Below are 56,797 nucleotides of genomic sequence, written 5' to 3' on the forward strand. Positions count from 1 at the left end.
AAGGGAATCGCGACAGGTCCAGCTTGCCGTCGGCAGGGATGGTCCATCCGGTGTTCCAGAACTCCGCGATCCGGCCGAGGGCATTCGGATCGCCGGTCTGCAACGCCGACACGACGTTGGGCACGTTCGCCACACGGGCCGCGACATGCGCGGGCATCAGCTCACCCGCCGTGAACAGGTTGCGCCACGGCAGGTAATGCCGACCGGGGCGGAACACCACCGTGGCGTCCCGGGAGCCGGGCTGGCAGTCGACCCGCTCGATGTCGGCGTAGCCGCTGGTGCTCGCGGCGTCGAAGAGCGGAACCGGTCCCCGGTCACCCGGTTTGGTGTACCGCCCGCTGCGGGCGGCCCAGGTCAGCACCAAGTCGTCACACGAGGTCGGCACACCGTCGGAGTACACGCCGTCGGGGTTGAGCCGGTACTGAATGGTCTGCGACTCGCCCGGCACCTCCTTGGCGGTGCCGAAGTCGGTGTCGGCGACCTGCTGGCCGTCCGGACCGGTGTAGAAGAACCCGGTGAGCACCCGGGAGAACACCGCGGGCGAGCCGGAGCTCGCCCCGAGCGTGCTGCCGCCGTTATAGGTGGCGATGGTCGCATCGGTCGCGTAGCCGATGGAGGGCACCTGGTTCTTGCTGGAGCAGCCGGCCATCAGCCCGGCGGCCACCGTGCCCGCAACGAGCGCTCCGATCAGTCGTACCGCCCTGCGTGGCTGTCGCATGAAACCCCCTGCCTGGTGTCAGTTCCGCCTCTTGTGCCGTTTCCCGCTCGGGCGCGCGCCCGGCCGCGGCGCCTGCCCGGCCGCGCGCTGCCGGCGCGGAGTCTCGTCCAGGTCCCGTCCCGCCGCCGTGCTCGCCCGGCGCTCGGCCGCGATCCCCGCGCGAGCGCTGGCCGCGCCCGCCCGCTTGGCCAGAACCTTCCTGGTGTGCCCCGCCACCGGTCCCCAGCGTTCCTTGATCGAGACCAGCAGCGGAGTCGCGAAGAAAATCGAGGAGTACGTGCCGATCAGCAGACCGACCAGCTGCACCAGCGCCAAGTCCTTGAGGGTCCCGACGCCCAGCATCCAGACCGCGATCACCATCAAGCCGACGATCGGCAGTATGCCGATCAGAGCGGTGTTGATCGACCGCATGAGCGTCTGGTTCACCGCGAGGTTGGCCTGCTCACCGTAGGTGCGTCTGGTCAGATGGAGAATACCGTGGGTGTTCTCCTCGACCTTGTCGAACACGACGACCGAGTCGTAGAGCGAGAAGCCGAGGATGGTCAGGATGCCGATCACCGTCGCCGGGGTGACCTCGAAGCCGACCAGCGAGTACACGCCCGCGGTGACGGTGACGTCGAAGACCAGCGCCGCCAGCGCCGCGATGGCCATGTGCGTCTCGAAGCGGACCGCGATGTAGACCGCGACGAGCACGAGGAACACCGCGAGCGCGATGAGCGCCTTGCGGGTGATCTGGCTGCCCCAGGTCTCGCTGACGTCGGAGGTGCTGATCGCGGCCAGGCTCGGGTTGCCGGTCTTGTCCTTCGGCTGGAACTCGGCGAACAGCGCGCTGTTCACCGCCTCCACCTGCTGCTGGTTCAGCGCCTCGGACCGGATCAGCATGGTGGCCGACCCGCCGGTGCCGACGGTCTGCACCGAGACCGGGTCGGTGCCGATGGCGCCCCGGTAGACGTCCTCCACCTCACTGGTGGTCGCGTTCCCGGCCGGGAACTGGATGCGCGAACCGCCCTCGAAGTCGATGCCGAAGTTGAAGCCGCGGAAGAGGATGCTGCCCAGCGAGATGAGCACGATCACGGCGGTGATCAGGTACCACATCCGGCGCTTGCCGATGACGTCGATCGCGCCCGTGCCGGTGTAGAGGCGGTTGAAGAAGCCGTGCTTGGGCGTCTGCGGCTCGGTGACCGCCTCGAATACGTCGGTGACCTCGGTGGCGCTCGGCTTGTCGAGCGAGTGGGTGGTGTGGCTGTTGGTCATCGCGTCCTCACGCCTTCCCGATGGCGGCCGCGGCCGCCTTCCGCTCGCGGGCGATCTGCTGGATCGCGCCGAGGCCGTTCACCGACGGCTTGGACCAGAACGCCGTCCGGGAGGCGAGCAGCACCAGCGGCGAGGTGACCAGGAACACCACCACGACATCCAGGATCGTGGTGAGACCGAGGGTGAACGCGAAACCCTTCACCTGGCCCACGGCCAGGATGTACAGCACGGCCGCGGCGATGAAGCTGACGGCGTTGCCGGACAGGATGGTCCGGCGGGCGCGCTGCCAGCCGCGCGGCGCGGCGGAACGGAAGCTGCGGCCCTCGCGCATTTCGTCCTTGATCCGTTCGAAGAACACCACGAACGAGTCGGCGGTCATACCGATACCGATGATCAGACCGGCGATACCGGCGAGATCGAGGGTGAAGCCGATCCAGCGTCCGAGCAGCACCATGATGCCGTAGACGGCCAACCCGGAGGCCACCAGCGACAAGCCGGTGACGAAACCGAGCATCCGGTAGTAGGCGAGGCAGTAGAGCAACACCACCGCCAAGCCGATCGCACCGGCGAGCAGGCCGGCCTTGAGAGACGAGAGGCCGAGGGTGGCGGAGACCGTCTCGGCCTCGGAGGTCTGGAACGACAGCGGCAGCGAGCCGTACTTCAGCGTGTTCGCCAGTTCCTTCGCCGACGAGGCGGTGAAGTTGCCCGAGATCTGGGTGCGGCCACCCTGCTGCGGCCCCTGCTGCACGACCGGTGCGCTGACCACCTTCGAGTCGAGCACGAAGGCGACCCGCTTGTAGACGTACTCGCCGGTCAGCGCCGCCCATGCGTCACTGCCGCCGGACTTGAAGTCCAAGTAGACCTCGTGCCTGGCCTGCTGCTGGTTCAGGCCGGAGGTGGCGTCTTTGATCTCCTGGCCGTCGATGCGGCTCTTGTCCAGCAGGAGAACCTCGGTGCCGTCGGTCGAGCAGGTGACCAGCGGAAGATCCGGGTCGTCGTTGCCCGCGAGCGGATCGGACTTCCCGCAGTCCAGAGTGGCCAGCGCGGTCTGCTGCACGGACTGATCGGTGCTCTGCCGCAGCGCCTTCGCCGCCTGGATCTCCCTGCTGGCCTCTTCGGTGGGCGTCAGCGCGGGATCGACCGGCGGCTGCGTCGGCTGCTGGGCGGGGAACACCCGCTGCTGCGGCGCGGGTGTCGGTTCCGCGGTCTCCGGCGCGCTGGGCTGGGCCTCCGGCGCCTGCTGCGTGCCAGGCGTGGTCTGCGGGGTGGCGCCGCGACCCGCGGTGGGCACGGCCTGCAGCACTGGGCGGATGTAGAGCTTGGCGGTCGTCGCCAGCGCGCGTGCCTGCTGCCCATCGTCACCGGGCACGGTGATCACGATGTTGTCGCCATCGATGACGACCTCGGAGCCGCCGACGCCGAGCCCGTTGACCCGGTTCTCGATGATGTCCTGCGCCTTCTTCAGGCTGTCCTGGCTCGGCTTGCTGCCGTCCGGCGTGCGCGCGGACAGCGTGACCCGGGTGCCACCCTGCAGGTCGATGCCGAGCTTCGGCGTCGGGGACTTGTCACCGGTGAAGAACACCAGCGCATAGACCACGGCCAGCAGCGCGGCATAGACGCCGAGCAGCCGGAGCGGGTGCGCCGATCCTTGGGAAGGTGGCACAGTACGTCATCTCCTAGGCGGGAAGTCGAGGATGGAACGAGCAGGCAGGCACCAGCGCCGCCGGGTGCGCGGACGGAAAGCCGCGGCGACATCCGGCGATGCGGGCACAACCGGAACGATCAGTCCTTGGTCAGGCGGGTCTCGGTCTGCTCGGTGGATTCCTCGACGGTCGCGGTCGCGGTCGCGTCCGCGTCGTCCGAGCTCGTGGCGTCCGCGCCGGTCGACTCGGTGGTCACCGCGTCCTCGGCGCGCACCTCACGGATGGCCTGACGCAGCCACGTGGTGACCACGTCCTCGGCGATCTCGAGGTCGACCGTGGTGTCGTCGAGTTCGACCACGGTGCCGTACAGACCCGACGTGGTGATGACCTGATCGCCGATCTTCAGGTTGTCCTGCATGCTCGCGACCTTCTCGGCCTCCCGCTTCTGACGGCGGACACCGAGGAACATCGGCACGAGCAGGGCTACCAGTAGCAGCGGAAACAGCAGTTCCATCGTCGAAGTCAGTCCCTAGTGTTGTGGGTGGGATGGACAAGTACCCACACAGTCTGCCAGTTCGCCGCGCGGATGCCACACCCGCACACCCGCTGGACAGCCATAACGCCCCTTCACACGCCGACTCGCCCGCCGGAACACGCTCCGGCGGGCGAACTCGCGTGCGACGCGGCCCCGGGAAGTCATCCCGCGGCCGCGGGAAGTCAGGCGGCCTTGCCGTAGAGGTAGTCCTCCAGCGGGAAGCTGACGGCTTCGCGGTGCGCGTTGAGCGTGCTGGTCGGCCGCAGCAGGGCGGCCTCGCCGTGCTGGTTGAAGTAATAGCTGCGCGCGGTGGCGCAGTCGCCGCCGTAGAAGACCGACGAACCGAGCTTGGCGGTGACCCGGTCCAGGAACGCAGCGTTGGCCTGCTCGGTGACCTCGAAGGTGTGCTCGCCCCGCCTGCGCAGCTCGCCGAACAAGCGGCCCATGTGCTTCATCTGCGCCTCGATGGTCGTGAAGTAGGACAGACCGCTGTAGGAGTAGGGGCTGTTGAGGCTGAGGAAGTTGGGGAACTTCGGCACCGTGATGCCCTCGTAGGCTTGAAAACGGTTGTCCCGCCAGAACTTGCCGAGGTTCATCCCGTCGCGGCCGATGATCTCGATGGCCGGGAAGTTCACGTCCCACAGGTTGAAGCCGGTGGCCAGGATGAGCGTGTCGATCTCGGTCTTGTGCCCGTCGGCGGTGACGATGCCGTCCGGCTCGACGCGCTCGATCGCGTGGGTCTCCAAGCGCACGTGCGGCTGGTTGAACGTCGTGAAGTAATGGTTGGAGAAGGTCGGCCGCTTGCACCCGAAATCGTAGTGCGGCGTCAGCTGCCTGCGCGTCTCCTTGTCGCGCACGGATGCGCGCAGATGCGCCTTGGCCAGCGCGCCCGCGCCCTTGTTCATCAGCTTGGCCTGCTTGAAGTGCAGCACCCCGACCACCATCAGGGCCTCCAGCAAGCTGGTGTTGACCAGCCGCGCCGCCTTCTGCGTGGCGGGAACACGTTCGAAGAGCTTCCGCACCGGCGCGGGGATCGCGGTGTCGATCTTCGGGACCACCCAGATGGGCGTGCGCTGGAATACGGTGAGCGCCTGCGCCTTTCTGGCCACTTCTGGCACCAACTGCACGGCGGTGGCGCCGGTGCCGATGATCGCGGCCCTGCGGCCGGTGAGATCGAAGCCGTCCTCCCACGCGGTGGTGTGGATGATCTTGCCCTGGAACGAATCGATACCGGGGAACGGCGGAGTGTAGGGCTGGGAAAGGAACCCCGTCGCGGTCAGCAGGTACCGGCCGGTGATGGTCTCCCCGCCCGCGATCGAGACCACCCAGTGCTGCTGCTCGTCGTCCCAGCGCGCGCCGTCGACGAGGGTGCCGAAGCGCATCCGGCGCCGCAGGCCGTACTTGTCGGCGACGCGTTCGGCGTACTTCTTCAGTTCCGCGCCCGGCGCGAACAGGCGCGACCAGTGCGGATTCGGCTCGAACGAGTAGGAGTAGGTGACCGAGGCGATGTCGACCGCCAGACCCGGATAGTGATTGACGTGCCAGGTGCCCCCGAGATCGTCCTCCCGCTCCAGGATGACGTAATTGCTCAGGCCGAGCCGATCGAGCTGAATGCCCGCCCCCATGCCCCCGAACCCCGCACCGACCACGACCGCGTCGTATTGAGGCGCCACACCGAACCTCCTGCTAGCTGAACCACATATCACGGAATGACACATCATTCCGCTTGTGACGACTGTATCATCGGCTAGGTGACGAAGCCATCCACGCGTGCCGAGCGACGGAAAGCCGAACTGCGCCAGGAGATCATCGACACCGCCTTCGTCTGTTTCGCGGAGAAGGGCTATCACGCGACCGGCATCGCCGACATCGCGGGCCACCTAGGCATCGGACACGGCACCTTCTACCGGTACTTCAGCAACAAGCGCGACATCATCGACCACGTCATCGATGATCTGGCCGCGCGCATCATCGCCGCCCTCGGCACCGAGAACGCCCCGGACGCCGCCGCCACCCTCGACGAATACCGCGCCCAGATCGACCGCATCGGCGTGGCACTCACCGAGATCCTGCTGGCCGACCGCAGGGTGGCCCAGCTACTGCTGTTCCATGCCACCGGCATCGACGACGAACTCACCCAGCGGCTGTACGGACTGCTCGACACCGCCGACGCGCTCACCGCGGGCTATCTCGACCACGGTGTCGAGTTGGGCTACCTGCGCGCCGACCTGGATACCCGCAACACCGCGCGGGCGGTGACCGGCATGCTCATCGCAGGCATCGTGCACTCGCTGCGCGAACCGGACGAGGCCGCGATCGCCGGACTCAACCAGGCGATCCGCCGCCTGCTCGTGGACGGCGTTCGCAAGGATTGAGCAACGCGGCAATCCCCCTGACACCACGACCGGGCGCTAGGGTGAGGCGCACTGATCCGACGCTTCGCCAGGGGGACGGCCCTTGTTCGCAAAAGGCCAGGGAATTCCGAAACTTTCCTTCCGAGCGGTCCGGCGCACCGAGCCTGACAGAATGGCGCCTGTGACCCCGGAGGACGTGCGCCGCACCCGTTTCGCGACTTCGACGCTCGGGCATCGCGGCTACCACGCGGACGAGGTGGATGCCTTCCTCGAACTCGTCGCCGCGACCCTGGCCGGACAGGGCGTGCTCGCCGCCGACGATCTGCGGCATGTCAGCTTCGACCCGCCTCGCCTCGGCCAGCGCGGCTATCGCGCCGACCAGGTCGACGAGTACCTGGATCAGTTGCGCACCGAGCTGGAGTTCCGTCAGCGCGGCGTCCGGCCGGTGCCGGCCGCGAACGGCAACGGCCACCCCATGCTCACACCCGACGACGTGCGCCGCATGCGATTCACCCCGGCCCCGATGGGCCGACGCGGATACAACGAGGAAGAGGTCGGCGCGTTCCTCGATCTGGTCGCCGCGAGCCTCGCACACGGCGGAGCGGGCAGCCTCACCATCGACGACGTCCGGACGGTCCGCTTCACCGAGGCCCGCCTCGGCACGCGCGGCTATCAACGCGACGAGGTCGACGCCTTTCTCGACTTGGTCGCCGCCGCATTGCGCCATCGCCACTGACCGGCCACCGCGCCCTCGTTCACCCGCGGCGGCGGGTCATTCGAACAGGTCGAGGGTGGGGTGCGGCTCGCGACCGCGCACTTCGATGGAGCCGAACACCAGGTCGGGCGGCGGGACGAGGCCGAGGTGCTCCCAGGCGGCGGCAGTGGCCACCCGGCCGCGGGGTGTGCGCGCGACCATGCCCGCGCGAACCAAGAACGGTTCGCATACTTCTTCGACGGTCGCGGCTTCCTCCCCGACCGCCACCGCCAGGGTGGACACCCCGACCGGGCCACCGCCGAAACTGCGGACGAGCGCGCCGAGCACCGCGCGGTCGAGGCGGTCGAGGCCGAGCACGTCCACGTCGTAGACCTCGAGCGCGGCCTGCGCGACAGGGCGGGTGATCCGGCCGTCGGCCCGGACCTCCGCGTAGTCGCGAACGCGCCGCAGCAGGCGGTTGGCGATGCGGGGCGTGCCGCGCGAGCGGCCCGCGATCTCCGACGCCGCCTCCTCATCGATGACGACGCCGAGGATGTGCGCCGAACGTTGCAGGATGCGCAGCAGCTCCCCCGGCTCGTAGAAGTCCATGTGCCCGGTGAAACCGAAGCGGTCGCGCAGCGGCCCGGTCAGCGCTCCGGACCGGGTGGTGGCGCCGACCAGGGTGAACGGCGCGATGTCCAGGGGAATGGAGGTGGCGCCGGGGCCCTTGCCGACGACCACGTCCACCCGGAAATCCTCCATCGCCAGGTAGAGCATCTCCTCGGCGGGGCGGGCCATCCGGTGGATCTCGTCGATGAACAGCACATCGCCCTCGACCAGGTTGCTGAGCATGGCGGCCAGGTCGCCCGCCCGCTCCAGCGCGGGGCCCGACGTGATCCGCAGCGCGGTGCCCAGTTCCGTGGCGATGATCATCGCCATGCTCGTCTTGCCGAGTCCAGGCGGGCCGGAGAGCAGGACGTGGTCCGGCGTGCCGCCGCGCTGTTTGGCTCCGCGCAACACCAGTCCGAGCTGTTCGCGCACTCTGGGCTGACCGATGAAGTCGTCAAGCGACTTCGGGCGCAGACTCGCCTCGATCTCGCCGTCGGACTTCAAATAGCTTGCGCTGACCTGGGATTCGGTGGGTTCCTCTTGGTGGTCCATAACGTCTTACCGGTTCTTGCCGAGCAGGCCGAGCGCGGCGCGCAGGGCGGCGGAGGTGTCGGCGGTGGGCTGGTCCGCAAGCACCGCGTCGATCGCCTGATCGGCCTGCTTGGCGGCGAAACCGAGGCCGACTAGCGCCTCGGCGACCTGATCGCGCACCGGCGTGCCCACCGCGGCGGACGCCGATCCTGGCGGACCGGCAGGCACCGGAACAAGATTCACCTTGTCCCGCAGTTCCACCACCATGCGCTCGGCGCCGCGCTTGCCGATGCCGGGCACCCGGGTCAGCGCCGCCACGTTGCTCTCGGCCAGCGCTTTGCGCAGCGCCTCGGGCTCGAGAACGGCCAGCACGGCCATGGCGAGGCGGGGGCCGACGCCGGAGACGGTTTGCAGCAGGCCGAACAGGTCGCGGGCCTCGGTGTCGGCGAAACCGTAGAGCGTCATCGAGTCCTCGCGGACGATCATCGCGGTGTAGAGCCGGATCTCCTCGCCACGGGTCAGCCCGGCCAGCGTGGACGGGGTGGCGTTGAGCCGGTAGCCGACGCCGGCCGCCTCGATCACCGCGTGGTCGAGGGCGATTTCCAGCACTTCACCGCGTACCGACGCGATCACCCGCGCACCGCCTTCCGTTGTTCGGCCAGCCGTTCGATGTACCGGCGCTGCGCCGCGGCCGCCTTGGCCTCCGCCGCGGCCATCCGCTCCAGCAGCGGCGCCCGCCAACAATGGCAGATCGCCAGCGCCAGCGCATCCGCCGCGTCCGCCGGTTTCGGCGCGGTCGCCAGGCCGAGGATACGGGTGACCATCGCGGTGACCTGCTTCTTGTCCGCGGCGCCGTTGCCGGTGACCGCGGCCTTGACCTCGCTGGGCGTGTGGAAGGCGACCGGGATCCCCCGGCGCGCCGCGGCCAGCGCGATCACTCCGCCCGCCTGCGCGGTGCCCATGGCGGTACGGACATTGTGCTGGGCGAAGACGCGTTCGATCGCGACGGCCCCCGGCTTGTGGGTGTCCATCCAGCGCTCGGCGGCGTCGGCCACCGCCAGCAGGCGCCGGGCCAGATCCATGTCACCGGGAGTGCGGACCACGTCGACGTCCACGGCGGTGACCTTCCGGCCCGACCCGCCGTCGACGATGCTGAGGCCACATCGGGTGAGTCCGGGGTCGACGCCCATCACCCGCACGACAACCCCTCTCCCGGACACGAACAATTGTTCGAGAGTCTAGCGGAGGCTTGCTCTTTCGCCGTCCCCGACACGACGGGCTATCCGCCGAGGGCCGTCGCTTCCCCTGAGGGGCCCGGCAATCCCAGCAACTGCGGATTACTCGCGCGCGCCGCCCACTGCCGCGCGGGATCGGCGACCAGGCGGCGGGCGCCCAGATCGAGCAAGCCGCTGACGTTGGTCACCGTAGCGGCGACCACCCCGTCGGCCCGGGTCAGGACGTGCTCGACCCGATAGGTCTTGCCCTGCCCCCACTGCCAGGCACACGACACGTCCACGGTGTCGCCACCGCGAAGTTCACGCTGGAAGCGAAGTACGGTCTCCAAATTGACCGGCCCGAGGCCCGACGCGATCAGCTCGTCGACCGAGACGCCCGCCGCCTGGACGCACGCGAAACGCGCATGGTCGGCGAATTGGTGGTAGGCCGCGCCGGTGACGTGCAATTGCGGGTCCAGGTCGGACACCCGGACTTCGATGCGGGTACTGAACGACACGGGCCGACTATGCCAGCGGGCACCGACAAGTTCGCCGCACCGACGGGACGCATGCGCTCGCACGGGCACCCGCCCGTCCGGATACCGGAAGGCCCAGAGAGGATGAGCGATCATTCCGCAGCGCGCACTCGCCACGCGGGCCTCGAATCGGCCGGTGAGGCGGTCGGCTTCGCTCCTGCGCCGCCTACGCTCCGGCCTGCCGGACGAACGCGGCATGAGCGTGCTCGTCGAAGAGCACGAACCGGACTTGCGCGACCGCCGTCTCGGTCGTCCGGACCGTGTCGACGGCGACGCGAGCGCCCTCGTCCATCGGCCAGCCGAAGATGCCGGTGGAGATCGCCGGGAACGCGACCGTCCGCGCTCCCAATTCGTCCGCCACGCGCAAGGATTCCCGATAGCACGAGGCCAGCAGGGCGGAGCGGTCCTCGGTGGCCGACCACACGGGCCCGACGGTGTGGATGACCCACCGCGCGGGCAGGCGACCCGCCGTGGTGGCAACAGCCGCACCGGTCGGCAGGCCCGCGCCGTATCGGGACGCGCGCAACCGGCGGCACTCCGCCAGGATCTCCGGCCCACCGCGCCGGTGGATCGCGCCGTCGACTCCCCCGCCACCGAGCAGCGACGAGTTCGCCGCGTTCACCACGGCGTCGACTTCCTGTTCGGTGATGTCACCGCGCACCAGGACCAGTTCGACCATGCTTCGCATTCTGCCCTCGCCACGGGCAGGCGACACACCACCGCGGGTGGCACGCTCATCCAGGCGGATGCCGACCGTGCCCGCAGGCGCGCGGATCACGCCACGATCGTCTCGCTCCCCGGCGCCGCGGCACGCGCGCGAAACGTTCGCCGGTAGGCCTGTGGCGACACGCCGATCGCCTCGGTCAGGTGCTGGCGCAGCGAGGTCCCGGTGGCGAAGCCGACCTCGCCCGCGATGCGATCGACGGTCAGATCGGTGGTCTCCAGCAGATGCCTGGCACGGAAGACGCGCTGCTGGATCAGCCAGCGCCCCGGGCTCATACCGACCTCGTCGCGGAAGCGCCGGGCGAAGGTTCGCTTGCTCATCCGTGCCCGGATCGCCAATTCGTCGACCGTCAGCGGACAGCGCAGGTTCTCCAGCGCCCATTGCCGGGCCGCGGCGGTCCCGGCCGACGTCGCGGGCGGCACCGGCTGCTCGATGTACTGCGCTTGGCCGCCGTCGCGCCAGGGCGGTACGACACAGCGCCTGGCCACCGCGTTCGCGACGGCACTGCCGTGATCGCGCCGGACCAGGTGCAGGCACACGTCCAGCCCCGCAGCCGCACCCGCCGAGGTGAGGACGTCCCCGTCGTCCACGTAGAGCACGTCGGGATCGAGGCGCACGCGGGGGAAGGTGCGCCGGAACAGGTCCGCTCGATGCCAGTGCGTGGTGGCCGGGCGCCCGTCGAGCAGTCCCGCGGCCGCGGCGACGAAAGCGCCGGTGCAGATCGCGACGATTCTGGCCCCGGGCCGGATCTGCGCCAACGCGTCGAGCACCGGCTGCGGCAACGTGCCTGTGAGTGACGTCGCGATATCGCAGGCGGGCAGCACGACGGTGTCGGCATTGCGCAGCGCCCGGCTGTCGTGCGCGACCGTGATGGCGAAATCGGCGGCGCTGCGCACCGGACGCCCGTCCACCGAGCAGGTGCGCACCTCGTATCTGCCTGCGGCGCTACCGAACACCCGCGTGGGGATGCCCAGCTCGAACGGATACACCCCGTCCAACGCCAGCACGACCACCCGATGGGGTGCGGCCACCTCAGTCATGGCACGATCATATCGAAGAATGGCAATCGTGCCATTTCGTGCACCGTCCGCCCCCGGCAGGCTGACAGTCGTGACCGATATCGACAGCACCGCGACAATGCGCGCGATCAGCCAGCACACCATCGGCGGGCCCGAGGTGCTCACCGAAGCCCAACTCCCGCAACCGGTTCCGGGCCCCGGCCAGATCCTGGTCCGCGTACGCGCGGCCGGACTGAACCCGACCGATTGGCGCCATCGCGCCACCGCGGGACTGTTCCTGCCCGCGCCACCGTTCGTCCTGGGCTGGGACGTCTCGGGTGAGGTCGCGGCCACCGGCATCGGCGTCACCTTGTTCCACCCCGGCGACGAGGTCTTCGGCATGCTCCCCTATCCGCACGGCCACGGCTCCTGCGCCGAATACGTGGTCGGTCCCGCCCGCGCGTTCGCGCGCAAACCGGCCGCCCTCGACCACACACAGGCGGCGGCGATCCCGCTCGCCGCGCTCACCGCCTGGCAGGCGCTGGTCGAGACGGCGGGCCTGACAGCCGGGCAACGCGTGCTGATCCACGCGGCCGCGGGTGGCGTCGGCCATTTCGCGGTGCAGATCGCGAAGGCGCACGGGGCCTTCGTCATCGGCACGGCAAGCGCGCCCAACCACGCGTTCCTGCGCGGAATCGGCGCCGACGAGGTGATCGACTATCGCGACACCGATGTCGCCGAGGTGGTCCGCGACGTCGACGTGGTCCTGGACTCGATCGACGACGACAACAGCATTCGCGCACTGCGCACCCTGCGCCCCGGCGGCCTGCTGGTGTCGCTGCGAGCCTTCGGCACGGTCGACCTCGCGGCCGAGGCGCAGGCGCGCGGCGTCCGCGCGGTCCGGATGCTGGTGGAACACGATCACGCCGGCATGCACGCCTTGGCCGCGCTCGCCGAATCAGGCGCCCTGCGCCCGACACTGGCGGGAACGTTCCCGCTGTCGGAGGCGGCGAAGGCGCATGCTTTGGGCGACACCGGGCGAACCGTCGGCAAATTAGTCCTCACCGTGCCTTGAAATCTCCCACGATCAGGGCATCGGCGCTTCTACCATCCGAGGATGAGTATTGGTGCGAAAGCTGTCCTCGAAGGCGGGCCGCAAGACTTGCCCACGCGTATCGTCCCGATCACCCCGCCAGGGGTGGAGTTGAAGGTGCCGTTCCGCGGCGGATACGAGCATTTCAAGGTCACCCAGCGCGAACAGGACACCTCCGAAGGACGACTGCGCGTGTACGAGTGGTGCGATCGCACGAAGATCGCGGAATAAGCCCGACCGACCTTCCCCGGCGGCGGTGACGAGCCGACCGGCCGCGAAGTTCCGACCCAATTCGGCGCGGGATGCCATGGACAAAAGCGTAACCAATTGGTTACGCTTTTGTCGTGGATGAGGTAGCAGGCGCGATCGCCGATCCGGTGCGCCGGGAGATCATGGAACTGCTCGTCGGCGCGCGGCGCACCGCCGGGGAGATCGCCGGGCATTTCGCGATCAGCCGCCCCGCCGTCAGCAGACATCTGCGTGTGCTGCGCGAAAGCGGCCTGGTACACGATGAACTCGTCGGCAGAGAACGCTTCTACGTACTCGACACCGGCCCGCTGTCGGCGCTCACCGAGTGGCTCGCGCGGTTCCAGCAGCCGGCCGCATGGGCGCACCACCTCGACGCACTCGAGACCGAGGTCTACCGGACCAGACGCGAGCGTCGTTCCGACGGCCAGGAAACGCCACGGGAGGACACGGCATGAGCGGTCAGGCCCGGAGGCGGGAGCGCAGCGTCACCACGCAGGGCCCCGCACATGCCAAAAGGAAACCGCATGAGCGGTCAGGCCCGGAGGCGGGAGCGCAGCATCACCACGCAGGGCCCCGCACATGCCAAAAGGAAACCGCATGAGCGGTCAGGCCCGGAGGCGGCAGCGCAGCATCACCACGCAGGGCCCCGCACACGCCAGAAAGGAAGTCGCATGACCAAGCCACCCACGGGACGACTGTTTCCCGCCGACGTGGGCAAGGATCTGGTGCTGACCCGCACCTACCGCGCCCCCATCGAGGACGTCTGGGCGAGCGTCACCGAACCCGACCGCACCGCCCGCTGGTTCGGACCGTGGGAGGGCGAAGCGGGACCGGGACGAACGATCAAGGTGCGAATGGTCTTCGAGGACGAGCAGCCGTGGATGCAGATGCGCATCGACGCCTGCGAGCCGCCGCGCCGTCTCGCCGTCTCGGCTGTCGACGACCACGGTTCCTGGCAGCTGGACCTGGCGCTGCGCGAGACGGCGGGGGCCACCGAGCTGCGCTTCACCCACCACCTGCGCACCGACACCGAGATCGCCCAGCTGCCCCACGTCGGACCCGGCTGGGAGTACTACCTGGACATGCTCGGGGCGGCCCGTGCGCAGACCGGCCGCCCCGATTTCGCGCACTACTATCCCGCCATGCAGGACTACTACGCGCGGTTGATCGACTAGTCGTCGAGCTCAGCGAGCACCTCGTCCGAGATATCGACATTGGTGTAGACGTTCTGCACGTCGTCGCTGTCCTCGAGCGCGTCGACGAGTTTGATCACCTTGCGGGCGCCGTCGGCGTCCACCGCGACCGACACCGAGGGCTGGAAGCCGGACTCGGCGGAGTCGTAGTCGATACCGGCGGTCTGCAGCGCGGTACGCACCGCGATCAGATCGCTGGGCTCGCTGATGATCTCGAACGACTCACCGAGGTCGTTGACCTCCTCGGCGCCGGCGTCGAGGACCGCGAGCAGCACGTCGTCCTCGGACAGGCCGTTCTTCTCCAGGGTGACGACACCCTTGCGATGGAACAGGTAGGCCACCGAGCCCGGGTCGGCCATATTGCCGCCGTTGCGCGTCATCGCGACCCGGACCTCACCCGCGGCCCGGTTGCGGTTGTCGGTGAGGCACTCGATCAGCACGGCCACGCCGTTGGGCCCGTAGCCCTCGTACATGATCGTCTGCCAGTCGGCGCCGCCCGCCTCTTCACCGCCGCCGCGCTTGCGCGCGCGTTCGATGTTGTCGTTGGGGACCGACGACTTCTTCGCCTTCTGGATGGCGTCGTACAACGTCGGGTTGCCATCCGGGTCACCGCCACCGGTCCGGGCCGCCACCTCGATGTTCTTGATCAACTTCGCGAACAGCTTGCCGCGCTTCGCGTCGATCGCAGCCTTCTTGTGCTTGGTGGTGGCCCATTTGGAGTGGCCGCTCATTCCCTACTTCCTTCAGGTCGATGGCACGTCTGGTCGTGTGTACGGTACCGGCACGGCCGGGCGGACAACTTCCCCAGCCTACTCGGGCGGCCACGACGTCCGCGCAAAGCGCCCCGGCTACGCGGTCGCCTCGTCTTCGAGCAGCGGGGAGCGCGAGCCGCGGAACGGCCTTCGCCGCACCTCTCAAGCCGCCCGGACCATCTCCACGAACATCCGGTGCACCCGCAGATCGCCGGTCACTTCGGGATGGAACGACGTGGCCAGGACATTGCCCTGCCGCACCGCGACGATCCGGCCCGCGGCGGGACCGTGCGGCACGGTGGCCAGCACCTCGACGCCCTCGCCTGCCCGCTCGACCCACGGCGCCCGGATGAACACCGCGCGCACCGGTCCGTCGGTGAGCCCGGCGAACGGCAGATCGGTCTCGAACGAGTCGACCTGACGGCCGAACGCGTTGCGCCGCACCGTCATATCGATCCCGGACAGGTGCTCGGCGTCCGGGCGGGTGTCGAGCACCTCCGAGGCGAGCAGGATCATGCCCGCGCACGAGCCGAAGGCGGGCATGCCGTCGCGCAGCCGGGCACGCAGCGGCTCCAGCAGCTCGAACACCGTCAGCAGCTTGCTGATCGCGGTCGACTCGCCGCCGGGCAGCACCAGCGCGTCCACCGCGGCGAGCTCCGCCTCGCGCCGGACCAGCACCGGTTCGGCGCCGCAGCGCGCGAGCGCGGCGACGTGCTCCCGGACGTCGCCCTGCAACGCGAGCACGCCGATGGTGGGACGGGACCGGTCCGGTCCTGCGTCGGCGGCGGGTGCGGCGACCGAGGTAGCGTTCACGCCGGAAAGCTTACGAGCCGTACCGATGTGGGCCTGCTCACGGTCGCCCTCCGGCGCACGTCGAGGTCAGTCCTCGCGCAGCGTGCGGATGAGGCCTTCCTGGACCACCGCCGCCACCAGCGTGCCCTCCCGGGTGAAGATCTTTCCGCCGGTCAGCCCGCGGCCGAAGCCGGCCGACGGCGACGACTGGTCGTAGAGCAGCCATTCGTCGGCGCGGAACGGGCGCAGGAACCACATCGCGTGATCGAGCGAGGCGTTCTGGGTCGGCTCGTCGGGATGGACGACCTTCGAGGAACCCAGCAGCGTCATATCGCTCATGTAGGCGAGGGTGCACACGTGCACCAGCGGGTCGTCGGGCAGCAGGTGCCGGTAGCGGAACCACACCTGCTGCTGGGAGACCACGCCGTCGCGGCGGGACACGTTCTCCAGCGGAACCATGCGGATGTCCCAGTGTTCCCATTCGCGCATCGCCCACAGTCGTTCAGGGCTCATCGAGGTGCTGGCGTCGGGCAGATCATCCGGCATCGGAACGTGCGGCATGACGTCCTGGTGCTCCGGCCCCTGGTCACCGACGTGGAACGAGGCCGACATGGTGAAGATCGCGGCGCCGTCCTGGATGCCGGTCACCCGCCGGGTGCAGAACGAGCGGCCGTCCCGGATGCGCTCGACCTGGTAGACCGTCGGTTCCTGCGGATTGCCCGGACGCAGGAAGTACCCGTGCAAGGAGTGCACCTGAAACCGCGGTTCCACCGTCCGCACCGCGGACACGAGCGCCTGGCCGGCAACCTGGCCGCCGAACGTGCGCGGGAGCTGGGTCTTGGTGGACGCGCCACGAAAGATGTCCCGCTCGAGCCGCTCTATCTCCAGCGCCTCTTCGATTGTCGCCATGCGCTGAGATTATCCCGGACCCTCCCTGGGGCGCCGCTCGGCTGCCGGTGAACCCTGGGCAACACCTGCCGCTCCCCCGGCCGACCCGCGAGCGTGATTTGCTGAGATGGACGGGTGCCACGCTTTTCGCCGATCACCCCCGACGGCCTCGTCGAGCTGGTGATCCGCCCCGTCCTGACCGCGGGCTCGCACACGGTGATCGCCGTCGACGGCGCGGACGCCGCCCGACCCGTGGCGCTCGCCGACCGGATCGCCGAGGCGCTGCGCGCGGCGGGGCGGTCCGCCGAGGTGGTCTCCCTGCACGACTACGTGCGCCCCGCCTCGCTGCGCATGGAGTTCGGCCGCACCGACGAGATGTCCTATCGCACAGCGTGGTTCGACTACGCCGCGCTGCGCCGCGAAGTGGTGGACGCGCTGCGGCGGCACGGCCGGTGGCTACCCGCGCTGTGGGACGAAGCCGCCGACCGCTCCGCGCGCGCCGCGATCCGCACGGCGCCGCCCGCGACAACGATCGTTCTCGCGGGCCCGATGCTCGCCGGGCGCGGGCTCGACGCCGATCTGAGCGTCCGCCTGGACCTGTCCGAAGCCGCGCTGCGCCGCAACACCCCACCCGACGCGCACTGGACCATCCCCGCTCTGCTGCGGCACGACGCCGAGAATCCCTGCACCCCAGCCTTCTTCGTGCGTTGGGACCATCCCGATCGCCCGGCACTCAGAGTCGATGAGGTTCGAGAGATTTAAGCTCCCTGTCCTTGCCGGGTCATAGTTGACGTGCCCTGACGGTTCATCACTATTTTTATAGTTAGATGCGCATAGGTATGTATCCATATGTGAATGGGACCGGTCCGCCTCTCCCCCAGGGTTGCCCGGCAGTCAGACCAGCCGATGCCCGCCGTCCACGTGCAGGACGGTTCCGGTGATGAAGGGATTGCGCATCACGCCGAGCATCGCGTGCGCGATATCGGAGGGTTGTCCGATGCGGCCGACGGGCAGGCGTGCGGCCAGCTGCTGGTGACGTTCGGTCTTCGCGGCGCCCGCGATGGTGTCCCAGATCGGGGTGTCCACCCATCCCGGTGAGACCACGTTGACGCGAACCGGACCGAGTTCCAGCGCCAACGCGTAGGCCAGCGAGGCCAGGGCGCCGTTGACGGCCGCCACCACGGCGCCACCCGGCGCGGGCCGGTAAGCCGCGACGCCGGAGGTGAAGGTGAGCGAACCACCGGGCACGATCCGGGCGTGCTTGGCGAGCAGAGTTGGGCCGATCAGCTTGGCGGAGATCAGGTTTCGGGCCGCGTCGGCGTCGAACTCGGCCACCGGCCGATAGGCGCCGGTGACGTCGGCCGCGGTGGTGACGACATGGCCGACCGGCTCGAGGGCCGCGAACAAGCGTTCGAGGTCGGCTTCGCGGGTGATGTCCGCGACCACCGAACGCACCGCCCCCGGCTGCGCGGACAGGGTGCGCTCGGCCGCGGCGAGCCGGTCGGCGGACCGGCCCGCGATCGTGACCTCGGCGCCGTCGGCGATCAGCGCGGCCGCCAGGGCCAGTCCCATGCCGGAGCTGCCGCCCACGATGACGACGCGTTCCGGTGCCGTGCTGTTTGCTGTCATGACTCCAGCCGACCATCGCGGTGGTCGAGTGTCCATGTCGCGCTGCCGAACACGCGTTAGCCGGGAACTGACGCCGCAGGCAGCGGACCGATCCGGCCCGGCGACCGGGCGATGGCGGGCTCGGCGCAGCCACGCCTCATCGCCCGGCGCGCCGGGCAGGCTCCGGCACTCAGGCGGCGCAGGCCGGGGATTGCTGGTTCAGGTTGGCCAGCGCCTGGCAGGCCCAAGTCTTCTGGACCTTCCACTTGCCGTCCTCCAGGACGAACGGAACGTCGACCTGGCTCTCCTGCCCGTTGACAGTGAACTTGGCCTGCGCGGTGACACTGTCACCGAAGGCGGTCACTCCCGTGACCACTGCCGTGGCGTTGGCCTGCCGGAAGGCTTCGGCCAAGCGGTTGGGCAAGCCGGGGTCGGCTTGGATGCCCTGCACGGAGTCGAGCTTCTGCTCGTTCGGCACCGTGGGATCGAGGGCCTTCTGCAACAGGGCGTTGAGCTCGTCGACGGTGGGCGGGGCAGGCATGGTCGCGGTGGCCGCGGCGCCGGTCGTGGTGCGGGTCGATTTGGGCGAGTCGCTCGTGTCGTCGCCGCCGCATGCGGCGAGGCTCAGGGCGGCCACCATGGCCAGGCCGGCGACTGCGAGGCGTCCGGTTCTGCGAAGCTTCAACTGTTCGTCCTTTGCGCTCGGATCGTTCCGACGGTGGGAGGGCGCGCAATGGCCGGGGCGGCCATCGAATGGCGAAGCTACTGAGCGTGATTGTGAAAACCATGAGACGGCCTTCTGGCCGCTGTAAGAGTTGAACCTAGCACCGAAAACGGTCCGGGCGGTCTATTCCGCCGACAGGTCGCCCGTGACGGCGGCGATCAGCGCGGCGACGGCCGGATCGCGTACGGCCGCCCGCCACGCGATCGCGTAGGTGACCACCAGCGGTGCGCCGCGCAGCGGCCGCCAGACCAGGCCGGGCAGTCCGTCCACGCGTGCGGAGCTGAGCCCGATCACGTCGGGCCGCGACGGCAGTACCGCGAGCATCTGCGCATGCCCCATCGCGCTCTCGCTGAGCCGTACCCGGCCGCCGTGACCGGTCAGCGTGCGCAACAACCAGTCGTGCAGGCCCGCAGCGGATTCACGGGCGAACAAGATCAGCTCCAGATCGCTGAGATCGGCCGGGTCGAGCAGCGTCCCACGCGCGAGCGGATGCCGCGCGGACATCACCACCCCCAGCTCCTCGCGGGCGACCGGACGTTGCGCGAAACGGCCGGGCAGGTGCACCGGTGTGCGGACCAGCGCGAGATCGACTTCGTCGTCATCGAGCATGCGCACCTGATCGGCCGTGGTCCCGCCGGTGAGCACCATCCTGGCGCCGGGCAGCTCGCCGGTGACCAGGTCGCCGATGCGCGCGGGCAGCCGAGGCGGAACGCCGTTCAGCAGCCCGAGGCGCAGCACCGGGGCGTCGGCGGCCGCAGCGCGCTTGGTCTCTCTGATCGCCTCGTCCATCGCGCGCAGCACGTTCTTGCCGGAGCGCAGCAGCGCCGCACCCGCCGCCGTCAGCTCCACCCGCGGCTCCCGGACCAGCAGCGGGCCGCCCAGTTCCCGCTCCAGCGCCTTGATCTGCTGACTGAGGGTGGGCGTCGAGATGAACAATCGCTGCGCGGCCCGGCGGAAGTGCAGCTCCTCCGCCAGGACCACGAAGTACCGCAGCTGCCGCAACTCCACGCGGCAGACGCTACCGGCCCGCGCTCACCAGCCGCGCTCGGCCAGGCGGTGCGGCTGGGCGATCTCCTCGACGTTGATGCCGACCATGGCCTCGCCCAGACCGCGCGACACCTTGGCCAGCACGTCCGGGTCGTCGTAGAAGGTGGTGGCCTTGACGATGGCGGCGGCGCGCTGAGCCGGGTTGCCGGACTTGAAGATGCCCGACCCCACGAACACGCCCTCGGCGCCGAGCTGCATCATCATCGCCGCGTCGGCGGGGGTGGCGATGCCGCCCGCGGTGAACAGCACGACCGGCAGCTTGCCGGTCTCGGCGATCTCGCGAACCAGCTCGTAGGGCGCCTGCAGCTCCTTCGCGGCGACGAACAGCTCGTCCTCGGGCAGCGACGACAGCCTGCGGATCTCCTGGCGAATCTTGCGCATGTGCGTCGTCGCGTTGGACACGTCGCCGGTGCCCGCCTCGCCCTTGGAGCGAATCATGGCCGCGCCCTCGGTGATCCGGCGCAGCGCCTCGCCCAGGTTGGTGGCGCCGCAGACGAACGGCACGGTGAAGTTCCACTTGTCGATGTGGTTGGCGTAGTCGGCCGGGGTGAGCACCTCGGACTCGTCGATGTAGTCGACGCCGAGGCTCTGCAGGATCTGCGCCTCCACGAAGTGGCCGATGCGAGCCTTGGCCATGACCGGGATCGAGACCGCGGAAATGATGCCGTCGATCATGTCCGGGTCGCTCATCCGGGACACGCCGCCCTGGGCACGGATGTCCGCGGGAACGCGCTCGAGCGCCATCACCGCGACCGCGCCCGCGTCCTCGGCGATCTTGGCCTGCTCGGGCGTGACGACGTCCATGATCACCCCACCCTTGAGCATCTCGGCCATGCCGCGCTTCACGCGGGCGGTGCCGACGGTCTGGGTGGTCTCGGGGGTGGTCACGGCAAACTCCTCCAGCATGTGCGCCATTCGGTCGCTCGGATGCGAACGCCACGATTCTAGGCGGCCGCAAAAGGCCACTTGATAGCCAGTTGAAGTGCACTGGCCTGGTGTGATCTCGGTTATGGCGCACTAGGCCGGGAAGGCGCGGCGATCGTGCCGTCCCGGCGCGGTACTGGACTGCCCGGCCGTTGCCGGGCGCCGGGTCACAGCGGGCCGACCACCAGCAACGTCGCCCAGTACTCCGCGGCCGCGGGACCGATCAGCGGCAACAGGAAATCGAACAGCAGGTACGACATGAACCAACTACCTCCACAACCGAGCGGGAACGGCCCCGCTGTCAGCAGGACCACGACGCCGAATCGCATGCGTCCCTGTCAGCACTACCCTCCGGCGCCCTGAATCATCGCGACGCTATCACGATCGTGAAACACATCACACCCGTTCGGCGGCCGGTCAGCGGATGGAGCGGACCTCCGGGTCAGCGGTGCCAGACGCCGCCTCGGCCGCTTCGGCGAGCAGTTCGTCCAGGTGATACGGGTAGACGGTTTCGCCCGAGCGGTCCAGCGCGACGATGTCGGCCGCGGTGCACCACTTGTTTCCGGTGATGGAGCGACGCTCGATCACGGTCTGGTTCGCCGCGTGCGGTTCGAAACCACGCACCCGCAGGGCGAAGAACAGCTCTTCGGACCGGATCAGGTCGCCGTTGAAGGGAAACACCGCGACCCGTCGCCAGATCGGACCACGCAGATCGGCCGGATCCGCACGGTACCCGGTCTCCTCGTACAGTTCGCGCACCGCCGCCACGCGCAGGCTCTCCCCCGGCTCGACGCCGCCGCCGACGGTGAACCAGAACGACACGTCCGGCGTCTTCGGGTCGTTGCCGCGCATCAGCAGAGTCCGGTCGTTCTCGTCGAACAGCACGATGCGCGCGGTGGTGCGGATGGTGTCGACCGCGAGGCCGGTGGAGGCCGCCGGGGTGGCACGCTCGGTGATCTCGAAGTAGGACGGCAGCGGGGCGGTACCGCCCAGGTGAAGGATCCGGACCGGGCGCCGCGTGCGCAGCGCCAGCGTGTCGCGCACCGCGTCGTTGTGGAAGCGGCGGGCGATCAGCACCCTCGCCTCGGCGTCGGCCAGTTCGGCGACCAGTTGCGGACGGAGCGTGCCGATGTCCACCGCCGACAGCGCGGAGGACAACCGGTTCTCCACGGTCTCCCGCTCGGCGCGACCGGCGCGCTCGGCCCGGTCCGCCAGCGACGACAGCTGTCTGGCCTGCTCCGACAGGGCCGGATCGGACACCGGACCGGCGATCGCCATGGCGACCGCCCTGGCCACCACCGCCCGCCGCGCCAGCGCCGCGTCGAGCGCCTGCCAGGACTGGTCGGAGCGCACGTGCAGCCGGTCGAGCCGGTTGGCGGTGGAGTACGCCCACAGACCGATCGCGACGACCACCGCGGCGATCAGCGCGAGAACGAGAACGGTCGTCGCGGAGAAGGTGATCATCCGGCGGCCCGCACTCGCGTGTCGCCGACGGTCACCGTCTCGTAGACGCGCAGGATCTGTTCGGCCACCACCGGCCAGTCGTACTCCCCGACCACCTGCGTCGCGGTGTGCACCAGCGCCTCCCTGCGCACCTCGTCGGTGAGCACGGTGTGCAGCGCGGCGGCCAGGGCCGCCGAATCGCCGACCGGGACCAGCATGCCCGCCGTACCGTCGCGCAGCACTCGGCGGAAGGCGTCCAGTTCGCTGGCCACGACCGCGGTGCCCGCGGCCATCGCCTCGATCAGGATGATGCCGAAACTCTCCCCGCCGAGGTTGGGCGCGACGTACACGTCCGCGCTCCGCATCGCCGAAGCCTTCTCCTCGTCGGATACCTGGCCGAGGAAGCGCAGGTGACCGGACAGCTTGCCCGTTTCACGGCGCAAACGTTCCTCGTCGCCGCGGCCGACGATGAGGATCTCGACGTCGGGATGCCTGCGCACCAGATCGGGAAGCGCGCCCAGCAGCACCTCCATGCCCTTGCGCGGCTCGTCGTAGCGTCCGAGGAACAGCACCGTCCCGCCGGGGCGCGGATAGCCGGGCAGCATGGGCGCGCGGGCGAACGCCGGGACGTCCACGCCGTTGGGGATCTCCACCGCGTCCGAGCCAAGCGCCTCGACCTGCCAGCGCCGCGCCAGCTCGGAGACGGCGATGCGGCCCGCGATCTTCTCGTGGTACGGCCGCAGCACCCCCTGAAAAGTGCTCAGCACCAATGATTTCGTCGTCGAGGTGTGGAAAGTCGCGACGATCGGGCCCTCGGCGATCTTCAGCGCGAGCATCGACAGGCTCGGCGCGTTCGGCTCGTGGATGTGCAGCACGTCGAAATCGTTGCCGTCGATCCAGCGGCGAATTCTGGTGTAGGCCATGGGTCCGAAGGACAGCCGGGCCACCGACCCGTTGTACGGGATGGCCACCGCGCGGCCCGCCGACACCACGAACTCCGGCAGCGGGGTTCCGTCGGACGCCGGCGCGAGCACACTCACCTTGTGCCCGCGTTCGTTGAACACCCGCGCCAGCTCGACGACATGCGCCTGCACCCCGCCGGGGACGTCGAACGAATAGGGGCAGACCATGCCGATCTTCATGGCGATACGTCTCCCTGCTCGGCCGCGAGGCTCGCCTGTGCGGTGGCGATCATGGCGCGCCGCTGGGGCGAGAGATCGCTCTCCCACAATGGTTGCAGCATGTGCCAATCCGCGGGGTGCTCGGCGATATTCGCCGCGAAGCGGTCCGCCAAGGCCTGGGTGGCCGCGACCACCCCACCGGAAACGTCCAGCGGCGCCTCGGTTTTCAGGCCCCAGTTCTCGCGGCCGTCGGCATCCACCTCGAACCACGCGTGCACCGGGATCAACGCGGCCCCGGTCTCGATGGCCAGTTTCGCCGCGCCCGCGGGCATCCAGGTGCGTTCACCGAAGAACTGGACGGGGACGCCCTTGCCGGTGAGGTCGCGTTCGCCCATCAGGCACACGATCTTGTTCTGCCGTAGGCGCGCGGCCAGCTGGACGAACGGCGGTTGCTCGCCACCGGTCAGCGGGAACACCTCGAAGCCGAGGCTTTCCCGGTAGGCGACGAACCGCTCGAACAGCGATTCCGGCTTCAGTCGCTCGGCCACGGTGGAGAAGGCCCCGTAGTGCTGCACCAGCCAGACGCCCGCCATGTCCCAGTTGCCGGAGTGCGGCAGCACGAGCACCACGCCTCGCCCCTCCGCCAGCGCGGCGTCCAGGTACGGCAACCCGTCGACGAAGTAGTCGATCGTGGAATGGTCCATCGTCGGCAGCCGGAATGCCTCCCGCCAGTACCGCGCGTAGGAGCGCATGCTGGCGCTGATCAGCTCGTCCGGCACGTCGGCGGGAAGGACGCCCAGCACCCGCGCCAGATTGCGCCGCAACTGGTTCGGCGCGCCGCCCGCGTGGAATTCCCGGTTGGCGCGACGGGCGACGCGGTCCCCGCCCCACTCGAACAATCGCCGGGCCGTCGACTCCGGCAGCGCGCGCACCAGCCGCCAGCCTGCCGTGTACCCGGCGGCACCGAGCTGCTCGCCGATATTCATCCGCACCCCCGCGCTGCCGCCGGTCGGCGATTCGTCATCACGGATCCCCGGACGCCACCGTCGATCGGTCGGCGTCCGGCACCGGGTGAGATCACGACGGAAGTCCCGTGGCGTCGGTGGTTCCCGCGCTCGGGCGCTGCGGCTGCCCGGCCGGGATCACGGTGCGCGCTCCCGGCGAGTTGCGTACGGCCAGCACCCGCTGGACGACGGTGACGATGCTGAGCACGGCGAGGATCCACATGGCCACGTGCACGGCGTAGGTGAGCCACTCGATCCCCCAGTATCCGCCGATCCCGGTCAACCCGGCGCCCACCAGCACGATGATCAGCCGGTCCGGCCGCTCGATGAGGCCGCCGTCCGCGGACAGCCCGCTGGCCTCGGCGCGCGCCTTGGCGTAGGAGATCACCTGCGAGGCGACCAGGACGACGAGCGTCGCGCCGAACAGCGGCTTGTGCTGCTCATGGAAGACCGCCCACCAGGCCAGGCCGCCGAAGATGGCGCCGTCGGCCAGCCGGTCGCAGGTGGCGTCCAGCACCGCGCCGTACTTCGTGCCGCCGCCGCGCGCCCTGGCCATGGCGCCGTCGAGCATGTCGAACATGACGAACAGCCAGATCACCATGGTTCCCCAGAACAGGTGTCCGGTCGGGAAGAGCGTGACCGCGGCGACGATGGAGGCGGTGGTGCCGATCAACGTCATGGCGTCGGGAGTGAGTCCCGTGCCGACCAGCGCCCGGCCCAGCGGAGCCGTCGCCTTGGCGAACGCCTCGCGGCCGAAGAAGCTCAGCACGGCAGATCCGCCCGGTCGCTCATCTACGCCTCCTTCCAGGCCGCCGACAGCAGCGCCCTGGTCTCGCGCAGCAGCTGCGGCATCACCTTCGCCCCGCCGATGACGGTGATGAAGTTCGCGTCGCCACCCCAGCGCGGCACGATGTGCTGGTGCAGGTGGTCGGCCAGCGACCCGCCCGCCACCCCGCCGAGATTCAGCCCGACATTGAACCCGTGCGGCCGGGACACCTTCTTCATCACCCGGATCGCCTGCTGGGTGAAGGCCATCAATTCGGCGCTCTCCGCCTCGGTGAGGTCCTCCAGGTTCGCCACCTTGCGGTACGGCACCACCATCATGTGTCCCGGGTTGTACGGGTACAGGTTGAGCACGGCGTACACCAGCTCGCCCCGGGCGACGACCAGACCGTCCTCATCGGACATCTTCGGGATGTCGGTGAAGGGATGGCCGGTCGAATCCTTGGGCTCCGTGGCCGCCTCCGCGATGTAGGACATGCGGTACGGCGTCCACAGCCGCAGCAGCCGATCCGGTTCCCCGGCGCCGGTGTCCACGATGCTGCCCGGCTCGGCCGAAGGCGCGGCCTCGTCCAGATCCGCGAGCCCGTCCGGCACCGTACGCTCGGTCATGCCCCACCCTTGCTCGATCGGATCTCGAAACCGTCGGCCGTCGGCGACGCGTTCTCCCGGTGGGCGATCCACGCGACGATGGTGGCCACCGCGTCGTCGACCGGGACACCGTTGACCTGGGTGCCGTCGCGGAAGCGGAAGCTCACGGCGTTCGCGTTCACGTCGCGCTCACCGGCCAGCAGCATGAACGGCACCTTTTGCGCGGTGTTGTTGAAGATCTTCTTCTGCATGCGGTCGTCGCTGCGGTCCACCTGGGCGCGGACGCCCTGGTCCTGCAACCGCTCGATCACCCGATCCAGGTGCGGGGCAAAGGCTTCCGCGACGGGGATGCCGACGACCTGCACGGGCGAGAGCCATGCCGGGAACGCGCCCGCGTAGTGCTCGGTGAGCACGCCGAAGAATCGCTCGATGGAGCCGAACAGGGCGCGGTGGATCATGACCGGCCGCTGCTTGGTGCCGTCGGACGCGGTGTACTCCAGGTCGAAGCGCTCGGGCAGGTTGAAGTCCAACTGGATGGTCGACATCTGCCAGGTGCGGCCCAGCGCGTCCTTGGCCTGCACGGAGATCTTCGGCCCGTAGAAGGCGGCGCCGCCGGGATCGGGCACCAGCTCCAGACCGGAGGCCGAGGCGACCTTGGACAAGGTCTCGGTGGCCTCCTCCCAGATCTCCTCGGAACCGACGAACTTCTTCGGATCCTTGGTGGACAGCTCGAGGTAGAAGTCGTCGAGACCGTAGTCCTTCAGCAGATCCAGCACGAACCGCAGCGTGTCGGTCAACTCGCTGTGCATCTGCTCTTTGGTGCAGTAGATGTGCGCGTCGTCCTGGGTCATGCCACGCACCCGGGTGAGCCCGTGCACCACGCCGGACTTCTCGTAGCGGTAGACCGAGCCGAACTCGAACAGCCGCAACGGCAGTTCCCGATACGACCGGCCCCGGGCACGGAAGATCAGATTGTGCATCGGGCAGTTCATCGGCTTGACGTAGTAGTCCTGGCCGGGCTTGCGGACGGTGCCGTCCTCGTTGAACTCGGCGTCCAGGTGCATCGCGGGGAACATGCCGTCGCGGTACCAGTCCAGGTGGCCGGACACCTCGAACAGGTGCCCCTTGGTGATGTGCGGGGTGTTGACGAACTCGTAGCCCGCCGCCACATGCCTGCGGCGCGAGTACTCCTCGAGTTCCTTGCGGATGATGCCGCCCTTGGGGTGGAACACCGGAAGGCCGGAACCGAGTTCGTCGGGGAAGCTGAACAGATCCAGCTCCAGGCCCAGTTTGCGATGGTCGCGGCGCTCGGCCTCGGCGAGCAGGTGCAGGTGCTCGTCGAGCGCCTCCTGCGATTCCCACGCGGTGCCGTAGACGCGCTGCAGGTCCTCGCGGCTCTGGTCACCGCGCCAGTAGGCCGCCGAGCTGCGGGTCAGTTTGAAGGCCGGGATGAACTTGGTGGTCGGGATGTGCGGGCCGCGGCACAGGTCGCCCCAGATCTTCTCGCCGGTGCGCGGATCCAGGTTGTCGTAGATGGTCAGCTCCTTGCCGCCGACCTCCATGACCTCCGGGTCGTCGATTCCGGACTTGTCGCTGATCAGTTCCAGCTTGAACGGCTCCGCGGCCAACTCGATCCTGGCATCCTCGACCTCGACCACCCGGCGGGAGAACCGCTGCGCGCCCTTGACGATCTTCTTCATCCGGGATTCCAGCTTGGTCAGATCCTCCGGGGTGAACGGCCGCTCGACGCGGAAGTCGTAGTAGAACCCGTCCTTGATGTAGGGGCCGATGCCGAGCTTGGCCTCGGGGAACTCCTGCTGCACCGCCTGTGCGAGCACATGCGCCGCCGAGTGCCGGATGACGTTGCGGCCGTCGTCGGAGTTCGCCGCCACCGGCTCCACGTCGACGTCGGCGTCCGGGATCCAGGACAGGTCCTTGAGCTCGCCGTCGACCCGGACGACGACCACGGTCTCCGGCCCCTTGGTGGGCAGTCCCGCCTCGCGCACCGCGGCGCCCGCCGTCGTCCCGGCCGGCACCCGGACGAGGGCGACAGGACTGATAGGGGCTGAGGTGGTCACGGCTGCGCTCTCCTTGGCGTTTCGTGTGCGGGCTTGGTCCCGCTGGACGGTGGCCGATCGCATGTTCGTCCGGCGCGACCATGCTACTGTCCCGCCACTTCGGCCCGCCCCTCCGGGCTTTGGGCCGTACCGGTTCGGTTGCGCGGGATTTGCGTTCAGGTGGAGCTCGAGTTCGGGCGTACCCGGCGAGTCACCCGTATGCGTACGAATCAGGGCTGACCCGGCACGTCCTCAGCCCTCGGTGGCCAGGTCCGCGAGCAGCGCCGTTCGTTCGGCGGCCGGCCGTTTCGGGCAACTGGTGCACATCTGGCAGCCCGGCACCTCGAACACCAGACAGCAGGAGATGCGCCGCACATAGGTGCGTCCGCCGATCTCGACGAAACGCGGAACCGGGAGCTTGCCGCCGATCTCGGCGGCCAGCCGCGCACCCGCGTCCGGTGATCCGGAGTCCAGCGCACGGTTGCCGATGGCGTCGGCCGCGATCGCCCACAGCGCCGGGACACCGGCGCCGGACACCTCGGCTACCGGCGGGATGACGGTCGCCAACGTCTCGCGCAGCGCCGCCGCGCTGCCGACCCGCGGACCGTCGCCGGGCCGGATGCGCACCCGCTCGACACCGCCGTCGGGGCGCACCTCGCAGTCCAGCCGGTCCAGCGTGGCTTCGGGGGCGTCCCCGTCCTGCGCGTACGCCCGCGCGATCTGCTCCACCAGGGCGGAGGCGACCATGCACCACCACAGGGTGCCCGCGATGCGCAACGACGTGGTCCCCCAGGAGTGGCCCATCTCCGCGATCCGTGCGGACAGCCATTCCGGGTGGGTGAGCGTCCGCCCAGCGACGGTGGTCACCGTTGCAGGGGGCTGCGCAGCCATTCCCATTCGACTCCGATCCAACTACCGACGAGCCCGAAAGTCCCCAAAATCCACAGCGTCGCGACGACCAGCGCGGCGGTGGCGGCCGCCGCGGCCGCCTGCGTGACCGGACCCCGCGCGGAGTACCAGGCCATCAGTTGCCGGTACCGGTCCCGCAGCCAGGCCAATGCCGCACGCGCCCAGGCGAATTCGGTGGCGAGGATGCCGAGGCCCGCGAACACGATCGCCCAGCCGGGACCGGGATAGGGGATCGCGAGGACACCGACCGCGAGCACAGCGACACCGACCACCGCGACCACGATCCGGTAGACGCGATACAGCGTAGGTCGGCGTTCGAGCCCGGCGTGGAAGGCGCGCCAGCGGGTCGGCCGATCGGCCGAGCTCGTTTCCAGGTCTGCGGTCACGTTCCCAGAGTACGAGCTGTCCGGCGCACCGAATTGTGGTCCCGCGCCCCCGGACGCGACGATCCCGCCCGGGCGCGCGCCCGGGCGGGATCACCCATCCCATACGTCAGACGAGCTGGGCAGCGGGCTGACGGCCCGCGTCATCGATGTGCGCGATGCCGTTCTCGGTCACCTCGACGACCCGCGCACTGGCGATGTCGAAGAACAGACCCGACACCGTGACGCCGCGTTCGGCGACCGCCTTGCGCACCGCGGGGTGCCGGTGCAGCAGCTCGAGCTGCACCGCGACGTTCACCATGGCCAGCTGATCGACCTCGCCGAAGCCCGCCTCCTGCGCTGCGCCCGCCACCGGATGGCCGGCGCGGAACTTCTCCAGGCTCGGCCGCGCATGCGCGAGCCAGGCGTCCACGCCGGGCACCTGGGCGCCCGTGTGCAACGCCTTCATCGCACCGCAGGAGGAGTGCCCGCAGACCACGATCGAGCGGACGTTCAGCTGTTCCAGAGCGAACACCAGCGCGGCTTCGACCGACGCGTCACCCTCGGCGGGCGCGAGGTTGCCCACGTTGCGCACGGTGAACAGGTCGCCCGGTCCGCTGTTGGTGATGATGTTCGGCACGATCCGCGAGTCCGAGCAGGTCAGGAAGAACGAATCCGGGTCCTGCTTGTCCCGCAACTCGTCCAGGTGCGGCCGCACGACATGCGCGTGACTGCGGTGGTAGGCGGCGACACCCGCCGCGACCGGGTTCTCGTGTCCCTCGTCGCGACGCCACGGGCCGAGGATGTCGTCGAAGACCGAGCGGGCGAAGCTCCGCGCGGGTGGTTTCGCCGTGGCGTGGGCCATCCTGGCCCCGCCGATCTCCACGAAATCGACGCTTCCTCCGGTGTTCACCTGCTGGCGGGCGAACTCCTCGATGGCCTCGAAAGCCGCGTGATCGAGGAAGTCGACCGTCATCTCCACCGTGACGTCGGCTCCCGCGGGGATCTTCGCGAACTGCGCCGACAACTTCGGCAGCGCCAGGAAGGTGGCCGAACCGTCGACGGTGATCAGCCAGCGCTGCGTGCCGGAGACCTGTTCGGCCTTGATCGCCACCCGGACCACCCGCCACAGCAGCAGGCCGAAGGCCAGGCCGAGGCCGATGAGCACGCCCTCGAGCAGGTTCAGGAACACCACACCGAGCACGGTCACGGCGTAGACCAGCAGGTCACCGGTGCGCCGGGCCAGTTTGATGTGAGCCAGCTTGACCAGCTGGGTACCGATCACGATGAGCAGGCCGGCCAGCGCGGCCTTCGGGATCTGCTCCACCACCGACACCAGAGCCACGGAGAACACCAACAGCCAGACCCCGTGCAGCACCGCCGACGCGCGGCTGCGCGCGCCCGCCTGCACGTTGGTGGCACTGCGCACGATCACGCCGGTGACCGGCAGGCCGCCGAGCAGGCCGGACAGCACGTTCGCCGAACCCTGGCCGATCAGCTCGCGGTCGAAGTCGGTGCGCTTGCCCGAGTGCATCTTGTCCACGGCCACCGCGGAAAGCAGGCTCTCCACGCTGGCGATCAGGGCGATGGTGATGATGGCCAGCACCAGACCCGACCAATCGCCGCTGGGCAGCCCGGGCAGGCCGATGGCCTCGAACAGCGAGCCGTTGAGCACGATGCGCTCGGCGTCCAGCGGCAGCACCAGCGACAACGCCGTGCCGACGAGCACCGCGACCAACGGACCGGGCACCGCGCGCACCTTGGCGGGCAGATACTTCCAGCCGACCATGATCGCGATCACGACCGCGCCGATCAACGCGCCGCCACCGTGCAGGGACATCAGCTGCCCGGGCAGCTCGACGATGTTCCGCCAGGCCGAGCTGTGCGAGGAACCGCCGAGCAGCACATGGATCTGCTGCAGGGCGATCGTGATGCCGATACCGGCGAGCATCGCGTGCACCACCACGGGCGCCACGGCGAGCGCCGCTCTGGCCACGCGGCTGAGCCCGAGCAGGATCTGCAGCACTCCGGCCGCGAAGACGATGAAACACGTCGTGCGCCAGCCGAATTGGTTGATCGTCTCGGCGACCACGACGGTGAGGCCCGCGGCAGGGCCGCTCACCTGGAGGAGCGAACCGCCGAATGTTCCGGCGACGATACCGCCGATCACGGCGGCGATGAGCCCAGCGGCGACGGGGGCTCCGGAAGCGATCGCGATACCGAGCGAAAGCGGTAGCGCGACAAGGAAAACCACGATCGAAGCGGGTACGTCGTGGCGGAGGATATCGGTGAAGCGGTCGGACAACGGTCCGGAACTGCGGCCCGAGCCCGTCTCCGCGGGCAGTGACGGTGGCGGGGCTAAATCTTGATCGATAGCCATGACTCTCCTTCGCCGACTCGGCTGATTCGCCGAGGTCGGTTGACGATCAACATGTCCAGCAGGGCACAAGACCGCGAACCGGCATCTCGCGGTGAAGCAGTCCCGACACAGCGATGAGTCGAGATGTAAACAAGCACAAGTGTATTGGTAAAGACTTAGCAAAGCCTGAGAACTTCGCGAATTGTGTGTTGCGCCCCACCGCCCTCTCGTTGTTATCACCGTGACGCATCGCACATCACCTGCTCAGACCGGCTCCGCCGCGATCCGGCGTCCTTCGTCGCCGAACTCCGCGATGCCGTCGACCATGACCTCGATCACACGGGCCGTGGCGAGGTCGAAGAACAATCCCGACACGGCCACGCCCCGCTCTTCGACTCCGCGTCGCACGGCCGGGTGGGCGCACAGCGTCTCCAGTTGCACCGCGACGTTGACCATGCCCAGCTGGTCCACCGGACCGAAGCCGGCCGCGGCCGCCGCATCGGCGACCGGATGACCGAGCCGGTAGCGCTCCAGGCTCGGCCGCGCGTGTGCCAGCCAATCGCCCAGCCCTGCTCCAGGATTCACCTCACGGTGCAGCGCCTCCATGGCACCGCAGCCGGAATGGCCGCATACCACGACCGCGCGCACGTCCAGCTTCTCCAGCGCGTAGATCAGGCCCGCCTCCACCGAGACGTCCCCGCCACGGGTCGGTACCAGGTTGCCCACGTTGCGGACGGTGTAGAGGTCGCCCGGCCCGCTGTTGGTGATCACATTGGGCACGATCCGCGCGTCCGCGCAGGTGAGGAAGAACGAGTCGGCGTCGTGCCGGTGCCGCAACCGGTCCAGATGCGGGCGTAGCACGTGTGCGTGCCCGCGGTGGTACGCGGCTATGCCCGCCACGATGTGATGCTCCCGGTTGCCCGTGCGCCGCCACGGTCCGATGACCTGATCGATGACCTGCCGGAAGTGCCCTCGCTGCGGCGGCCCGGCCAGCGCGGTGGCCATGCGCGCGCTGCCGAGTTCGGCGAATTCCACCGTGCCTCCGCGGGATTCGCGCTCACGGGCCCAGTCGGTGATGAACTCATAGGAAGCGTGGTCGAGGAAGTCGACGGTCATCTCGACGGTCACGTCGGCGTCCGCGGGGACCTCGGCCAGTTCCGCGGTCAGTTTCGGCAAGGCGAGGAAGGTGCAGGTGCCGTCGATGGTGATCACCCACCGGCGCGAGCCGGGCACGGGCGCGGCGACGATCGTCACGCGCACCACCCGCCACAGCAGCAGCGCGAACGCGAGCACCAGTCCGATCAGCATGCCCTGCAACAGGTTCAGCAATACCACGCCGAGCACCGTCGCCAGGTAGACGTACACCTCGCCGGCTCGCCTGGCCAGCCGGATGTGCGCCAGCTTGATCAGCTGCACGCCGACGAAGATGAGCAGACCGGCCAGCGCGGCGGTCGGGATCTGCCGCACCAGACCGGCCAGCGCTACCGCGAACAGCAGGATCCAGACGCCGTGCAGCACGGTCGCCGCCCGGCTGCGGGCGCCGGCGTTCGCGTTGGTGATGCTGCGCACGATGACGGCCGCGATCGGCAGGCCGCCCAGCAGACCGGAGACCACGTTGGCCGAACCCTGCCCGATCAACTCACGGTCGAAGTCGGTGCGGTGGCCCGGCCGCATCTTGTCCACCGCGACCGCCGAGAGCAAGCTCTCCACACTGGCGATGAGGGCGATCGTCACCATGGCCGAGATGACCGCCCCCAGGCCGGCGGAAGGGACGGCGGGCAGGCCCACAGCGTCCAGCAACGAGCCGTCCAGCACGATCCGCTCGACGTGCGTCGGCAGGACCAGCGCCAACAAGGTGGCGGTGACCACGGCGACCAGCGGTCCGGGGATCGCACGCACCGGCGGCGGCATGCGACGCCAGGCCACCAGGACGACGATCACGAACAGCCCGACGCACAGGTCGCCCTTGTGCACCGACATCAGCTGTTCCGGGAGGGCGACAAGCGCGGCGAACGACGAACTCGGCGATGTCCCGCCGAGCAGCACGTGCACCTGCTGCAGAGCGATCACCACGCCGATCCCGGCGAGCATGCCGTGCACCACCACCGGGGCGATGGCCAGCGCCGCGCGCGCGACGCGACTGAGCCCGAACAGGATCTGCAGCATCCCCGCGCCGACGGTGATGAAACAGGTTGCGGCCCAGCCGAAGTGCTGCACGCTCTCGGCGACCACCACGGTGAGGCTGGCCGTGGGCCCGCTGACCTGGATCGCGGAGCCGCCGAGCAGTCCGGCCACCACGCCGCCGACGACGGCGGCGATCAGGCCCGCTGCGACCGGAGCGCCGGACGCCACCGCGACGCCGAGCGAAAGCGGCAGGGCGACAAGGAAAACCACGATCGAGGCGGGCAGATCGGCACGGGCGATCCCGGTCAGGCGACCGGCCATGTCCGCGCGCGGCGACGTCCGTGGTACGGAATCGGTGTCGGTGGACATATTTTCTCCTTCGCCGGGACACGGGCCCCGGTTCATCGGTCAAACATGTTCTTGGCATCGAAGTCGAGCGGCGTGCGAAGCTCGGGCCGCCCATCCGTGGGCGGAAGCGCGACCCGTGACGCGAGGTCGCAATGATAGTAAAGACTTCGCAAAGCGTGCGGAAAGGGTTCGGGTCGGGAGGAGGGCAACCGCTACCATAATGTGACCCAGGTCACAGTGCAACAAAGAGGTAGTTTGATAGAGCCGCAGACCGGGCGGCATCACAAACCAACGGTTTCGATCTACTCGAAGAGAAAAGAAGACCGGGCAGAATCCGCACCGGTCTCGTACTGTGTGGGTGGTCCCAGCTGGGATCGAACCAGCGACCTTCCGCGTGTGAGGCGGACGCTCTCCCGCTGAGCTATGAGACCTGACTTGGCTCCGGCGGCTCGGGGTGCCCTCCGGACGAGACGAAACATTAGCACGCGCCACCGGCGGTTCACCAAATCGCCATCCGGGCAGGGACGGTTCGACGGGCCGACCGTCCGCCAGGCGGCCTTCCGACTTCCAACCGCGGGCCCACATCCGGCGCGATCGAGCCCACGGATTCGCACTGGACTACCGCCGAGCACGGTCGCCGACCGACTGCCCGCGAGCCTGCCGATGGGCGACAAGAGCCTCTACTCCCCCACACACCACATCCGCCACCACCGTCACAGCATGACACTTCGCCGATTTCCACCGTTCTACCAGCGGATTTGTACCTTTTACCGGGCGTCCGCTAATGTTCTGTCTCGCACCACGGAGGCCGGAAACGAGCTCCGGGGAGGCAAAATGCGGATGTAGCGCAGCTGGTAGCGCATCACCTTGCCAAGGTGAGGGTCGCGGGTTCGAATCCCGTCATCCGCTCGAGAGGTAGGGCCAGGCAACATTACGCCGTCCCCCTTCGCACGGTGGAGTGGCCGAGTGGTGAGGCAACGGCCTGCAAAGCCGTGCACACGGGTTCGATTCCCGTCTCCACCTCGCGCGATTAGCTCAGCGGGAGAGCGCTTCCCTGACACGGAAGAGGTCACTGGTTCAATCCCAGTATCGCGCACCACCGTCTCACCAGGTCAGACCCGGTTTTCACCGGGTCTGATTTTGTTTGTGCCCGACGCTGGCACCCACGCGCTTGCACGGCTGGCTCCCAAGTCGCCAGCGAATGTCGGCAGGCCCCGGCCCGAATAGCGCGCCGCATGGTCGCGTCGCCGCCGCACTCCTGGACCTGCCGCTCGGAGTCCCTGCCGACATCCTTCTCGATCCGCCCGTGCCCAGCAAGGCTCAGCCATCCGCACGCCAGGACACCAGCTCATGACAGAGTCGGGCCCGGCCGAGTTGCTGGCGCGAGTGGCAACCGCTTTGATGCGCTGGCGTGCCGCACAGAGAATTTCGCCTACCTGTCGGCCGCTCGACATCCGTGGGCGCAGGGCAAGTGCGGATCGAGTCGCGGCCAGCGGCACAGACTGAACGGAAGAAGTTTCTGCGACAACACCATTCGCGGATTCCCGGCCTGAAATCGTTCTGGGGAAGTAATGGCGGACGCACTGGTTTCGATATCGGCGAACGACGGCCGTTCGAGGCCGAAAGAGGGAGGAGTGGTATGAAGGACATCGCGCGCGAGGTAGCCGGTTTGGCCGTTGCCGTGGGGTTGGGCGCCGGGATTTCGCTGGTCGGCGGGGCTGCCGCCGGGGCAGCGCCGGTGGGATGCGGTGTCGACCGGACGCCGACGGCAGCGACGTCGCACTGCGCGGGTGGCGACGGCGTGCACCGGGCAGGTGTCAGGTGTGTCGGCATCATGCCGTTGATCGCGGGGCCTGTGGTGATTCCGGTTCCAGGCCAGTGGTCGGCTCCGGGGCCCACGGTTGCGCCGGGGATTGCGTCGACCGCGTCGTGCACTTCCGGCCCGATGGAGTTCGGCATCGCGGTCGACGCGTGGGCCGATTGCGGGACGCCGCATCCGCAGTGGAGTCACTACATCGACTGGCGTCGCTGCTGAGGACGGTCACTCCCGGGCGAGGGGATGTTCTTCGCCCCATTTCAGCATGGCGTACAGGACCTCGACGAGGCTTTGCCCGTCTTCGGTGAGCTCGTAGACGACGCGGGGCGGCACTTCGGCGTACACGGTGCGGATGAGGATCTGCTGGTGCTCCAGGGCTCTGAGGCGGTCGGTGAGGGTCTTGGCGCTGGGAGCGCCGAGTGCCGTACGCAGATCGCCGAAACGTTTGGGCCCGGAGAGCAGTTCACGGACGATCAGCGTCGTCCACTTCCCGTCCAGGACCTTCAGCGTGCGCTCGATGCCGCACCCTCGGGGTGCGGCCGCGTTCAGTCGTTCGAGCTGCTCGCCGCCGATAGTTCCCATATGCTCGTAGCGGCCGCACTGCCCAGGATCGCCGAAACCGCCGCGGTGATCGCTCCCGCGCGCACGTACCTGGAGAATCTCGCCACACCGTGGTCCGCTCCGCTGGTCGGCGCCGGGGAGGTCGCCTACCCGCTGCCGGGAAACCTTCCCGTTCCGTGGGTCGCGCTGGACGATCTCGGCGCCGCCGTGGCCGCCCTGATCACATCGACGGCTCCTCCCCCGCTGCAGATCGTGGCCGGCCCGCAGGCACTGACCGGGAACCAGGTCGCCGCCGAACTCACCGCCGCCCTCGGACACCCGGTGCGGTGGAATGCGATAACACCTGCCGCGTATCAGCGGATGCTGGCCCCCCATCTCGGGGCCGAGGCCGCCGAGGGCATCGCAGGGGTCTACACACCACCGCCTCCGGGGACACCCTCGCCGCCGGAACCGGACCCGGCGCTGATCATGTCCGGCACCACCACCCTGCGCGAGTGGGCGGCACGCCAGGACTGGCCGGCGCACTCCGCGCGATCGATGCCTTCGTCAACGCCGAGTCCCGCCCGCGGTAGTCGCCGAGGGTGACGATCTGCGCACCCGCGATGGCCTCGGCCGCAATCGGAGTTCCTTCGAGCCGAGGCCGTTCGAACGGATCAGGAGATGTCCGCGCGGGTGGCCACGGCGGGGCGGGTGTCGGTGGGTGGGGATACGCTGTGCCGCACAGTGCCCGAGCCGAGTCAGGGGGTTGTCGCGTGACGATCAGTGCGGAGGTCGCGCAGGGAGCGGCGCCGGATGACGACGATCCCGAATCGCTCGATCTGCGCGACGACATCTCGTTCGAGCTCGAAGAGGTCAACGAGGTGCTCGGCGAGTTGATCGCGCTGCGCGCCGACCAGAAGGCCAAGGACGGCGACCTGCTGACGGCTCGGCTCGGGGTCGGTGGGGAGAAGCCCGAAACGCTGGCGCGGATCGGCGCGCGCTATGACCTCTCCCGCGACCGGGTGCGGCAGCTGCACACCAAAGCGGTTGGGCAGATGATCCGCATGGCGCAGCTGTCCGGCCATCGCGCCGCAGCGGTACTGGCCGCGCGTTATCCGCTCGACGCCAGGGACCGCCAGCTGGTGCGCGCGCTGCTGGTGGAGACCTACGCGACCGACACCGACATCGCCGCGACCGAGCTGTCGTACCTGAAGCTGCGGCTGGCCGGGCACCCGGCCGACGACGCGAAACGGATCGCCGGGTTCGTCACCCAGCGCATCGCCGCCTGGCAGAAGAAGACCAACCGGCGGCTGGCGAAGCTGCACGACGCCGAGCCGCGTGCGGCGAGTCAGCTGAATCCCTGGTTGGGTCAGGTCGATTGGCCCGGTACCGGCGCCGCGGCCGCGCTGCCCACTTCCTCCGCGCGCACAGTGGACAGCGACGACGACGGCCGCGGTCGCTTCTACCTGGACAAGGTCGGTCGCGACGTGCCGTTCGACTCCGGGTTGGAGGCCAGACTGCTCTGGATCCTCAACGCCAGCGACCTGGTCGAGAGCTTTCAGGAGCACCCCGCGGCGGTCACCTACGATCTCGACGGTGCGCGGCGGCTGCACTATCCGAGCATCGTCGCCCGGCTCGCCGACGGCCGCACGGTGCTGATCGACGTCGCGCCGCTCGGCCACGTCGGCTTCCACGTCAACCGGGTGAAAGCGGCCGCGGGCCGAGCGCACGCGCACGCCAACGGCTGGGGGTGGCTGGTCTGGACCGGCAGCCGCATCGGCGTCCCGGATCTGCGGGCGCGCCCGGTCGACCCCACGAGCGAGCAGACGCTGCGCGACCTCCTCGCGCGCGGCCCGGTGCACTGGGCCGCGCTCCGCGAGGTGCGCGCGAGGACCGGCCTGGAACTACTGGACTTCCTCGCACTGGTGTTGCGCCACGAATGGCGATGGGACCGAGCGCCCTTCCGGCTCAGCGCACCACCATCGCCGCCGCCAGGAACGTGACGATCAACAACATCGCGCAGATGGTGATCAGCTGCCAGCGGCCGATGGTCACCTCGAGATTGGCGATCGTGTTGCGCAAGGCCTTGTCCAGCCGATCATGATCGGCGATCGTGCGCTGAGCGGCGGCGAGGGCATCGGCCTTCTCCTGCGCGGCCAGCTCCGCGCGTTCCAGTCGCGTGGTGAGCTTCAGCAGGTGTTTCTGCTTGTCCCGCAACGACTTCCGGGTCACCGCCAGCGCCGTGCGCTGGTTGACCAGTTCCTGACGCTGCCGGGCGATGACCGTGGCCTGCGTCTTCGTGTGATACTCCCAATCGGTCACGGTGGCCCAGCCTCCTGTCCTCTCATCCCGATAGCCCCAGACGTACTCGCCGCGCACCCAGCCCGCGATGAACTCGCGTACTTCGACCGGCTCGCGCCGCGGCGCCGCCATCGCGTGGGCGGTGTCCAGCACGCCGGTCACCGCGCGGTAGTCACAGGCGGCGGGCGCGAAGTCCGCGATGCCCAGCGCGTGCAGGTACGGCACCCAGTAACCGGGTGGGCACAACCACAGGACGTCCGTGCAGCCGGCGGCGCGCAGCCGCTCGGTGTGCTCCTGGGCCAGCCCGCGCTCCAGCGGGCCGCTGCGCACCTCGATCGCGTACACCCGGTCACCCTTGCGCCAGTACACGTCCACGGGCAGTGTGCCGATGCGCCGATCCACTTCGGCCTCGTCGGCGCCGTAGGCGAGCAACCTGCCACACAACCAATACTTCAGCCGCCGCGTATCCCACTGCGCGGCGGAACACTCCGGGCACCCGCAGGCGTATCCGGTTTTCGAACCACGGGTGCGGCCGGAAGCCTCCCCGATACCCAGCTCGGCGAGCATCGCTCGGCGCCCGCAGGCGATTTCCGCCCGCTGCTTCGTTCTCACGCGACCACTCCCCTGCACAAAACCACCGCAGGCCCGGCGACCTACGCCATAGATCAAGAGTGCGTCAGACTCGGCTACCTCGCCAGCCCGGTTCACCCCGCGCTCGGGTGTGCCACGCGCGAGGCCGATCACCGAGGTCGGCGTCGTTCTCTGCGGCACAAGGACTTTCATCATGCCACGGCGCGGCACAGGGCAGTTCGGGATCAGTGAATTGACAGTTGCCGCCATCCCGCGACGCGCCCGGCCGCGGCATCCCGACGGTTCGCTGCCCACCGCCCGCGCCGGCGGCGGCAACACCCGCGCTGCGGCAGCGGCTTCCTCGGCACGGCGCGCGTCGGCGATTCGAGCGCGGACTCGCGGACGACGCGGTTCGGCCGGATAATGACCGATCAGATGCGTCGGCGTGTTTTCCGGACAAACCGGGTCGCCGCGTAATCCGCCTGCGTGGGGGTATTTCCGGGGGCCTAGGCTGCTTCGATCAGGTCAAGGATCGGTGCGGCGCCGCCGATTCTTCGCGAGCCGCGGATGTCCAACTGGGCGGATAGAATCGTCCGGCCGAGTGCGAGCTGGGCCGATACGGGGAAGTGGGTACTGCATGGAGCACGGTCAGCAGACCGGCGAGTCGATCGGCGCGATGTTGTCTGGTATCGCGTCAGCTCTCCGAGAGGTCAGCGAGAAGCTGGACGCAGTAGCGGCCCGTATCGATGGCGCGCAGGCCACCCAGGCCGTGGGGAGCGAACCGACGGTCGAGGGGCGGTTGGCCAAGCTGGAGGCGTGGGCTTTCCGTGCCGGACAGGATATTTCGGGTCTCGATACCCGGGTGGAGCGCTTGGAGTCCGGCGCCGGCCCGGCGCCGGAGGACCGGCAGCCGACCGCGGAACGTCCGGCCGCCCCGCTGCCCCGGGCCGCCGGGCGGTCGAACGCGCACCGGCAGGAGCGCGGCGCCACCGAGCCCGTGGCGGGCAAGAGCGATTCCCGCGAGCCGGCGGGTGCCCGCAACGGCGCACGACCGCAGAGCACCCCTCGGGAGCCGGTGCACGCGGCGCCCGAAACGAATTCCGTAGCACAGACCGGCTTCACCCCGCCACGCGAGCCCGCGCTGGAGCCGAAGGTCACCTCTGGACAGAGCTTCACCGCGCCCCGTGACTCCGCGTCCAACTTCACCGCGCCTCCGTCGCGTGAGCCCGTCCAGACCTTCACCGCCCCGACGCCGCGGGAACCCGTGTCGCCCTTCACCTCTCCGCCGTCACGTGATCCGAGCCCCGGGCACGAGACGTTCGCGGCGGCACGCGAACCCGCCCCCGCGCCCGCCTCGTACTCCCCCAGCGAAAACGCCGCGTACGAAAGCATCGTCGCGTCCGCCACCAGCGTGAATCACAGCAGCTCGACGAACGGGGCGGCACCGGACGCACCCGGCACGGGGCTCACCGGAGCCCACCGCGCCAGCGAGGAAGACCGCACGCCGGTCGACAACACGCACGTGGACAAACTGCAGGCCATGCTCGACGAGCTCAAACGCACGGCGGCGGCCCCGCTGGGCCGCTCCGACCTCTTCGAGTCGCCGGGCGACTCGGCTTCCAACGGTTATCAGTCCGGGCGCACCGAGGCGCAGCGCAGGCCGACCGACTATCGGCTATCGAGCCCGCCGCCGGTGTCCTGAACGACTTTGACGCGCCGCCGTTTCGGCGCAGCCGCCGCAGCCGAACGCAGCAGGATCTCCTGAACGAGATCGCGCAGCCAGCGATGCCCTCCGTCGGCGGTGTTGCGCGGATGCCACGCCATACCGATGGCGACTTCGGGCAGTGGCAGCGGTATTTCGAAGGCGCTCAATCCGATCGCGGGCAGGGTCGCGGCGCTCAGCATGGCGGGTGCGGGGCAGACCAGGTCGCTGCCGCGCACCGCGAACAGCGCGCTGGTCAGGGTGGGCACGGTGGCCACCACCCGCCGGGTGCGGCCGTGCAGCGCGAGCCGGTCGTCGATCGGGCCGTGTGACCGGCCGTTGCGCGAGATGCTCAGATGCGGCGTCGCGGCGTACGCGGCGACGGTGACGCGATCGGTGACCAGAGGATGGTCGGCGGCGGCCACGCCGATCACGCGGTCGGTGAGCACTCTGCGCACGGTGGTCTCCGGGTCGGTGTGGTCGATCACACCCACCTCGAGGTCCACGCGTCCGTCGCGCAGTGCGGCGGTGCCCTCCAGGGTGTCGGGCAGAAAGCGCAGCGTCACGCCCGGCGCCTGCGCCCGCACCGCGGACAGCAGGGGCCCGGCCAGTTCGGTGAGCACCATGTCGCCGGCCTGCACCGCGAACGTCCGGCGCAGCGCCGCCGGGTCGAGCTCGTTGCGGGGCGTCAGCAGCGCGCGTCCCTGTTCGACCAGCGTGCTGACTTCGTAGCGCAATTCCAGCGCCCGTGGCGTCGGCACCAGGTTGCGCCCCGCGCGCACCAGCAATGGGTCGCCGAGCACGCTGCGCAGCTTGGCGAGCGTCCGGCTCATCGCGGGCGGAGAGGTGTGTAGGCGCTGCGCGGCCAGCGTGACGCTGTTGGTGTCCAGCAGTGCGTCCAGGGCCACGAGGAGATTCATGTCCAGCGCTTCCACCCTTGGATTATCGCCAACGTAACCAGCGAGTCCCGGTATTGCGCGGGCGACAACCCGGGGCGAGTCCCATCGCAGCGGGAACGCCCGAGAGGCGTGGCAGGATGTGCACGACTGAGCGCGATATCGCGTCGAGTCACGTAGCGCCCCGAGCGTCCGTCAGCCCCTCGACCTCCGCATATGCGCTGAACCGGGTGGTCACGGCCCCGCGTGACATCCCCGAGGGACAACGGTGGAGACGGCAGCGGCGTCGGACCGCGCCGTGCCTCTGCCGCCTACGGCACTGCTTCCCCGGATCGACTGGCGACACAGGCTGGATTCGGCAGTCGATGCAAGTGTGCACAGCACCGCACGGAATCACCGCTCGAGCCGGAGCCGACCCTATGCCGCCGGACGAGGGGCCCGCATCGCCCTAGTGGCTGACCCGCCCGCTGTCGCCCTCGTACGGAAGCAGTTCCGCCTCGATCGGGGCGGTCGGCGGCGCCACCGGCCCGGCACCGGGCTTGCGCCGGGTGGCCAGTCCTCGGTAGGACTCCGGCTTCACCCGCCGGAAGACCTGCGCCGCACGGGTGCGCAGGGGCAGCCGGAACTTCAGGTCGGCGAGCATCTCGTCGATGTTCTGGATGGAGAAGGGCGTGACGGCGGTGCCGCGCGCGTGGCGACCGTGCGTGCGTTCCTCCATCCAGCGCAGACGGGCGTCGATCTGCTCGGCGAGTTGCTCGGCGGGCGGCAGGTCGATCCTGCCGTTGAGCAGCGCGGCGGTCCAGTGCGCGGCGACTTCGGCGTTCAGCGTGCTGATCACCGACGAGTTGTAGCCTGCGAAGGTCAGGTTCGGGACCTCCAGCGGCAGGATATGGCGGTGCAGGCGGAAGTTGCCGTGCTCGTCGGTCAACCTGCGCTGGACGTACGGCGTGAGGAAGGGCACCCGCTGCTGGAAGCCGGTAGCGCATATCACGACGTCGGCCTGCAGTACCTGCCCGCTGGACAGCCGGACCCCAGGCGCGGCCTTGGGCCCGCCGCCCATCTCGGTGATGGTCGTGTCCCGGTGCACCGTGATGCGCCCGTTGGCCACCTGCTCGTAGAAGCCCTCGGTGGTGAGGCTGACGGTGCTCTCGGCGATCTCCTCGAACCGTCCACCGGGCACCAGACCGAGTTCACGCAGGTGGGAGTGCTTGGTGGCGAGTTCCTGGATCAGATCGAAGTTGCTGATCCGCACCGATTCGCCCGGGCCGTCCAGGAAGCGATCCATCCAGCGCGGCCGTAGGTAGTGGAAGTGCGCCTCGCCGAAACGGGTCAGCATCAGCCGCTCGTAGTCGATCACCCGCGCCAGCTTGCGCGGCATCTTCCAGAACAGTCGCCGGGCCACCACCGAGGTGGACGCCGCGACCTCGCTCACCGCGGTGGCGATATCGCAGGCCGACTTGCCGTAACCCACCACGACGACGGACTTGCCGCGCACCGATTCCAGATCGGTGAACTCCGAGGAGTGGCACAGCCGCCCGCCGGCCGCGCGGAACCAGTCGGCGCCGCGGTAGTCCGGCATCGCCGGGTCGCTGAACACACCGTTGGCGATCACCAGGTGATCGCACGAGGCCCGGTGAACTCCACTTTCGTCGCGAATTTCCAGCAACCAGCCACTGTCGACCGGATCGGCGGCGACCACCTCGGTGCGCAACCGCAGATGCTCGGTCAGCCCGAAGTGCTCGGCGTAGGCGGCCAAGTAGGCCTGCATGTGCTGTCCGTCGAGCACGCGCGGGTAGTCCGCAGGCATCGGGAAGTCGGAGAAGTGATACGTGTCCTTGGAGTTCTGTGCTTGCAGGCCCGGATATCGCCGGGTCACACTCCACACGCCACCGACATCGGGTGTGCGGTCGAACACCTCGACCGGAAAACCCGCCTGTTTCAGCACTTTCGCGCAGGCGAGACCTGCGATACCCGCACCGACGATCCCGATGCGGCTTCCGCTTGTCATGCGCAGGAGATTACGTCGCCAGCGGCGCGCAGCAAAGTCGGTCGACCGAATCCGCTCGTCAGCGCACCGCGGGCGCACGCACCGCAACGACGGGAAGCTCGTGCAGACCGCGGATCAGGATGCTCTCGCGCCACCGCAGGTCCACGTCGTCGACGGCGGGCCGCAGCAGCGGATAGCGCCGCACCAGCCTGGTCAGTGCCACCCGGGCCTCGAGCCGGGCCAGCCCGGCGCCGAGGCAGTAGTGGATACCGTGGCCGAACGCCAGGTGGCCGTTCGCGCCGCGGTCCGGATCGAACGCCGCGGGCGCCGCGAACTGCCGTTCGTCGCGATTGGCCGACGCGACCGAGACCAGGACCAGCTCCCCCGCCGGGATGACGCTGCCACCCAGTGGGACCGGCGCGGTGGTGTAACGCAGGGTCACCGTATTGACCGGCCCGTTGTAGCGCAGCATCTCCTCCACCAGCGGTGTGACGCTCGTGGGGTCGTCGCGCAGAGCCCGGTAGCGGGCCGGATCGGCCAGCAGTTCGAGCACGGTGTTGCCGATCAGGTTCACCGTGGTCTCATGGCCCGCGATCAGGATCAGGAACACCATCGAGATCAGTTCGTCGTGGCTGAGGCGGTCGCCCTCCTCGGTGGCGAGCAGCAGCTGCGAGATCAGATCCTCGCCCGGCCCTTCCTGCCGTCGCCGGGCGACCAGTCCGTCGAAGTAGCCGACGATGGCGTCGGTGGCGGTGCGCATGGTCTCCGGTGTGGACATGGCGGTGTCCACGACGGCTGCCGACCATTCCCGGAATCGCGCGCGGTCCTCGACCGGCACGCCGAGCAGTTCGCAGATCACCGTGATCGGCAGCGGGAACGCGTACTCCGCGAGCAGGTCCACCGGCCCGGCGCCCGCCGTGCGGTCGAGCGCGTCGAGCAGGTCGTCCGCGATCGCCACGACCCGTGGTGCCAGCGCCTCCATGCGGGCGGGCGCGAACGCCGGGGTGACGAGTTTGCGCAGCCGCGAGTGCTGCGGCGGGTCGGCGTTGAGCAGATGGTGGCTCAGGCGCTGGTTGGCCGACGCGACGCCGCTGTTGCCCGCGGCCGCCTGCCGCGCATGAGCGCCCGCCGGGGTGTGCGGGTCCTTGCGGACGTCCGGGTGACGCAGCACCTCCTTGGCGGCGTCGTAGTCCACCACCAGCCAGGCTCGAACGCCGGTGCGCAATTGGATCCGGTGCACCGGCCCCTCCGCGCGCAACTGCCGGTAGAAGGCGTACGGCGTGCGAAAGAAATCCGCTGGCAACTCTCTCATCCGGTCGGCTCCCTGGGTTCGCGAGTGTTGTTGCGTCCCTTCGATAGTGACATCGGCCACGGATCACGGCCAGGGAGTCCGATCGGATCATTCCGGCCGATCGCCGTGGTCGATCGCGGCGTCACGGTTCGGCGCGCGCCGGGGTCACGCTCCGGCTACCCTGCGCCAATGAGTCCGATCGCGCCCCTGCTGCGGCGCGCACGCATCGCGAACTCTTTCGCGTTCGGCTTGCAGGGCTTCTTCTTCGCCGCCGTGCTGACCGAACTGCCGCAGCAGAAGGAGCGTTTCGGCCTGTCGGACGAGGTGATCGTCGTCTCGGTGGTGCTCGTGTCGCTGCTGGCGGGCGGCGGCAGCATCGTGGCGGAGCGACTGGCGCTGCGCCGGTCGAGCCGCGACGCCGTGCGGATCGGGCTGTTGCTCGTCGCCGTCACCGGCTCGGCCGCGGCGTTCGCGCCGAACGCCGCGCTGCTGGTGGCCGCGCTCGGCTGCTACGGGATCGCGGTCGGCATCGTCGACGCGAGCACCAATATGCAGGCGGTGTTCATCCAGCACGGGTACGGCACGTTCATCCTGTCGTCGTTCTACGCGGCGTGGAGCGCCGGATCGATCACCGGGGCACTGTTCGTCTCGGGATGCGAAGCGCTGGGGGTGACGCTGCGCGTATCGCTGCTCGCGGCCGCGGCGATCGTGTTCGTACTCGGCTCGGCGCTCGGACCGCACCTGCTCGGCATCCGGGACGCGGAGACGAGTCCCGCCGAAACCGGGGCGACTTCCGAGTCCATCGTTACCAGGTCGACGGCTGAACTCGACGCGACCAAGACGAGCCGGGCAACCGCCGAACCCAGCGCGACCAAGGCGAACACCGAACCCAGGGGAACGGCTGAACTCGACGCGACCAAGACGAGCCGGGCAACCGCCGAACCCAGCGTGACCAGGGCGACTACCGAAACCGCCGCCACGGCGACCCGGGCGACCGCCGAAATCGGCGCGATGGGGGCGACCGCCGAACGAGGCGCGACCAAGGCGACCCATGCGACTGCCGATCCCGGGACGACCGGGACGACCGTCGCGCTGCGCGCGTATCTGGCGTTCGGGGTCGCCATGGCGCTCGTGTTCGCCGTCGATCTGGCGGTGGGCAACTGGTCGGCCCTGTACCTCACCGACGACCTGCTCGCAGCTTCCGCGACCGCCGCACTCGCCTTGGCCGCGTATCAGGGCACCTCGCTGATCGCCCGGCTGGCCGGTGATTCGCTGGTGCGCCGCTTCGGTCCGCGGAGGGTGGTGCGTGTCGCCGCGAGCATCGGGGCGTTGGGGCTGGCGATCGTGGTGGCCGCGCCGAGTCCGGTGATCGCGATCGCCGGATTCCTCGTGGCGGGTGTCGGCCTGCCCGTGATCGCGCCGCTGTGTTTCAGCGCGGCCGGGCAACTCGCCACCGGGCGGGGGCTCGACGCACTGATCGCGCGCCTCAACCTGTTCAATTACGCGGGAACCCTGCTCGGCGGCGGCGTGATCGGCGCGGTCGCGGCGAGCTTCGGACACCGGGTGGGCTTCGTCCTGGCCTTGGTCTTCGCCGTCCTCCTGATCGCACTCGCCCGCGTCTTCCGCTCCCATCGGGTGGCGAGCGCGCCCGCACGCCTCGCCCCGGGGCGCTGAGCGGACGTCCGCGCTATGGCGCCGGCTCGACGACGGCCGCGACGGGCTGTCGGACGTGCCGCTGGGCCGCTGGGCCGCTGGGCCGCTGGGCCGCTGGAGCATCGACGGGCTCTACGACCCGGGCCCGGCCGCCGAGGGCAAGGCCTGCAGGTCCTGCGGACGCGTAGGCCCACGTCGTCGGTGCGTCCGGCCGGTGGCCGGCACAGGCTCGGTCCGGAGACGGCCATCAGCGACGCAGGGGGCCTTCCAGCGGATGGGCACGGAAGAAGTCCCACATGATCCGGTTGGCGCTGATCGACGTCGTGGTGGTGCCGACCAGGGGCACGGGCGAGGCGACGGACGGGTTGCCCGGCCAAGTGTGCCCGCCATCGACGATCGAGTAGAGCTCGACGGCGCCTCCGGGCGGGCACGGGTAACTCGCCAGCGTCACGTCGGAAGCGATCTGCCGCTCGGCTGGATCGGCTCCGCAACCGTTCCGGCGCGCCCATGCCGCCGCCTGCACCGGGATGGTGTCCGGTCCCGGTCCCTCGATCACCGGACGGCCCGTCCCGGCGTCCGGCGCCACGACCGAGCCGGAGCCGTCGGGCTTCGGCAGGAACCTGGCGTTCGGGCCGGTGCCGCCGGTGTAGGCGACGATCGGGTCCGCGGTGCCGTGGAAGGCGACAACGGGGACGGGACGTTCGTTACGGCACCACGCGAAGTCCTGCAGGCCGGCCACCGGAGCGATCGCCGCGATCCGGTCCGAGAGCTGACATGCCAGCGAGGACGTGGTGAAAGCACCCATCGACAGACCGGTGACGTAGATCCGGCGCTCGTCGACGCACAGCGACGACTCGACATGCGACATCAGTTCGGACAGGTAGGCGACGTCACCACTGGCCTCGCCGAAATCCCAGCGCGGCAGGCCCGGTTGCTCCAGCTGCGGGGTGATCGTCACGAATCCCTCGGCGGCGCCCAGCTCGCTGATCCCGCTGCTGAGGTGTTCGATCGCGGCGGGCTCGAGGTAACCGTGCAGATCGAACACGACGGGCACCGGGCGACCCTGGGCGGCGCCGGGCACGTCCTGGATGTAGCTGCCGGACTTGTCGCCCGCGGCGAAACGCAGCGTCGATCGCCCCGGCGCGGGCGCGGGCGCAGCGCAACCCGCGGAGGCGACGGGATCAGGCGACGAGGTCTGTTCGTCGGCCCGCGCGGCGCCGTGGCCCGGGGTGAGGACCGCTCCGATGGCGACGGCGGTCGTGGCTATCACGGCCAGGCGGAGCGGCACGCTGATCCGCCGCCGTGCGCCGCGCGCGCGACCGACCCGCCGGACGGGCTCGGCAGCCGGAAAAATCATATTCTTGAGCATTAGAAGCATGTTTGCACCGGTACGTGGAAGTCGGTGCCGCTTCGTGATTTTCAGCAGGCTCGGGAAACGTCGACGACGCCTGCGGCGGCCCGTCGGCCGTCCGAGTCCCTGTCGCTGCGGGGTGGACAGACAGCCGAATCCGTACCGGGCGGGCGGACGTGGCGCCGGAATGCCCGGCGGCACATCGACGTGACCCCGGCCCAGCAGCAGCGCGTCGGTCGAGTGCACCATCGCGCGTAACGCACCCGGCCGGGCGCTCGACGAGATCGTCAAGGTGTCAGTCGAGATCACGAAGAAGAGGTCACGGCGGCCTTCCGGTTCATCCGGCGGCGGGGACGCGGGCGGCAGGCCCGTGGGGAACGGCTCCGGCACGGCACGCCGCCGGGGCGGAACAGGCCGCGAAACCTGTTCTCGCGACCAGCCCGGCAGCGTGTCGGTCGGCGCCGCAGCCCGCGGCGGGCCGAGCACCTCGGCGCGCACCTGCGGCCGCTCGCCCGGCGCATTCGTGCCCGGAGGCGTCGAGTCACCCTGAGGAGGATCGACCGCGTCGGCTTCGGCGACGATCAGTGCGGACGGGAGCAGGACGATGGCCCGCACTCCGCCGTGTCGGATTCGCTCAGCCGTACCGAGCCGCGCCGTCCACGATGTTCGCCACGCGGCCGCCAGAGAGGGGCTGGAACGCGGTGTCGGTCGAGACGAAAGTCCGTATCGCGGCGTCGAGGCGCACCCGGGCAGCGGTCAGGCTTCCCGGTTTCGGTTGCTCGCCGGCCAGCTGCCAGAGCGAAAGGAGCCGCTCCTGGTCGACGGCGAGCACCAGTTCCCGGGCGGGGCCCAGCTTCATCTCCAGGGTCTCGGCGAAATCTCCGGCATGCTCACCCGCGCGAACCAGGGCGACCGCGGTGGCCACGCTGATGACCATCGACACGAGGCTGGGTACGAGCGCGATGGCGAGAATCCGTACCCGGACTCCCGGCAACCTTGCCGTGAGCATCGCGGAAATATAGCTCACATTTTTTAAAATGATATTCTCTAAAGAGAGTATGCTCTGATGGAAGCATGAGCCACCTCCCAGTCATCGTCGACCGGGCCGGGCTGTGGGACGCCGAAGCCCTCAGTGACGTCGCGGCGGCGACCTTTCCGCTCGCATGCCCTCCGGAGGCGACGCCCGACGACATCGATGTCTTCGTCAGTGACGTGCTGTCCGGCGAACGTTTCGGCGAGTATCTGAGCGATCCGACCCGGATCGTGCTCAAGGCGGTCGCGGACGACGAGATCGTCGGCTACGCGATGCTGGTCGCGGGCGACCCCGCCGACCCGGCGGTGGCCGAATCGGTCGGGCTGCACCCGGTGGTGGAGATCAGCAAGATGTACGTGCTGCCCGGCCATCACGGCACCGGCGTGTCCACCGCGCTGATGCTGGCCGCGCTGGACTGGGCCCGCGCCGAGGGGTATCCGGGCGTCTGGCTGGGCGTCAACCAGGAGAACATCCGCGCTCAGCGCTTCTACGCCAAACACGGTTTCACCGAGGTCGGTACGAAGACGTTCACCGTCGGCACCCAGCTGCATCACGACTACGTGCTGCGCCTGGTCTTCTAGACCGCACTCACCGCACGAAATCGACCAGCGCGGTGTGGAACGCGGGGGCCACCACCGCCATCAGATGATCGCCCGGCACCACCGCGAGAGTGCCGTTCGGCAAGGCCGCGGCCAGCCGCTCCGGCTCGGCGGCGAACGGGTCGTTGTCGCCGGCCAGCACCAGGGCGGGCACGGTGATGTCGGCCAGGGTCTCGATGGGACGGGCGTCGAGACCGGTAGCCACCGCGTGTATGGCCGCCACGTCGGCCCGCACCGCGTCGGCCAGCACCCGGAACATCTTCGCGGTCGGGGACGCGCCCGCGCCGTCCCCGGTCATCGCGGCCTGAAGATCGGGCAGGTCGATCACGCGCCGGTCGACGCCGCCGCAGTCCAGCACGCCCGACCCGATGCCACCGACGGCCAGGCGGCGCACGCGCGGGTCGGTGGCGGCCACCATCAGCGAGATCACCCCGCCCATCGAATACCCGACCTGCACGACTTCGTCGAAACCCAGCTCGTCGTAAAGCGCACGCACGTCCCGCGCCATAGCTTCCCACGAATAACGGTTCGCCTCGTGCGGCTTGTCGGAACGCCCGTGACCGCGCGCGTCCAGGGACACCACGGTGTGCCCGGCCGAGTGCAGGGCACCGACCACGCCGGTGCTCATCCAGTTCGCATTGGTGTCCGCGACCACCCCGTGCTGCAGAACGACCGGAACGCCCTCACCCTCCCAAACCCGGTAATTGAGTTCCAGGCCGTCCCATGTCTCAAACTTCGTCATGCCGGGATCGTAGTGGACGTCACTGTGGCGGACTGCCTAAGTGGACGTTCGGCCGAGAGGCCGCGCTCAGCCGAGCAAACGCGTTCGCAGGGCGGCGACTTCGCGGTCGTCGAGCCGCAATCCGTCCCGGATATAGGCGCCGAAACCGCCGTAGGTCCGATCCACCTGGTCGAAGGCGGCGTCCAGCCAGGACTGCTGCACGCCGTTCAGCGGATCGTCCGCCCTCGCATTGCGGTACCTATTGGACAGCAGGTAGTCCTCGGTGACGGTGGCGCGATCGACACCGAGCAGGGTCAACAGCACGGCGGCCGTCCAGCCGGTGCGGTCCTTGCCCGCGGTGCAGTGGAACAGCACGGCCCCGTCGGAGCCGATGATGTCGCGCAGCACCGAGGCGAACGCCTCGTTCGCGCCGGGGGCGGTGATGAACGCGCGATACAGCCCGTCGCCGCCGGTGAGCGTGGTGGCGACGACCTCCGGCGGAGCCTGGCCGATCACGTCCGACCAGTGCGCCGTGGCGCCCTCGGGCATCCGTTCCGGCCCGAGCGCGCGCTCGTAGACCGTGCGCAGGTCGTGCACGGAGCGAACGCGGCGGTCGGTCAGCGCGGCCAGATCCTCAGCGGTGGCGTTGTTCAATTGCCCGGTCCGGTACACCAGGCCGGTGCGCACGATCCTGCCGTCGCTCGTGCGGTATCCGCCGATGTCGCGAGCGTTCTGCACGCCCTGCAAGTGCAGCGAGGGATCGGCGACGACGGCGGGCGCCGCGGGCCGGTCGGCGAGTGCGGCACCGGCGACCGGCCCGAAGGCGATCGCCAGCCCGGTCGCCATGGCGACCGGGGCGCGGAAACGAGAGGTCATACGGCTCTCCAATCATCGGGTCTGCGGCGCTTCCACACGTCGCCGCTGCCGGACCGCCGAGATCGAACCGGCGCTAGGCCGCGACTTCGAAGCGCGACAGCGCGAGCAGGCGCGAGATGGCACGCAGATACTTCTTGCGGTAACCGCCCTCGAGCATCTCGGCCGAGAAGATCTCGTCGAGCTTCGCGCCCGACACCGTCACCGGGACGCTCGCGTCGTAGAGCCGGTCGGCCAGCACCACGATGCGCAGCGCCACGGCCTGATCGGTGACCGGATGCACGTTCGAGACGAACACCGACGACACCCCGGAGATCAGCGCGCCGTACTTCGACGGATGCAGCGTGCTCAGGTGCTTCAGCAACGCGTCGAATTCGTCGAGGGTGGAGCCCGGTGTGCCCGCAGCCCGCTCGGCCAGCACCTCCGGCGCGGTGGGATCCGGCGCGGGGGGCAGATCACGATGGCGGTAGTCCGGCCCGTCGACGCGCACCGCCTCGAAGATCGCGCCCAGCTTCTTGATCTCGCGCAGGAAATCCTGTGCGGCGAAGCGTCCTTCGCCGAGCTGGCCGGGCAAGGTATTGGACGTGGCGGCGATCGAGACGCCGGCCGCGGACAGTTCGGTCAGCAGCCGGGACACCAGCATCGTGTCGCCCGGGTCGTCGAGTTCGAACTCGTCGATGCACAGCACGCTGTTGCCCGAGAGCCGCTCGAGGGCGTTGGCGAAACCGAGGGCGCCCACCAGGTTGGTCAGCTCGCCGAACGTGCCGAACGACTTGGGTGCGGGCGAGCTGTGGAAGATCGAGGCCAGCAGGTGGGTCTTGCCGACGCCGAACCCACCGTCCAGATACAGGCCGGCACCGCTGACCTGCTTCTTCTTGCCGAAGAAGCTCTTCTTGTTGACGGCCTTGCTGATCTTGGCGACCTGCCCGGCGAACTCCTCGGCCTTGGCGACCGCGGCCGCCTGGCTGGGTTCTTTCGGATCGGGGATGTAGGAGGCGAAGCTCACCTCGTCGAACATCGGCGGGGGCACCATCTGGGCGACGAGCTGATCGGCCGGGACCTCCGGGTGACGATCGACGAGGCGTTCTTGCATGGACGAAGCCTAGAGACGTGGTGTGATCTGGTCTCATGCAGCGTAGCCACAATGCGATCCAGCTCACAGGGCTCAGCCCCGAAGACCTCGCGCAGTTGTACGCGTTCCCCGCCGGACTCGACGTGCCTTGGGTGCGCGCCAATTTCGTCTCCAGTATCGATGGCGCGGCCACCAGCGGGAACCTGACCGAAGGGCTGGGCACCCCAGCCGACCGCACGGTGTTCATGCTGTTGCGGGAACTGGCGGAGGTGATCGTGGTCGGCGCGGGCACGGCGCGCGCGGAGAACTACGGCGGTGCGCGCACCGACCCGGCCCGCAGGCGCGCGTTCCACGAGCGCGGCATCGGCGGGCATCCCGACGGCGCACCGCCGCCGATCGCGGTGGTCACGGCGAGCGCGGCGATCGAACCCGGCGCGCGCCTGCTCACCGATACCCAGGTGCCGCCGTTGATCATCACGACGGCCACCGCTCCCGCCGACCGTAAACAGCGACTGGCCGACGCGGGCGCCGAGGTGATCGAAGCGGGTGACATCGCGGTGACCCCCAGCGGCCTGCTGCGCGCGCTCGCCGATCGCGGCCTGCTGCGCGTGCTGACCGAGGGCGGCCCGCACCTGTTCGGCGAACTACTGGAGGCCGACGTGGTGGACGAGCTCTGCCTGACCACCGCACCACTGCTGGCCGGTGGCGCCGCACGGCGAATCTCGCTGTCCGCGCACGAGTTCCGCCTCCGCATGACCCGCGCGCACGTCCTACTGGACGACGACGGCACGATGCTCACCCGATGGGCCCGTCGATGAAAGAACCGCCCGAACCTGGCAGGCTGTAGCAATGCGCTGGACTCGGGCCGCCGTGCTTGCCGCCACTCTCTCGATCGTGACCGCCGGTTGCGGCGCGGGACCGTCGGATCGTCCCGGCGTCGCGGTGCAGCGCCCGCCCGTGGCGGGCACCGCGACGACCTCCGCCGCGCCCGCCGCGCCGCCGAACGCCGAACTGCCCAAGACCGACCTCAGCTGGCGGGAGTGCACGCAGCCGACCCTGGACCAGCTCGGGCTCGGCCCCGCCCCGGCTGGGCTCGTGCTCGACTGCGCCGAGTACTCAACCCCGATCGACTCGACCGGCGCCGTGCTGGGCAACTTCCGCGCAGGCGCGATGCGCGCCCGCCTGCCGCAGACACCGACCGATGCGCCGCCGCTGGTGCTCACCTCCGGTTCGGATCGTTCCTCGTCGGCCACCTTGGCCGGATTGGCCGCGGGCCCCGCCTCCGCGCTGCTGGCCGCACGCCCGATCGTCGCGGTGGACCGGCGCGGCATCGGCACCTCACAGCCGATCGACTGCCTGCCGTCCGAGATCCGCCAAGGCCTGGCCGACAATGCCCAGTCCGGTCCCGGTGCGGGCGACCCGGTGGCGCGGATGGTCAAGCTGAGCCAGGACGGCACCATCGCCTGCCGCGACTTCCTGCAGCCCTACGAGGGAACCTTCGACGCGCCGCACGCCGCCGACGACATCGAGCAGTTGCGCAGGCAGTGGCAGGTCGAGCACATCACGCTGCTCGGCACGGGCAACGGCGCGAAGGTCGCGCTCAGTTACGCCCGCAAATACGGCGACCACCTCGCCCGGTTGGTGCTCGACTCCCCCGAGCCGGTCGGCACGGACGCCGTCACCCGCGCCGAGCAGACCGTGCAGGGGGCCGAGGCGGCGCTGACGGCGTTCGCCCAGCGCTGCGTCGGACTCACCTGCTCGCTCGGCGCCGACCCACGCGCCGCGGTCACCGATCTGGTGAACCGGGCCGGGACCGGCGGGCTCGGCGATATTTCGGCGAACGCGTTGCTGACCGCGTTGTCGGGCTTCCTCGGCAACCCGCGGGCCGACCAGGTCAACCGGGTCGCCGAACTGTCCGACGCCCTCGCCGCGGCGGGACGCGGCGACCGTGGGCCACTGAGCAACCTGATCACGCGCGAAGCCACGGCCACCGAGAGCGACGGCCAGTTCGTCAACCGGTGCACCGATACCCAGCTGCCGCCCACGCCGGACAAAGCCACCGAACTGTCGAACACGTGGGCGGGCAAGTACCCTGTCTTCGGCAAAGCGGCGGCCATCGCGCTGATGGGGTGCGCGGCTTGGCCGGTGGCGACCGCACCCCCGCTGCCGGAGAAGCTGGGTATCCCCGTGCTCGTGCTCGGCGGGGTCGCCGATCCGGTGGTCGGCAACGCCGGTCAGTCGTCGGTGACCGGCGCACTCGGTTCGGCGGGCGCTCGTTCCGCGGCGCTGTCCTGGCAGGGCTTCGGCCATCCGGTGGCCACGCACTCCGGGTGCGCGCAGCGGGCGGTGCTGGACTATCTGAAGGACGGCAAACTTCCCGCCGACGGCACCGCCTGCCCCGCCTGAGCCCGGCGCAGGGGAGCCGCCGGAGCGGCGCGTCAGGCAGGTCCCGGCAACCACCGGTAACCGATCCGGTGTACCGTGCCCCAGTGTTCCTTCGACAGCTCGAGCCCCGCACTGCTCGCACCACCGCCGAGGTGATCAAGTTCGCACTCTGGCCGCTGGCGGTCATGACGGTGCTGAACCGGGTCTTCATCAAGGCTGTCAACGGCTTCATCACCGACGACTACAAGCCGGTCTACCAGGCGTCCCTCGACTTCCTCAACGGGCGCCCGGTGTACACCGCGAACTTCGACTCGGTGGACCCGCACTATTTGTACCCGCCCAGCGGCACCCTGCTGATCGCGCCGATCGCGGCCATCGACTACGAGAAGTCACGGTGGCTGTTCATCGCCCTGAACGCGATCGCGATCCTCGTCGCGTGGTACCTGCTGCTGCGGCTGTTCCGGTACACGCTGAACTCGGTCGCCGCGCCCGCGCTGCTGCTGGCGATGTTCACGTCCGAGACCGTGATCAACACGCTGGTGTTCACCAACGTCAACGGCTGCGTGCTGCTGGCGGAGCTGATCTTCATCCACTTACTGCTGAAACGGCGGGACCTCTGGGCAGGCGCCGCGCTAGGACTGAGTATCGCGGTCAAACCGACGCTGGCCCCCTTGCTGTTGATCGCGCTGGTGCGCGGGCAATGGAAGGTGTTCGTGACCGCGCTCGGCGTGCCGCTGGGGCTGACGGCGATCGCCTGGCCGCTGTCGAAGGACCCGGAGAAGTTCCTCACGCGCACCGCGCCCTACATCTTCGAATCCCGCGACTACTTCAACAGCGCGATCGTCGGCAACGGCGAGTACTACGGCCTGCCGCCGTGGCTGACCTGGGGCATGCGCGTGGTGCTCGGCGTGCTCGTGCTGATCTCGCTGTGGCTGCTGTACCGCTACTACCGCGAGGACGAACTGTTCTTCGTCTGCACCTCCTCCGGCGTGCTGCTGACGGCCTCGTTCCTGCTCAGCTCGCTGGGGCAGATGTACTACTCGATGATGCTGTTCCCGTTCCTGATGACGGTGGTGCTGCGCAATTCGGTGCTGCGCAACTGGCCGGCCTGGTTGGCGATCTTCGGGTTCATGAGCTACGACAAGTGGCTGTCGGACCGCTGGCAGCACATCGGTCGCAACCTGGAGTACCTGCGCATCACCTTCGGCTGGGGGCTGCTGCTGATCGTCGTGTTCTGCGTGCTCGGCGAGCGCTATCTGGCCGCCCGGCGCGAAGGCCGGCTGCCGTTCGGGCTCGACCCCGCATGGATGAAGTCCGCGCCGGACTCCCGCGACGCCGCACCCCGACCGCACGCCCCGGCGAGCGAACCCGCTTTCGCTACGGAGACTTCCCGGCCACACAACGGTGCGGCACCCTTGGAGCAGAATCGTATTAGCGTGGAGCCATGAGTTTCGAAGCCGAGACCTCCCTGCCCGCGCCGCGCATCCAGCTCTCGCCGCAGGAATGGCGGTCGAAGCTGGACCCCGAGGAATACGCGGTGCTGCGCGAGGCTGCCACCGAGCGGCCGTTCACCGGCGCATACACCGACACCGCAACCGAAGGCGTCTACGTGTGCCGGGCCTGCGACGCCGAACTGTTCCGCAGCGCCGAGAAATTCGACTCGCACTGCGGCTGGCCCTCCTTCTTCGATCCTGCCGCGTCCGACGCGGTGATTCTCCGGCCGGACGACACGCTCGGTATGCACCGGGTCGAAGTGCTGTGCGCGAATTGCCACAGCCACCTCGGCCACGTGTTCGAGGGCGAGGGATACGACACGCCCACCGACAAGC

56 protein-coding genes and 4 tRNA genes (2 of these 60 running past the window's edge) are annotated in these 56,797 nt (G+C 69.4%); 20 read left to right on the top strand and 40 right to left on the bottom strand.

The genetic code is table 11. The features are described from left to right. From IU450_RS07160 to IU450_RS07180, 5 genes are all read right to left on the bottom strand, one after another. Nucleotides 1-718, bottom strand: the start of a protein-coding gene (locus IU450_RS07160; RefSeq protein WP_195148989.1) for an ABC transporter substrate-binding protein. 1,004 nt of this gene lie to the left of the window's left edge; only the first 718 of its 1,722 coding nucleotides appear in the window; the start codon lies at nt 716-718; its stop codon lies beyond the left edge, outside the window. 18 nt (nt 719-736) lie between these two features. Continuing rightward, nucleotides 737-1,972, bottom strand: a complete 1,236-nt coding sequence (gene secF / locus IU450_RS07165) for a protein translocase subunit SecF (protein WP_195148990.1) — start codon at nt 1,970-1,972, stop codon at nt 737-739. 7 nt (nt 1,973-1,979) lie between these two features. After that, nucleotides 1,980-3,635 carry a protein translocase subunit SecD gene (gene secD / locus IU450_RS07170; RefSeq protein WP_195148991.1) on the bottom strand — a complete coding sequence of 552 codons (1,656 nt, stop codon included), beginning with the start codon at nt 3,633-3,635 and terminating at the stop codon, nt 1,980-1,982. A gap of 119 nt (nt 3,636-3,754) precedes the next feature. After that, nucleotides 3,755-4,129, bottom strand: a complete 375-nt coding sequence (gene yajC / locus IU450_RS07175) for a preprotein translocase subunit YajC (protein ID WP_195148992.1) — start codon at nt 4,127-4,129, stop codon at nt 3,755-3,757. 203 nt (nt 4,130-4,332) lie between these two features. After that, complete coding sequence (locus IU450_RS07180) at nt 4,333-5,823, bottom strand: flavin-containing monooxygenase (RefSeq protein WP_195148993.1); 1,491 nt, start codon at nt 5,821-5,823, stop codon at nt 4,333-4,335. Between the two features lie 78 nt (nt 5,824-5,901). Here IU450_RS07180 and IU450_RS07185 point away from each other — a divergent pair, with 78 nt between their 5' ends. Then, nucleotides 5,902-6,525, top strand: coding sequence for a TetR/AcrR family transcriptional regulator (locus tag IU450_RS07185; protein ID WP_195148994.1), 624 nt, complete (start codon nt 5,902-5,904; stop codon nt 6,523-6,525). A 151-nt stretch (nt 6,526-6,676) separates the two neighbouring features. Continuing rightward, a complete protein-coding gene (locus IU450_RS40870; protein ID WP_195148995.1) occupies nt 6,677-7,240 on the top strand; it encodes a DivIVA domain-containing protein in 564 nt (187 codons plus the stop codon). Between the two features lie 36 nt (nt 7,241-7,276). Here the strand turns inward: IU450_RS40870 and ruvB are convergent, their stop codons facing one another. The 6 genes from ruvB to IU450_RS07220 all read right to left on the bottom strand — a co-directional run bounded on the left by ruvB (nt 7,277) and on the right by IU450_RS07220 (nt 11,843). Continuing rightward, nucleotides 7,277-8,359 (bottom strand): Holliday junction branch migration DNA helicase RuvB, encoded by a 1,083-nt coding sequence (ruvB, locus tag IU450_RS07195; protein WP_195148996.1) that lies wholly within the window; start codon nt 8,357-8,359, stop codon nt 7,277-7,279. Nucleotides 8,360-8,365: 6 nt separating this feature from the next. After that, entirely contained in the window at nt 8,366-8,971 is a 606-nt protein-coding gene (ruvA, locus tag IU450_RS07200; RefSeq protein ID WP_195148997.1) for a Holliday junction branch migration protein RuvA, read from the bottom strand. Beyond that, the gene (gene ruvC / locus IU450_RS07205; RefSeq protein WP_195149563.1) at nt 8,968-9,537 is read right to left on the bottom strand and encodes a crossover junction endodeoxyribonuclease RuvC; all 570 of its coding nucleotides are present in this window, start codon (nt 9,535-9,537) and stop codon (nt 8,968-8,970) included. Before ruvC ends, ruvA begins: the two co-directional genes overlap by 4 nt. Before the next feature lie 80 nt (nt 9,538-9,617). Next, nucleotides 9,618-10,070 carry an acyl-CoA thioesterase gene (locus tag IU450_RS07210; protein ID WP_195148998.1) on the bottom strand — a complete coding sequence of 151 codons (453 nt, stop codon included), beginning with the start codon at nt 10,068-10,070 and terminating at the stop codon, nt 9,618-9,620. Nucleotides 10,071-10,254: 184 nt separating this feature from the next. Beyond that, a complete protein-coding gene (locus IU450_RS07215; protein ID WP_195148999.1) occupies nt 10,255-10,767 on the bottom strand; it encodes an O-acetyl-ADP-ribose deacetylase in 513 nt (170 codons plus the stop codon). Nucleotides 10,768-10,862: 95 nt separating this feature from the next. Further along, nucleotides 10,863-11,843, bottom strand: a complete 981-nt coding sequence (locus IU450_RS07220; protein WP_416382854.1) for a GlxA family transcriptional regulator — start codon at nt 11,841-11,843, stop codon at nt 10,863-10,865. Nucleotides 11,844-11,949: 106 nt separating this feature from the next. Between IU450_RS07220 and IU450_RS07225 the strand changes: the two genes are divergently transcribed. From IU450_RS07225 to IU450_RS07240, 4 genes are all read left to right on the top strand, one after another. Then, entirely contained in the window at nt 11,950-12,885 is a 936-nt protein-coding gene (locus IU450_RS07225) for an NADP-dependent oxidoreductase (protein WP_195149564.1), read from the top strand. Between the two features lie 42 nt (nt 12,886-12,927). Next, nucleotides 12,928-13,134 (top strand): DUF5988 family protein, encoded by a 207-nt coding sequence (locus IU450_RS07230; RefSeq protein ID WP_043694250.1) that lies wholly within the window; start codon nt 12,928-12,930, stop codon nt 13,132-13,134. A 113-nt stretch (nt 13,135-13,247) separates the two neighbouring features. Then, entirely contained in the window at nt 13,248-13,607 is a 360-nt protein-coding gene (locus tag IU450_RS07235; RefSeq protein WP_195149001.1) for a metalloregulator ArsR/SmtB family transcription factor, read from the top strand. 216 nt (nt 13,608-13,823) lie between these two features. After that, nucleotides 13,824-14,327, top strand: coding sequence for an SRPBCC family protein (locus IU450_RS07240; protein ID WP_195149002.1), 504 nt, complete (start codon nt 13,824-13,826; stop codon nt 14,325-14,327). On the opposite strand, the gene IU450_RS07245 is transcribed toward IU450_RS07240, so the two are convergent. The 3 genes from IU450_RS07245 to IU450_RS07255 form a co-directional block, all read right to left on the bottom strand. Beyond that, on the bottom strand, nt 14,324-15,076 hold the full coding sequence (locus tag IU450_RS07245; RefSeq protein WP_195149003.1) for a YebC/PmpR family DNA-binding transcriptional regulator: 753 nt from the start codon (nt 15,074-15,076) through the stop codon (nt 14,324-14,326). The genes IU450_RS07240 and IU450_RS07245 overlap by 4 nt on opposite strands. Nucleotides 15,077-15,259: 183 nt before the next feature. Further along, nucleotides 15,260-15,910, bottom strand: a complete 651-nt coding sequence (gene pdxT, locus IU450_RS07250; RefSeq protein ID WP_195149004.1) for a pyridoxal 5'-phosphate synthase glutaminase subunit PdxT — start codon at nt 15,908-15,910, stop codon at nt 15,260-15,262. Between the two features lie 66 nt (nt 15,911-15,976). Next, on the bottom strand, nt 15,977-16,798 hold the full coding sequence (locus tag IU450_RS07255) for an acyl-CoA thioesterase (RefSeq protein WP_195149005.1): 822 nt from the start codon (nt 16,796-16,798) through the stop codon (nt 15,977-15,979). A gap of 114 nt (nt 16,799-16,912) precedes the next feature. On the opposite strand from IU450_RS07255, the gene IU450_RS07260 reads away from it, so the two are divergent. Beyond that, complete coding sequence (locus IU450_RS07260) at nt 16,913-17,539, top strand: hypothetical protein (protein WP_195149006.1); 627 nt, start codon at nt 16,913-16,915, stop codon at nt 17,537-17,539. 132 nt (nt 17,540-17,671) lie between these two features. Here IU450_RS07260 and IU450_RS07265 read toward each other — a convergent pair whose 3' ends face one another. The 16 genes from IU450_RS07265 to IU450_RS07340 form a co-directional block, all read right to left on the bottom strand. Continuing rightward, on the bottom strand, nt 17,672-18,406 hold the full coding sequence (locus tag IU450_RS07265) for an SDR family oxidoreductase (protein WP_195149007.1): 735 nt from the start codon (nt 18,404-18,406) through the stop codon (nt 17,672-17,674). Between the two features lie 169 nt (nt 18,407-18,575). Beyond that, nucleotides 18,576-19,070 carry a hypothetical protein gene (locus tag IU450_RS07270; RefSeq protein WP_195149008.1) on the bottom strand — a complete coding sequence of 165 codons (495 nt, stop codon included), beginning with the start codon at nt 19,068-19,070 and terminating at the stop codon, nt 18,576-18,578. A gap of 162 nt (nt 19,071-19,232) precedes the next feature. Beyond that, on the bottom strand, nt 19,233-20,117 hold the full coding sequence (locus tag IU450_RS07275) for a LysR family transcriptional regulator (RefSeq protein WP_195149009.1): 885 nt from the start codon (nt 20,115-20,117) through the stop codon (nt 19,233-19,235). Between the two features lie 24 nt (nt 20,118-20,141). Then, nucleotides 20,142-21,062: a pyridoxal 5'-phosphate synthase lyase subunit PdxS gene (gene pdxS, locus IU450_RS07280; RefSeq protein ID WP_195149010.1), complete on the bottom strand. Its 921-nt coding sequence runs from the start codon at nt 21,060-21,062 to the stop codon at nt 20,142-20,144. Between the two features lie 185 nt (nt 21,063-21,247). Then, nucleotides 21,248-21,409, bottom strand: coding sequence for a hypothetical protein (locus IU450_RS07285; protein WP_181722152.1), 162 nt, complete (start codon nt 21,407-21,409; stop codon nt 21,248-21,250). A gap of 88 nt (nt 21,410-21,497) precedes the next feature. Then, a complete protein-coding gene (locus tag IU450_RS07290) occupies nt 21,498-22,541 on the bottom strand; it encodes an NUDIX hydrolase (protein WP_195149565.1) in 1,044 nt (347 codons plus the stop codon). Further along, nucleotides 22,541-23,665 (bottom strand): glycosyltransferase family 4 protein, encoded by a 1,125-nt coding sequence (locus IU450_RS07295; protein ID WP_195149011.1) that lies wholly within the window; start codon nt 23,663-23,665, stop codon nt 22,541-22,543. The genes IU450_RS07290 and IU450_RS07295 overlap by 1 nt, the downstream gene beginning before the upstream one ends. After that, nucleotides 23,662-24,630: a phosphatidylinositol mannoside acyltransferase gene (locus IU450_RS07300; RefSeq protein ID WP_195149012.1), complete on the bottom strand. Its 969-nt coding sequence runs from the start codon at nt 24,628-24,630 to the stop codon at nt 23,662-23,664. The genes IU450_RS07295 and IU450_RS07300 overlap by 4 nt, the downstream gene beginning before the upstream one ends. Nucleotides 24,631-24,721: 91 nt before the next feature. Then, nucleotides 24,722-25,417 carry a phosphatidylinositol phosphate synthase gene (gene pgsA, locus IU450_RS07305; protein WP_195149013.1) on the bottom strand — a complete coding sequence of 232 codons (696 nt, stop codon included), beginning with the start codon at nt 25,415-25,417 and terminating at the stop codon, nt 24,722-24,724. A gap of 23 nt (nt 25,418-25,440) precedes the next feature. After that, complete coding sequence (locus IU450_RS07310) at nt 25,441-26,040, bottom strand: HIT family protein (protein ID WP_228781989.1); 600 nt, start codon at nt 26,038-26,040, stop codon at nt 25,441-25,443. Beyond that, the gene (thrS, locus tag IU450_RS07315; protein WP_195149014.1) at nt 26,037-28,097 is read right to left on the bottom strand and encodes a threonine--tRNA ligase; all 2,061 of its coding nucleotides are present in this window, start codon (nt 28,095-28,097) and stop codon (nt 26,037-26,039) included. The genes IU450_RS07310 and thrS overlap by 4 nt, the downstream gene beginning before the upstream one ends. Nucleotides 28,098-28,328: 231 nt before the next feature. Then, complete coding sequence (locus IU450_RS07320; protein ID WP_324197574.1) at nt 28,329-28,943, bottom strand: (2Fe-2S)-binding protein; 615 nt, start codon at nt 28,941-28,943, stop codon at nt 28,329-28,331. After that, complete coding sequence (locus IU450_RS07325) at nt 28,940-29,371, bottom strand: TIGR02611 family protein (RefSeq protein ID WP_195149016.1); 432 nt, start codon at nt 29,369-29,371, stop codon at nt 28,940-28,942. The genes IU450_RS07320 and IU450_RS07325 overlap by 4 nt, the downstream gene beginning before the upstream one ends. A gap of 106 nt (nt 29,372-29,477) precedes the next feature. Beyond that, on the bottom strand, nt 29,478-31,727 hold the full coding sequence (locus IU450_RS07330) for a solute carrier family 23 protein (RefSeq protein ID WP_195149017.1): 2,250 nt from the start codon (nt 31,725-31,727) through the stop codon (nt 29,478-29,480). A 243-nt stretch (nt 31,728-31,970) separates the two neighbouring features. Beyond that, the gene (locus IU450_RS07335) at nt 31,971-34,199 is read right to left on the bottom strand and encodes a SulP family inorganic anion transporter (RefSeq protein WP_195149018.1); all 2,229 of its coding nucleotides are present in this window, start codon (nt 34,197-34,199) and stop codon (nt 31,971-31,973) included. A 338-nt stretch (nt 34,200-34,537) separates the two neighbouring features. Further along, nucleotides 34,538-34,609 (bottom strand) — tRNA-Val (locus IU450_RS07340). 405 nt (nt 34,610-35,014) lie between these two features. Between IU450_RS07340 and IU450_RS07345 the strand changes: the two genes are divergently transcribed. The 4 genes from IU450_RS07345 to IU450_RS07360 all read left to right on the top strand — a co-directional run bounded on the left by IU450_RS07345 (nt 35,015) and on the right by IU450_RS07360 (nt 36,213). After that, a tRNA-Gly gene (locus IU450_RS07345) sits at nt 35,015-35,087 on the top strand. A gap of 43 nt (nt 35,088-35,130) precedes the next feature. Next, nucleotides 35,131-35,201 (top strand) — tRNA-Cys (locus IU450_RS07350). Nucleotide 35,202: 1 nt separating this feature from the next. Next, nucleotides 35,203-35,277: transfer RNA gene (locus IU450_RS07355), tRNA-Val, on the top strand. A gap of 540 nt (nt 35,278-35,817) precedes the next feature. Beyond that, nucleotides 35,818-36,213 carry a hypothetical protein gene (locus IU450_RS07360; protein WP_195149019.1) on the top strand — a complete coding sequence of 132 codons (396 nt, stop codon included), beginning with the start codon at nt 35,818-35,820 and terminating at the stop codon, nt 36,211-36,213. Between the two features lie 6 nt (nt 36,214-36,219). On the opposite strand, the gene IU450_RS07365 is transcribed toward IU450_RS07360, so the two are convergent. Next, entirely contained in the window at nt 36,220-36,576 is a 357-nt protein-coding gene (locus IU450_RS07365; RefSeq protein ID WP_195149020.1) for a winged helix-turn-helix transcriptional regulator, read from the bottom strand. On the opposite strand from IU450_RS07365, the gene IU450_RS07370 reads away from it, so the two are divergent. Both IU450_RS07370 and IU450_RS07375 read left to right on the top strand, forming a co-directional pair. After that, on the top strand, nt 36,577-37,140 hold the full coding sequence (locus IU450_RS07370) for a hypothetical protein (RefSeq protein WP_195149021.1): 564 nt from the start codon (nt 36,577-36,579) through the stop codon (nt 37,138-37,140). Nucleotides 37,141-37,307: 167 nt separating this feature from the next. Continuing rightward, entirely contained in the window at nt 37,308-38,537 is a 1,230-nt protein-coding gene (locus tag IU450_RS07375; protein ID WP_324197575.1) for a sigma factor-like helix-turn-helix DNA-binding protein, read from the top strand. On the opposite strand, the gene IU450_RS07380 is transcribed toward IU450_RS07375, so the two are convergent. Continuing rightward, nucleotides 38,503-39,447, bottom strand: a complete 945-nt coding sequence (locus IU450_RS07380) for a hypothetical protein (RefSeq protein ID WP_324197576.1) — start codon at nt 39,445-39,447, stop codon at nt 38,503-38,505. The genes IU450_RS07375 and IU450_RS07380 overlap by 35 nt on opposite strands. A gap of 595 nt (nt 39,448-40,042) precedes the next feature. Between IU450_RS07380 and IU450_RS07385 the strand changes: the two genes are divergently transcribed. Next, nucleotides 40,043-41,107: a hypothetical protein gene (locus IU450_RS07385; RefSeq protein ID WP_195149023.1), complete on the top strand. Its 1,065-nt coding sequence runs from the start codon at nt 40,043-40,045 to the stop codon at nt 41,105-41,107. On the opposite strand, the gene IU450_RS07390 is transcribed toward IU450_RS07385, so the two are convergent. The 3 genes from IU450_RS07390 to IU450_RS07400 form a co-directional block, all read right to left on the bottom strand. Continuing rightward, nucleotides 41,074-42,042 carry a LysR family transcriptional regulator gene (locus IU450_RS07390; RefSeq protein WP_195149024.1) on the bottom strand — a complete coding sequence of 323 codons (969 nt, stop codon included), beginning with the start codon at nt 42,040-42,042 and terminating at the stop codon, nt 41,074-41,076. The two genes, IU450_RS07385 and IU450_RS07390, sit on opposite strands and share 34 nt — an antisense overlap. A 409-nt stretch (nt 42,043-42,451) precedes the next feature. Then, nucleotides 42,452-44,011 carry a flavin-containing monooxygenase gene (locus tag IU450_RS07395; protein ID WP_195149025.1) on the bottom strand — a complete coding sequence of 520 codons (1,560 nt, stop codon included), beginning with the start codon at nt 44,009-44,011 and terminating at the stop codon, nt 42,452-42,454. 58 nt (nt 44,012-44,069) lie between these two features. Continuing rightward, complete coding sequence (locus IU450_RS07400; protein ID WP_195149026.1) at nt 44,070-45,302, bottom strand: cytochrome P450 family protein; 1,233 nt, start codon at nt 45,300-45,302, stop codon at nt 44,070-44,072. Between the two features lie 168 nt (nt 45,303-45,470). On the opposite strand from IU450_RS07400, the gene IU450_RS39550 reads away from it, so the two are divergent. After that, nucleotides 45,471-46,955, top strand: coding sequence for an MFS transporter (locus IU450_RS39550; protein WP_228834173.1), 1,485 nt, complete (start codon nt 45,471-45,473; stop codon nt 46,953-46,955). A gap of 226 nt (nt 46,956-47,181) precedes the next feature. On the opposite strand, the gene IU450_RS07410 is transcribed toward IU450_RS39550, so the two are convergent. Together IU450_RS07410 and IU450_RS07415 are read right to left on the bottom strand one after the other, a co-directional pair. Then, on the bottom strand, nt 47,182-48,900 hold the full coding sequence (locus IU450_RS07410; RefSeq protein ID WP_195149027.1) for an alpha/beta hydrolase family esterase: 1,719 nt from the start codon (nt 48,898-48,900) through the stop codon (nt 47,182-47,184). A 19-nt stretch (nt 48,901-48,919) separates the two neighbouring features. After that, on the bottom strand, nt 48,920-49,312 hold the full coding sequence (locus IU450_RS07415; RefSeq protein WP_195149028.1) for a hypothetical protein: 393 nt from the start codon (nt 49,310-49,312) through the stop codon (nt 48,920-48,922). Nucleotides 49,313-49,359: 47 nt separating this feature from the next. Between IU450_RS07415 and IU450_RS07420 the strand changes: the two genes are divergently transcribed. Then, complete coding sequence (locus IU450_RS07420) at nt 49,360-49,899, top strand: GNAT family N-acetyltransferase (protein ID WP_195149029.1); 540 nt, start codon at nt 49,360-49,362, stop codon at nt 49,897-49,899. Nucleotides 49,900-49,906: 7 nt separating this feature from the next. Here IU450_RS07420 and IU450_RS07425 read toward each other — a convergent pair whose 3' ends face one another. From IU450_RS07425 to zapE, 3 genes are all read right to left on the bottom strand, one after another. Next, nucleotides 49,907-50,659, bottom strand: a complete 753-nt coding sequence (locus tag IU450_RS07425) for an alpha/beta fold hydrolase (protein ID WP_195149030.1) — start codon at nt 50,657-50,659, stop codon at nt 49,907-49,909. 66 nt (nt 50,660-50,725) lie between these two features. Further along, the gene (locus IU450_RS07430; protein ID WP_195149031.1) at nt 50,726-51,514 is read right to left on the bottom strand and encodes a tyrosine-protein phosphatase; all 789 of its coding nucleotides are present in this window, start codon (nt 51,512-51,514) and stop codon (nt 50,726-50,728) included. 73 nt (nt 51,515-51,587) lie between these two features. Next, nucleotides 51,588-52,604 carry a cell division protein ZapE gene (gene zapE / locus IU450_RS07435; protein ID WP_195149032.1) on the bottom strand — a complete coding sequence of 339 codons (1,017 nt, stop codon included), beginning with the start codon at nt 52,602-52,604 and terminating at the stop codon, nt 51,588-51,590. Nucleotides 52,605-52,639: 35 nt separating this feature from the next. Between zapE and IU450_RS07440 the strand changes: the two genes are divergently transcribed. The 4 genes from IU450_RS07440 to msrB all read left to right on the top strand — a co-directional run. Continuing rightward, the gene (locus tag IU450_RS07440; RefSeq protein ID WP_195149033.1) at nt 52,640-53,401 is read left to right on the top strand and encodes a pyrimidine reductase family protein; all 762 of its coding nucleotides are present in this window, start codon (nt 52,640-52,642) and stop codon (nt 53,399-53,401) included. 31 nt (nt 53,402-53,432) lie between these two features. Beyond that, the gene (locus IU450_RS07445; RefSeq protein WP_195149034.1) at nt 53,433-54,989 is read left to right on the top strand and encodes an alpha/beta hydrolase; all 1,557 of its coding nucleotides are present in this window, start codon (nt 53,433-53,435) and stop codon (nt 54,987-54,989) included. Nucleotides 54,990-55,072: 83 nt separating this feature from the next. Next, complete coding sequence (locus IU450_RS07450) at nt 55,073-56,416, top strand: glycosyltransferase family 87 protein (RefSeq protein WP_324197577.1); 1,344 nt, start codon at nt 55,073-55,075, stop codon at nt 56,414-56,416. Continuing rightward, nucleotides 56,413-56,797 carry the 5' portion of a peptide-methionine (R)-S-oxide reductase MsrB gene (msrB, locus tag IU450_RS07455; RefSeq protein ID WP_195149036.1) on the top strand. 59 nt of this gene lie beyond the right edge of the window, so only the first 385 of its 444 coding nucleotides appear in the window; the start codon lies at nt 56,413-56,415; the stop codon falls past the right edge of the window. The genes IU450_RS07450 and msrB overlap by 4 nt, the downstream gene beginning before the upstream one ends.

Origin of the sequence: Nocardia abscessus, from assembly GCF_015477775.1 — a bacterium.
GTDB lineage: Bacteria > Actinomycetota > Actinomycetes > Mycobacteriales > Mycobacteriaceae > Nocardia > Nocardia abscessus_A.

Bases quoted from the DNA above. Each gene is read 5' to 3' on its own strand.
- secF (WP_195148990.1), bottom strand. From the start codon at position 1,972: ATGACCAACAGCCACACCACCCACTCGCTCGACAAGCCGAGCGCCACC.
- yajC (WP_195148992.1), bottom strand. From the start codon at position 4,129: ATGGAACTGCTGTTTCCGCTGCTACTGGTAGCCCTGCTCGTGCCGATG.
- IU450_RS40870 (WP_195148995.1), top strand. From the start codon at position 6,677: ATGGCGCCTGTGACCCCGGAGGACGTGCGCCGCACCCGTTTCGCGACT.
- ruvB (WP_195148996.1), bottom strand. From the start codon at position 8,359: ATGGACCACCAAGAGGAACCCACCGAATCCCAGGTCAGCGCAAGCTAT.
- IU450_RS07215 (WP_195148999.1), bottom strand. From the start codon at position 10,767: ATGGTCGAACTGGTCCTGGTGCGCGGTGACATCACCGAACAGGAAGTC.
- IU450_RS07225 (WP_195149564.1), top strand. From the start codon at position 11,950: ATGCGCGCGATCAGCCAGCACACCATCGGCGGGCCCGAGGTGCTCACC.
- IU450_RS07230 (WP_043694250.1), top strand. From the start codon at position 12,928: ATGAGTATTGGTGCGAAAGCTGTCCTCGAAGGCGGGCCGCAAGACTTG.
- IU450_RS07240 (WP_195149002.1), top strand. From the start codon at position 13,824: ATGACCAAGCCACCCACGGGACGACTGTTTCCCGCCGACGTGGGCAAG.
- IU450_RS07245 (WP_195149003.1), bottom strand. From the start codon at position 15,076: ATGAGCGGCCACTCCAAATGGGCCACCACCAAGCACAAGAAGGCTGCG.
- IU450_RS07255 (WP_195149005.1), bottom strand. From the start codon at position 16,798: ATGGCGACAATCGAAGAGGCGCTGGAGATAGAGCGGCTCGAGCGGGAC.
- IU450_RS07265 (WP_195149007.1), bottom strand. From the start codon at position 18,406: ATGACAGCAAACAGCACGGCACCGGAACGCGTCGTCATCGTGGGCGGC.
- pdxS (WP_195149010.1), bottom strand. From the start codon at position 21,062: ATGCTGGAGGAGTTTGCCGTGACCACCCCCGAGACCACCCAGACCGTC.
- IU450_RS07285 (WP_181722152.1), bottom strand. From the start codon at position 21,409: ATGCGATTCGGCGTCGTGGTCCTGCTGACAGCGGGGCCGTTCCCGCTC.
- IU450_RS07295 (WP_195149011.1), bottom strand. From the start codon at position 23,665: ATGAAGATCGGCATGGTCTGCCCCTATTCGTTCGACGTCCCCGGCGGG.
- IU450_RS07300 (WP_195149012.1), bottom strand. From the start codon at position 24,630: ATGAATATCGGCGAGCAGCTCGGTGCCGCCGGGTACACGGCAGGCTGG.
- IU450_RS07310 (WP_228781989.1), bottom strand. From the start codon at position 26,040: ATGACCGAGCGTACGGTGCCGGACGGGCTCGCGGATCTGGACGAGGCC.
- IU450_RS07330 (WP_195149017.1), bottom strand. From the start codon at position 31,727: ATGGCTATCGATCAAGATTTAGCCCCGCCACCGTCACTGCCCGCGGAG.
- IU450_RS07335 (WP_195149018.1), bottom strand. From the start codon at position 34,199: ATGTCCACCGACACCGATTCCGTACCACGGACGTCGCCGCGCGCGGAC.
- IU450_RS07360 (WP_195149019.1), top strand. From the start codon at position 35,818: ATGAAGGACATCGCGCGCGAGGTAGCCGGTTTGGCCGTTGCCGTGGGG.
- IU450_RS07365 (WP_195149020.1), bottom strand. From the start codon at position 36,576: ATGGGAACTATCGGCGGCGAGCAGCTCGAACGACTGAACGCGGCCGCA.
- IU450_RS07370 (WP_195149021.1), top strand. From the start codon at position 36,577: ATGCTCGTAGCGGCCGCACTGCCCAGGATCGCCGAAACCGCCGCGGTG.
- IU450_RS07385 (WP_195149023.1), top strand. From the start codon at position 40,043: ATGGAGCACGGTCAGCAGACCGGCGAGTCGATCGGCGCGATGTTGTCT.
- IU450_RS07395 (WP_195149025.1), bottom strand. From the start codon at position 44,011: ATGACAAGCGGAAGCCGCATCGGGATCGTCGGTGCGGGTATCGCAGGT.
- IU450_RS07400 (WP_195149026.1), bottom strand. From the start codon at position 45,302: ATGAGAGAGTTGCCAGCGGATTTCTTTCGCACGCCGTACGCCTTCTAC.
- IU450_RS39550 (WP_228834173.1), top strand. From the start codon at position 45,471: ATGAGTCCGATCGCGCCCCTGCTGCGGCGCGCACGCATCGCGAACTCT.
- IU450_RS07420 (WP_195149029.1), top strand. From the start codon at position 49,360: ATGAGCCACCTCCCAGTCATCGTCGACCGGGCCGGGCTGTGGGACGCC.
- IU450_RS07425 (WP_195149030.1), bottom strand. From the start codon at position 50,659: ATGACGAAGTTTGAGACATGGGACGGCCTGGAACTCAATTACCGGGTT.
- IU450_RS07430 (WP_195149031.1), bottom strand. From the start codon at position 51,514: ATGACCTCTCGTTTCCGCGCCCCGGTCGCCATGGCGACCGGGCTGGCG.
- zapE (WP_195149032.1), bottom strand. From the start codon at position 52,604: ATGCAAGAACGCCTCGTCGATCGTCACCCGGAGGTCCCGGCCGATCAG.
- IU450_RS07440 (WP_195149033.1), top strand. From the start codon at position 52,640: ATGCAGCGTAGCCACAATGCGATCCAGCTCACAGGGCTCAGCCCCGAA.
- IU450_RS07445 (WP_195149034.1), top strand. From the start codon at position 53,433: ATGCGCTGGACTCGGGCCGCCGTGCTTGCCGCCACTCTCTCGATCGTG.